The 54,242-nt window shown below is 60.5% G+C and carries 57 protein-coding genes (2 of these 57 only partly in view); 29 read left to right on the top strand and 28 right to left on the bottom strand.

What is annotated here, in order from left to right; genetic code table 11:
- Nucleotides 1–580: the 5' portion of a pyridoxal phosphate-dependent aminotransferase gene (locus ACR0JI_RS15555; RefSeq protein WP_480495135.1), read on the bottom strand. It extends 536 nt beyond the left edge of the window; 580 of the gene's 1,116 nt are visible here — the first part of the coding sequence; it begins with the start codon at nucleotides 578–580; its stop codon lies off the left edge, out of view.
- 90 nt (nucleotides 581–670) lie between these two features.
- On the opposite strand from ACR0JI_RS15555, the gene ACR0JI_RS15560 reads away from it, so the two are divergent.
- Both ACR0JI_RS15560 and ACR0JI_RS15565 read left to right on the top strand, forming a co-directional pair.
- Nucleotides 671–1,741: an SMP-30/gluconolactonase/LRE family protein gene (locus ACR0JI_RS15560; RefSeq protein WP_480495133.1), complete on the top strand. Its 1,071-nt coding sequence runs from the start codon at nucleotides 671–673 to the stop codon at nucleotides 1,739–1,741.
- A 66-nt stretch (nucleotides 1,742–1,807) separates the two neighbouring features.
- Entirely contained in the window at nucleotides 1,808–2,590 is a 783-nt protein-coding gene (locus ACR0JI_RS15565) for a crotonase/enoyl-CoA hydratase family protein (protein WP_480473662.1), read from the top strand.
- Between the two features lie 141 nt (nucleotides 2,591–2,731).
- On the opposite strand, the gene ACR0JI_RS15570 is transcribed toward ACR0JI_RS15565, so the two are convergent.
- From ACR0JI_RS15570 to ACR0JI_RS15580, 3 genes are all read right to left on the bottom strand, one after another.
- On the bottom strand, nucleotides 2,732–3,895 hold the full coding sequence (locus ACR0JI_RS15570) for a benzoate/H(+) symporter BenE family transporter (RefSeq protein ID WP_480473661.1): 1,164 nt from the start codon (nucleotides 3,893–3,895) through the stop codon (nucleotides 2,732–2,734).
- A 134-nt stretch (nucleotides 3,896–4,029) separates the two neighbouring features.
- Nucleotides 4,030–7,122 (bottom strand): valine--tRNA ligase, encoded by a 3,093-nt coding sequence (locus ACR0JI_RS15575; RefSeq protein WP_480495131.1) that lies wholly within the window; start codon nucleotides 7,120–7,122, stop codon nucleotides 4,030–4,032.
- A 94-nt stretch (nucleotides 7,123–7,216) separates the two neighbouring features.
- Nucleotides 7,217–8,116, bottom strand: coding sequence for a phytanoyl-CoA dioxygenase family protein (locus tag ACR0JI_RS15580; protein ID WP_480495129.1), 900 nt, complete (start codon nucleotides 8,114–8,116; stop codon nucleotides 7,217–7,219).
- A 164-nt stretch (nucleotides 8,117–8,280) separates the two neighbouring features.
- Between ACR0JI_RS15580 and ACR0JI_RS15585 the strand changes: the two genes are divergently transcribed.
- Together ACR0JI_RS15585 and ACR0JI_RS15590 are read left to right on the top strand one after the other, a co-directional pair.
- Nucleotides 8,281–10,572 (top strand): xanthine dehydrogenase family protein molybdopterin-binding subunit, encoded by a 2,292-nt coding sequence (locus ACR0JI_RS15585; RefSeq protein ID WP_480495127.1) that lies wholly within the window; start codon nucleotides 8,281–8,283, stop codon nucleotides 10,570–10,572.
- Nucleotides 10,550–11,626, top strand: a complete 1,077-nt coding sequence (locus tag ACR0JI_RS15590) for a DUF2235 domain-containing protein (RefSeq protein WP_480495125.1) — start codon at nucleotides 10,550–10,552, stop codon at nucleotides 11,624–11,626. The genes ACR0JI_RS15585 and ACR0JI_RS15590 overlap by 23 nt, the downstream gene beginning before the upstream one ends.
- A 79-nt stretch (nucleotides 11,627–11,705) precedes the next feature.
- Here the strand turns inward: ACR0JI_RS15590 and ACR0JI_RS15595 are convergent, their stop codons facing one another.
- A complete protein-coding gene (locus tag ACR0JI_RS15595; RefSeq protein ID WP_480473656.1) occupies nucleotides 11,706–12,221 on the bottom strand; it encodes a GNAT family N-acetyltransferase in 516 nt (171 codons plus the stop codon).
- A 383-nt stretch (nucleotides 12,222–12,604) separates the two neighbouring features.
- The gene (locus tag ACR0JI_RS15600) at nucleotides 12,605–13,174 is read right to left on the bottom strand and encodes a GcrA family cell cycle regulator (protein WP_267363457.1); all 570 of its coding nucleotides are present in this window, start codon (nucleotides 13,172–13,174) and stop codon (nucleotides 12,605–12,607) included.
- Between the two features lie 126 nt (nucleotides 13,175–13,300).
- On the opposite strand from ACR0JI_RS15600, the gene ACR0JI_RS15605 reads away from it, so the two are divergent.
- The gene (locus ACR0JI_RS15605) at nucleotides 13,301–14,104 is read left to right on the top strand and encodes an ABC transporter permease (RefSeq protein ID WP_480495123.1); all 804 of its coding nucleotides are present in this window, start codon (nucleotides 13,301–13,303) and stop codon (nucleotides 14,102–14,104) included.
- Here ACR0JI_RS15605 and ACR0JI_RS15610 read toward each other — a convergent pair.
- From ACR0JI_RS15610 to ACR0JI_RS15620, 3 genes are all read right to left on the bottom strand, one after another.
- Nucleotides 14,101–15,336 carry an MFS transporter gene (locus tag ACR0JI_RS15610; protein WP_480476807.1) on the bottom strand — a complete coding sequence of 412 codons (1,236 nt, stop codon included), beginning with the start codon at nucleotides 15,334–15,336 and terminating at the stop codon, nucleotides 14,101–14,103. The genes ACR0JI_RS15605 and ACR0JI_RS15610 overlap by 4 nt on opposite strands.
- 106 nt (nucleotides 15,337–15,442) lie before the next feature.
- Nucleotides 15,443–16,327 (bottom strand): DMT family transporter, encoded by an 885-nt coding sequence (locus ACR0JI_RS15615; RefSeq protein WP_480495121.1) that lies wholly within the window; start codon nucleotides 16,325–16,327, stop codon nucleotides 15,443–15,445.
- A 52-nt stretch (nucleotides 16,328–16,379) separates the two neighbouring features.
- Nucleotides 16,380–16,745, bottom strand: a complete 366-nt coding sequence (locus tag ACR0JI_RS15620) for a MerR family transcriptional regulator (RefSeq protein WP_480473652.1) — start codon at nucleotides 16,743–16,745, stop codon at nucleotides 16,380–16,382.
- Between the two features lie 74 nt (nucleotides 16,746–16,819).
- On the opposite strand from ACR0JI_RS15620, the gene ACR0JI_RS15625 reads away from it, so the two are divergent.
- The 4 genes from ACR0JI_RS15625 to ACR0JI_RS15640 all read left to right on the top strand — a co-directional run bounded on the left by ACR0JI_RS15625 (nucleotide 16,820) and on the right by ACR0JI_RS15640 (nucleotide 19,915).
- Nucleotides 16,820–17,077, top strand: coding sequence for a zinc ribbon domain-containing protein (locus ACR0JI_RS15625; protein WP_480495119.1), 258 nt, complete (start codon nucleotides 16,820–16,822; stop codon nucleotides 17,075–17,077).
- A 245-nt stretch (nucleotides 17,078–17,322) separates the two neighbouring features.
- Entirely contained in the window at nucleotides 17,323–18,510 is a 1,188-nt protein-coding gene (locus tag ACR0JI_RS15630) for an acetylornithine transaminase (protein ID WP_480495118.1), read from the top strand.
- A 75-nt stretch (nucleotides 18,511–18,585) separates the two neighbouring features.
- The gene (argF, locus tag ACR0JI_RS15635; RefSeq protein ID WP_480473650.1) at nucleotides 18,586–19,512 is read left to right on the top strand and encodes an ornithine carbamoyltransferase; all 927 of its coding nucleotides are present in this window, start codon (nucleotides 18,586–18,588) and stop codon (nucleotides 19,510–19,512) included.
- A 58-nt stretch (nucleotides 19,513–19,570) separates the two neighbouring features.
- Nucleotides 19,571–19,915, top strand: coding sequence for a 5-carboxymethyl-2-hydroxymuconate Delta-isomerase (locus ACR0JI_RS15640; protein WP_480495116.1), 345 nt, complete (start codon nucleotides 19,571–19,573; stop codon nucleotides 19,913–19,915).
- Between the two features lie 24 nt (nucleotides 19,916–19,939).
- On the opposite strand, the gene ACR0JI_RS15645 is transcribed toward ACR0JI_RS15640, so the two are convergent.
- The 3 genes from ACR0JI_RS15645 to ACR0JI_RS15655 are packed head-to-tail and all read right to left on the bottom strand — an operon-like array spanning nucleotide 19,940 to nucleotide 21,124.
- Nucleotides 19,940–20,254 (bottom strand): monooxygenase, encoded by a 315-nt coding sequence (locus tag ACR0JI_RS15645; protein ID WP_480495114.1) that lies wholly within the window; start codon nucleotides 20,252–20,254, stop codon nucleotides 19,940–19,942.
- Nucleotides 20,255–20,291: 37 nt separating this feature from the next.
- Nucleotides 20,292–20,669: a hypothetical protein gene (locus tag ACR0JI_RS15650; protein ID WP_480495112.1), complete on the bottom strand. Its 378-nt coding sequence runs from the start codon at nucleotides 20,667–20,669 to the stop codon at nucleotides 20,292–20,294.
- The gene (locus ACR0JI_RS15655) at nucleotides 20,666–21,124 is read right to left on the bottom strand and encodes a MarR family winged helix-turn-helix transcriptional regulator (protein WP_480473645.1); all 459 of its coding nucleotides are present in this window, start codon (nucleotides 21,122–21,124) and stop codon (nucleotides 20,666–20,668) included. The genes ACR0JI_RS15650 and ACR0JI_RS15655 overlap by 4 nt, the downstream gene beginning before the upstream one ends.
- A 176-nt stretch (nucleotides 21,125–21,300) precedes the next feature.
- Here ACR0JI_RS15655 and ACR0JI_RS15660 point away from each other — a divergent pair, with 176 nt between their 5' ends.
- Both ACR0JI_RS15660 and ACR0JI_RS15665 read left to right on the top strand, forming a co-directional pair.
- Nucleotides 21,301–22,293: a pirin family protein gene (locus tag ACR0JI_RS15660; RefSeq protein ID WP_480495110.1), complete on the top strand. Its 993-nt coding sequence runs from the start codon at nucleotides 21,301–21,303 to the stop codon at nucleotides 22,291–22,293.
- 45 nt (nucleotides 22,294–22,338) lie between these two features.
- The gene (locus ACR0JI_RS15665; RefSeq protein ID WP_480495108.1) at nucleotides 22,339–23,313 is read left to right on the top strand and encodes a 2-dehydropantoate 2-reductase; all 975 of its coding nucleotides are present in this window, start codon (nucleotides 22,339–22,341) and stop codon (nucleotides 23,311–23,313) included.
- Nucleotides 23,314–23,321: 8 nt separating this feature from the next.
- Here the strand turns inward: ACR0JI_RS15665 and ACR0JI_RS15670 are convergent, their stop codons facing one another.
- The 3 genes from ACR0JI_RS15670 to hrpB form a co-directional block, all read right to left on the bottom strand.
- The gene (locus tag ACR0JI_RS15670) at nucleotides 23,322–24,800 is read right to left on the bottom strand and encodes an inorganic phosphate transporter (protein WP_480495106.1); all 1,479 of its coding nucleotides are present in this window, start codon (nucleotides 24,798–24,800) and stop codon (nucleotides 23,322–23,324) included.
- 89 nt (nucleotides 24,801–24,889) lie between these two features.
- Entirely contained in the window at nucleotides 24,890–25,348 is a 459-nt protein-coding gene (locus ACR0JI_RS15675; protein ID WP_480495104.1) for an NUDIX hydrolase, read from the bottom strand.
- A gap of 191 nt (nucleotides 25,349–25,539) precedes the next feature.
- Nucleotides 25,540–27,993, bottom strand: coding sequence for an ATP-dependent helicase HrpB (gene hrpB, locus ACR0JI_RS15680; protein WP_480495102.1), 2,454 nt, complete (start codon nucleotides 27,991–27,993; stop codon nucleotides 25,540–25,542).
- A 173-nt stretch (nucleotides 27,994–28,166) separates the two neighbouring features.
- Here hrpB and meaB point away from each other — a divergent pair, with 173 nt between their 5' ends.
- The 5 genes from meaB to ACR0JI_RS15705 all read left to right on the top strand — a co-directional run bounded on the left by meaB (nucleotide 28,167) and on the right by ACR0JI_RS15705 (nucleotide 30,929).
- Nucleotides 28,167–29,138, top strand: a complete 972-nt coding sequence (gene meaB / locus ACR0JI_RS15685; RefSeq protein ID WP_480495100.1) for a methylmalonyl Co-A mutase-associated GTPase MeaB — start codon at nucleotides 28,167–28,169, stop codon at nucleotides 29,136–29,138.
- Between the two features lie 232 nt (nucleotides 29,139–29,370).
- Nucleotides 29,371–29,658, top strand: coding sequence for a 50S ribosomal protein L28 (rpmB, locus tag ACR0JI_RS15690; protein ID WP_008756960.1), 288 nt, complete (start codon nucleotides 29,371–29,373; stop codon nucleotides 29,656–29,658).
- A 189-nt stretch (nucleotides 29,659–29,847) separates the two neighbouring features.
- Nucleotides 29,848–29,997, top strand: coding sequence for a hypothetical protein (locus tag ACR0JI_RS15695; protein ID WP_480484525.1), 150 nt, complete (start codon nucleotides 29,848–29,850; stop codon nucleotides 29,995–29,997).
- Nucleotides 29,998–30,066: 69 nt separating this feature from the next.
- Nucleotides 30,067–30,417, top strand: a complete 351-nt coding sequence (locus tag ACR0JI_RS15700) for a hypothetical protein (protein ID WP_480495098.1) — start codon at nucleotides 30,067–30,069, stop codon at nucleotides 30,415–30,417.
- A gap of 38 nt (nucleotides 30,418–30,455) precedes the next feature.
- Nucleotides 30,456–30,929 carry a copper chaperone PCu(A)C gene (locus ACR0JI_RS15705; RefSeq protein ID WP_480495097.1) on the top strand — a complete coding sequence of 158 codons (474 nt, stop codon included), beginning with the start codon at nucleotides 30,456–30,458 and terminating at the stop codon, nucleotides 30,927–30,929.
- A gap of 92 nt (nucleotides 30,930–31,021) precedes the next feature.
- On the opposite strand, the gene ACR0JI_RS15710 is transcribed toward ACR0JI_RS15705, so the two are convergent.
- On the bottom strand, nucleotides 31,022–31,630 hold the full coding sequence (locus tag ACR0JI_RS15710) for an HdeD family acid-resistance protein (RefSeq protein WP_480495095.1): 609 nt from the start codon (nucleotides 31,628–31,630) through the stop codon (nucleotides 31,022–31,024).
- Between the two features lie 62 nt (nucleotides 31,631–31,692).
- Nucleotides 31,693–32,391: an NAD-dependent deacylase gene (locus tag ACR0JI_RS15715; protein WP_480495094.1), complete on the bottom strand. Its 699-nt coding sequence runs from the start codon at nucleotides 32,389–32,391 to the stop codon at nucleotides 31,693–31,695.
- 27 nt (nucleotides 32,392–32,418) lie between these two features.
- Here ACR0JI_RS15715 and ACR0JI_RS15720 point away from each other — a divergent pair, with 27 nt between their 5' ends.
- Nucleotides 32,419–32,862 (top strand): low molecular weight protein-tyrosine-phosphatase, encoded by a 444-nt coding sequence (locus ACR0JI_RS15720; protein ID WP_480495092.1) that lies wholly within the window; start codon nucleotides 32,419–32,421, stop codon nucleotides 32,860–32,862.
- Here the strand turns inward: ACR0JI_RS15720 and ACR0JI_RS15725 are convergent.
- Complete coding sequence (locus ACR0JI_RS15725) at nucleotides 32,859–33,812, bottom strand: LysR family transcriptional regulator (RefSeq protein ID WP_480473633.1); 954 nt, start codon at nucleotides 33,810–33,812, stop codon at nucleotides 32,859–32,861. The two genes, ACR0JI_RS15720 and ACR0JI_RS15725, sit on opposite strands and share 4 nt — an antisense overlap.
- Nucleotides 33,813–33,877: 65 nt before the next feature.
- Entirely contained in the window at nucleotides 33,878–34,186 is a 309-nt protein-coding gene (locus ACR0JI_RS15730) for a hypothetical protein (protein ID WP_480473632.1), read from the bottom strand.
- A gap of 193 nt (nucleotides 34,187–34,379) precedes the next feature.
- On the opposite strand from ACR0JI_RS15730, the gene ACR0JI_RS15735 reads away from it, so the two are divergent.
- The gene (locus tag ACR0JI_RS15735) at nucleotides 34,380–35,393 is read left to right on the top strand and encodes a hypothetical protein (protein WP_480495090.1); all 1,014 of its coding nucleotides are present in this window, start codon (nucleotides 34,380–34,382) and stop codon (nucleotides 35,391–35,393) included.
- A 163-nt stretch (nucleotides 35,394–35,556) separates the two neighbouring features.
- Nucleotides 35,557–37,356, top strand: a complete 1,800-nt coding sequence (gene lepA, locus ACR0JI_RS15740; protein ID WP_480495088.1) for a translation elongation factor 4 — start codon at nucleotides 35,557–35,559, stop codon at nucleotides 37,354–37,356.
- 81 nt (nucleotides 37,357–37,437) lie between these two features.
- On the opposite strand, the gene ACR0JI_RS15745 is transcribed toward lepA, so the two are convergent.
- From ACR0JI_RS15745 to ACR0JI_RS15765, 5 genes are all read right to left on the bottom strand, one after another.
- Nucleotides 37,438–38,355 carry a hypothetical protein gene (locus ACR0JI_RS15745; protein ID WP_480495086.1) on the bottom strand — a complete coding sequence of 306 codons (918 nt, stop codon included), beginning with the start codon at nucleotides 38,353–38,355 and terminating at the stop codon, nucleotides 37,438–37,440.
- Between the two features lie 682 nt (nucleotides 38,356–39,037).
- Entirely contained in the window at nucleotides 39,038–39,802 is a 765-nt protein-coding gene (locus ACR0JI_RS15750; protein ID WP_480495084.1) for an SAM-dependent methyltransferase, read from the bottom strand.
- 438 nt (nucleotides 39,803–40,240) lie between these two features.
- The gene (locus ACR0JI_RS15755; protein WP_209598129.1) at nucleotides 40,241–40,657 is read right to left on the bottom strand and encodes a type II toxin-antitoxin system Phd/YefM family antitoxin; all 417 of its coding nucleotides are present in this window, start codon (nucleotides 40,655–40,657) and stop codon (nucleotides 40,241–40,243) included.
- Between the two features lie 831 nt (nucleotides 40,658–41,488).
- Nucleotides 41,489–41,626 carry an entericidin A/B family lipoprotein gene (locus ACR0JI_RS15760; RefSeq protein ID WP_209505735.1) on the bottom strand — a complete coding sequence of 46 codons (138 nt, stop codon included), beginning with the start codon at nucleotides 41,624–41,626 and terminating at the stop codon, nucleotides 41,489–41,491.
- 60 nt (nucleotides 41,627–41,686) lie between these two features.
- Nucleotides 41,687–42,028 (bottom strand): ArsR/SmtB family transcription factor, encoded by a 342-nt coding sequence (locus ACR0JI_RS15765; RefSeq protein WP_480473625.1) that lies wholly within the window; start codon nucleotides 42,026–42,028, stop codon nucleotides 41,687–41,689.
- 358 nt (nucleotides 42,029–42,386) lie between these two features.
- On the opposite strand from ACR0JI_RS15765, the gene ACR0JI_RS15770 reads away from it, so the two are divergent.
- From ACR0JI_RS15770 to ACR0JI_RS15795, 6 genes are all read left to right on the top strand, one after another.
- Entirely contained in the window at nucleotides 42,387–43,019 is a 633-nt protein-coding gene (locus tag ACR0JI_RS15770) for an ATP-dependent Clp protease proteolytic subunit (protein WP_480473624.1), read from the top strand.
- A gap of 132 nt (nucleotides 43,020–43,151) precedes the next feature.
- Nucleotides 43,152–44,420: an ATP-dependent Clp protease ATP-binding subunit ClpX gene (gene clpX / locus ACR0JI_RS15775; protein ID WP_480473623.1), complete on the top strand. Its 1,269-nt coding sequence runs from the start codon at nucleotides 43,152–43,154 to the stop codon at nucleotides 44,418–44,420.
- 195 nt (nucleotides 44,421–44,615) lie between these two features.
- On the top strand, nucleotides 44,616–44,978 hold the full coding sequence (locus tag ACR0JI_RS15780; protein WP_480495082.1) for a RidA family protein: 363 nt from the start codon (nucleotides 44,616–44,618) through the stop codon (nucleotides 44,976–44,978).
- 80 nt (nucleotides 44,979–45,058) lie between these two features.
- Complete coding sequence (locus ACR0JI_RS15785; RefSeq protein WP_267364687.1) at nucleotides 45,059–45,442, top strand: NADH:ubiquinone oxidoreductase subunit NDUFA12; 384 nt, start codon at nucleotides 45,059–45,061, stop codon at nucleotides 45,440–45,442.
- An 11-nt stretch (nucleotides 45,443–45,453) separates the two neighbouring features.
- Complete coding sequence (mlaD, locus tag ACR0JI_RS15790) at nucleotides 45,454–45,906, top strand: outer membrane lipid asymmetry maintenance protein MlaD (protein WP_480488409.1); 453 nt, start codon at nucleotides 45,454–45,456, stop codon at nucleotides 45,904–45,906.
- The gene (locus ACR0JI_RS15795; RefSeq protein ID WP_480484511.1) at nucleotides 45,903–46,271 is read left to right on the top strand and encodes a DUF2155 domain-containing protein; all 369 of its coding nucleotides are present in this window, start codon (nucleotides 45,903–45,905) and stop codon (nucleotides 46,269–46,271) included. The genes mlaD and ACR0JI_RS15795 overlap by 4 nt, the downstream gene beginning before the upstream one ends.
- On the opposite strand, the gene aat is transcribed toward ACR0JI_RS15795, so the two are convergent.
- The 4 genes from aat to ACR0JI_RS15815 form a co-directional block, all read right to left on the bottom strand.
- Nucleotides 46,217–46,858, bottom strand: a complete 642-nt coding sequence (gene aat, locus ACR0JI_RS15800) for a leucyl/phenylalanyl-tRNA--protein transferase (RefSeq protein WP_480495080.1) — start codon at nucleotides 46,856–46,858, stop codon at nucleotides 46,217–46,219. The genes ACR0JI_RS15795 and aat overlap by 55 nt on opposite strands.
- Before the next feature lie 48 nt (nucleotides 46,859–46,906).
- Complete coding sequence (gene accC, locus ACR0JI_RS15805) at nucleotides 46,907–48,256, bottom strand: acetyl-CoA carboxylase biotin carboxylase subunit (protein ID WP_480495078.1); 1,350 nt, start codon at nucleotides 48,254–48,256, stop codon at nucleotides 46,907–46,909.
- 9 nt (nucleotides 48,257–48,265) lie between these two features.
- Complete coding sequence (gene accB, locus ACR0JI_RS15810; RefSeq protein ID WP_480473619.1) at nucleotides 48,266–48,760, bottom strand: acetyl-CoA carboxylase biotin carboxyl carrier protein; 495 nt, start codon at nucleotides 48,758–48,760, stop codon at nucleotides 48,266–48,268.
- Between the two features lie 151 nt (nucleotides 48,761–48,911).
- The gene (locus ACR0JI_RS15815) at nucleotides 48,912–49,448 is read right to left on the bottom strand and encodes a LuxR C-terminal-related transcriptional regulator (protein WP_209505755.1); all 537 of its coding nucleotides are present in this window, start codon (nucleotides 49,446–49,448) and stop codon (nucleotides 48,912–48,914) included.
- A gap of 209 nt (nucleotides 49,449–49,657) precedes the next feature.
- On the opposite strand from ACR0JI_RS15815, the gene ACR0JI_RS15820 reads away from it, so the two are divergent.
- The 4 genes from ACR0JI_RS15820 to ACR0JI_RS15835 form a co-directional block, all read left to right on the top strand.
- Nucleotides 49,658–50,950, top strand: coding sequence for a helix-turn-helix domain-containing protein (locus ACR0JI_RS15820; protein WP_480495076.1), 1,293 nt, complete (start codon nucleotides 49,658–49,660; stop codon nucleotides 50,948–50,950).
- Between the two features lie 77 nt (nucleotides 50,951–51,027).
- On the top strand, nucleotides 51,028–51,408 hold the full coding sequence (locus tag ACR0JI_RS15825) for a response regulator transcription factor (RefSeq protein WP_480484506.1): 381 nt from the start codon (nucleotides 51,028–51,030) through the stop codon (nucleotides 51,406–51,408).
- Entirely contained in the window at nucleotides 51,405–51,713 is a 309-nt protein-coding gene (locus tag ACR0JI_RS15830) for a hypothetical protein (RefSeq protein WP_480495074.1), read from the top strand. Before ACR0JI_RS15825 ends, ACR0JI_RS15830 begins: the two co-directional genes overlap by 4 nt.
- Nucleotides 51,713–54,242 carry the 5' portion of an ATP-binding protein gene (locus tag ACR0JI_RS15835; protein WP_480495072.1) on the top strand. The gene runs 149 nt beyond the window's last position, so the window shows 2,530 of its 2,679 coding nt (coding positions 1–2,530); it begins with the start codon at nucleotides 51,713–51,715; the stop codon falls past the right edge of the window. Before ACR0JI_RS15830 ends, ACR0JI_RS15835 begins: the two co-directional genes overlap by 1 nt.

Below are 54,242 nucleotides of genomic sequence, written 5' to 3' on the forward strand. Positions count from 1 at the left end.
CATCCAGAATCAGCAGGCACCCGTCGGGCAGGGCGTCCATCGCCGCCACGATATCCGCGCCGGAATGCCAGCTGCCCATCGGATTGTCCGGATTGGCCAGATAGACCAGCTTTGCACCCACCTCGGCCGCCTTCGCAAACAGGGCCGCCGGGTCTTCGTGATCCCCGGCATAGGGAACCTTGTGCAAAACGCCACCGAACCCGGCGACATGATAATTAAAGGTGGGATACGCCCCGTCCGAGGTCACAACCGCATCCCCGGGCCCTACAATCAGACGCACAAGATAACCCAGAAGCCCGTCAATCCCTTCGCCTACGACGATATTTTCGGGGGTTACCCCATGATACTCGGCCAAAGCATGGCGCAGATCGTGGTTCTCGGGATCACCATACATCCAGATATCAGACGCGGCCTGCTCCATGGCCCGGATCGCGTGGGGCGAGGGGCCAAACACGCTCTCGTTGGCGCCAAGACGGGCAATGAACGCCGCGCCGCGCTGACGCTCTTGCGTTTCGGGGCCCACAAAGGGCACGGTGGCGGGCAGGGATTGGGCAAGCGGGGTGTATCGTGGTCCTGTCATGCCTGCAGATAACCCCAAGCCCGAGCTTCGGGCAAGCGCGCACCTCATCCCGCGCGTCAGAACGTATTGAAACACAAGTAAGGAGCGCAAATGCGCATACTGTCTGCCATTGTTCTTCTGGGCCTTGCCTATCTTCTGTTCTGGCCCGTTCCCGTTATCCCCGTCGCCGTTGAGATGCCGGAAGCTGCCGGTTTCACAGGGGATTTCGCCGAGAACACCGTGCTGGACGCCGCGCAGCTGATCCACTTGCCCGATGGGGAAACCGGCCCCGAAGACATCGCCATCCTGCCCGACGGCGCGGTCTATACGACCAGCCGGTCTGGCACGCTCTATCGCATTGACGGGGCCGACCCTGTTGTGGCCGACCAACTCGGTGGGCGTCCTCTGGGTCTCAGGGCCGGACCGGATGGCGCGCTTTACATTGCCGACAGCTTTCGCGGCGTGATGCGCTGGACTGGGCCGGGCACGCTTGAATCCGTGGTGGCCGATATCGACGGTGCGCCCGTGGTCTATGCAAACCAACTGGACGTGGCGCAGGACGGCACGATCTATTTTTCGAACTCTTCCGACCGGTTCGATCCCGAAACCATGGGCGGGACCAAGCCGACTTCGGTCCTGACCATCTGGGAACAATCCGATACAGGCTATGTCGCCCGTCACACACCCGATGGCCGCACCGAAAAGATTGCCACTGGGTTCGTCTATACCAATGGCATTGCGCTCTCACCTGACGCAGATTTCCTGCTGATCGCCGAGACCGGTCGCGCACGGGTACACAAGCTGTGGCTCAGCGGGCCGAAAGCCGGTCAGCAAGAGGTCTTGCTGGACAACCTGCCCGGCTATCCCGACAATCTCGAAGCACAAGGTGATGGCACCTACTGGATGGCCTTCGCCAGCCCGCGTGTCCCGTCCGAGGCACTGATGCCGTACCCCTTCCTGCGCAAGGTGGTCTGGCGGCTGGGTCCGGCTGTACGCCCGGCACCGATCCATCGGGGTATGCTGGTGCAATTTGATGGTGAAGGCACGATCCTGCGCACGCTTCAAGACCCTCAAGGCCGTATTGGCATCACAACAGGGGGCCGGATCGTGGGCGATCAGTTCTATGTCATGACGCTCGATTCCCCCTGGTTCGGGCGGATGCCTGTCAGCGATCTGCCCTGACGTCGCAGTGGAATTCGGCGTCCCGTCCGGGCATGGTCGCCGCAACTGAATTTCGGGAGGTCCCCCATGTCACGTGTATCCGTCACCTATCAAGACCATGTTGCCCATGTCACCCTGACCAGAGGTGACAAGATGAATGCGCTGGATGACGCGATGGTCAAGGCATTGCTCTCTGCCGGGCAAGAGGTCGCCGCCTCGGACGCCCGCGCCGTGGTTTTGTCGGGCGAGGGGAAAAGCTTCTGCGCAGGGCTCGACATGGCAAGCTTTGCAAAGATGGCCCATATGGATCCCACCGAATGGCTGATGACCCGCAACCATGAGGATGCCAACGAGATGCAGGAGCTGGCCCTGATCTGGCGTCGCGTACCGGTACCGGTGATCTGCGCCATTCAGGGTGTCGCCTATGGCGGTGGCCTGCAAATTGCGCTGGGCGCGGATATCCGTATCGCGCACCCCGAGGCGAAACTGGCGGTGATGGAGATGAAATGGGGTATCATCCCCGATATGGGTGGCATGGTTCTGTTGCCCCGGCTTGTGCGTTCGGACGTTCTGCGTCTGCTGACCTACACGGCCCGGCCCATCGGTGCGCAGCAGGCGATGGATTGGGGGCTGGTCACGCAGCTTTCAGATGATCCGCTGACCGAAGCTTTGGCCATTGCCGAGAACATCGCCGGTCAAAGCCCTTCGGCCATCCGTGCCGCCAAGCGGCTGATCGAAGTGGCCGAAACCCAGCCCCGCGCGGATGTTCTCAAGGCGGAATCCGCCGAGCAGGTTGAGCTGATCGGCAAGCCGCATCAGATGGAGGTCGTGATGGCGCAGATGCAGGGCCGCAAGCCCGAGTTCAAATGATCAGCGGATGAAAGCCCGCCGTGCATCGCGGGCCATGTTGTAACGCATTTCAAAATCGGCGTTTTTCGCCATCACAACCTTGCGTTCTGCCGAACCAACCAAGGGGCGATTAATCCCGGCAAGGGCAGGATGCGAAAGCGGCTACCGGATTCTGTTGCTCACCAGATAGGCCAGCCCGCCGACCAGCAGGCCCCAGACCGCCGCGCCCAGCCCAAAGACCGAGATGCCCGATGCGGTGATCGCAAAGGTCAGCATCGCGGCCTCACGCTCGGCCGGAACCTCAAGTGCTGCGAAAATCGAATTGGCCAGCACGCCGATCAGGGCGACACCGGTCAATGTCCCCATCAACAGCGGATCGGCATGGGATGCAAAGCCGGTAATCGCCACGGCAAAGATGCCGAATACACCGTAGAACACCCCACCCATGATGGCCGACCAGTACCGTTGCGCGGGATCGGGGTGGCTGTCTTCGTTGGAACACATCGCAGCCGTGATCGCCGCAAGGCAGGTGGCAGGCGCACCAAACGGAGCCGATAACAGGCTTGCCCCACCCACGGATGAAAACAGCCTGCCCGGCGCCGGGGTATAGCCAAAGCTGCGCATCACCGCGATGCCGGGAATATTCTGGGTCGCCATCGTGACGATAAACAGCGGGATGGCGATTCCGATGGTCGAGGCCAGCGAGAAACCGGGCATGGTCCAGACCGGTGCCGCCAGCCATCGCGCCGGGGTCACCGAGGTGTCGCCTGCGTTCAGCACCACAACAAGCGCGGCGGCGGCAACGGCCGCCGGAACGGCGAACAGCCGGTTGATCCGGCCCGCGATGAACCATGTCAGGATCACCGCCAGGGCTTGCTCGGGCAATTCGACTGCGGCCTGAAAGGGCAGAATGCAAAGCGGCAGCAGAACGCCCCCCAGCATGGCCTGTGCCAGAGTCGTCGGAATGGCGGCCGCTAGCCGCCCCAATGGCCGCCAGAGCCCGGCCAGAACCGTCAGCGCCCCTGCACACAGGAACGCGCCCGTTGCCTCGGAAAACCCCAGCGCCGGAGTCGCGGACACCGCCAGCAGCGCCGCCCCCGGTGTCGACCAAGCGACGCTGATCGGTTGCCGGTACCACAGGCTCAGCACAATGGCGGTCAGTCCCATTGCGATGGCCGCCATCATCAGGCCCGAGGCCGCCTGCGCCGGAGACGCGTCCATCGCGGCCAGCCCCTGCAACACGATAGGAAAGGAACTGAAGAACCCGACAATGGCGACAACCAGCCCGGTCGAGACTGTCTGGAGCGGTGGGGCAAACTGGGTCATGACAGCCTCGGACGGTTGGGGTTGGTGATTGCTAACAAGCGGCGGCAGGGGCGGGCAAGGTCTGAACGCGCAAAAGAAAACCCCGCCGGATCAGCGGCGGGGTTTGGGGTATGAGTATTTTGAAAAGGTGAAGATCAGGCGATCTCGGCCAGACGGGCCAGCGCCTCGTTCAGCTTGGCTTCTTCTTCCTCGCGGGCGGCGAGGTTGGCTTTGGCTTCCTCGACCACCTCGTCCGGGGCCGAGGCCACGAATTTGGGGTTGTTCAGACGCCCGCGCAAGCCACCCAGTTCCTTGGCCAGCTTGCCCTTTGCTTTCTCCAGCCGCTCCTTTTCCGCGCCAATGTCGATGATATCCGCCAGCGGCAGGCCGAAGGAGGCTCCGGGGGCGGCAATCGAGATGGTGCCCTTGGGCAGCGCGTCCGCGCTGGTCAGGCTGTCGATGCGGGCCAGACGTTTGATCAGCGCCTCGTTGCGGTCCCACGCGGCTTGGCCGTTGGCGTCGATCTCGGTCACCAGCATCGGCACGTAAAGACCCGCAGGCACTCGCATCTGCGCACGGGCCGAGCGGGTGTTCTCGATCACCGAGATCACCCAGTTCATTTCACGATCCGCGTCGGCGTCGACCAGTTCGGTGCCGTAGGTCGGCCAGTCGGCGTGGACGACCATTTTCGCGCGGTTGCCGGTCAGGCCCCACAGCTCTTCGGTGATGAAGGGCATGATCGGGTGCAGCAGGACCATGCACTGATCCAGAACCCAGCGCATGGTGGCGCGGGTCTCGGCCTGCGCCGCGGCGTCGTCGCCTTGCAGCAGCGGTTTGGACAGTTCCACATACCAGTCGCAGACCTTGCCCCAGACAAAGGCATAGAGCCCGTTGGCCGCGTCGTTGAAACGATAGCTTTCCAGCGCCGCGTCGACCTCTTCCCGCACGCGGGCGGTTTCGCCGATGATCCAGCGGTTTACGGCGGCCTTGGGCTGCAGGTCGGCCACGTCCAGTTGCGGGACGGCGTCGGTAAAGACCTCGTTCATCTCGGCAAAGCGGACGGCGTTCCACAGCTTGGTGCCGAAGTTGCGATAGCCGGTGATGCGCTCGCGCGACAGTTTCAGCACACCGCCAATCGCCGCCATCGAGGCATTGGTGAACCGCAGCGCGTCGGCACCGAACTCGTCGACGATTTCCAGCGGGTCGATGACGTTGCCGGTGGTCTTGGACATCTTCTTGCCCTTCTCGTCACGGACGAGCGTGTGCAGATAGACGGTGTGGAACGGGATTTCATTCACCACGGCCAGTTGCATCATCATCATCCGGGCGACCCAGAAGAACAGGATATCCGCGCCGGTGATCAGGACGTCCGTGGGGAAGTAGCGCTCCAGCTCCTCGGTATCTTCGGGCCAGCCCAGCGTGCCGATGGGCCAGAGGCCGGAGGAGAACCAGGTGTCGAGGACGTCGGGGTCGCGGTAGAGGCCGATTTTGCCCTCGCGAATGAACGAGATAGCCTCTTCCTTAGTAGAGACCTCGGCGATTTCCATGCCTTCGTAGTAGCCCTCAACGTCCGCCCGAATTGCATCAAAAGACGGGCCGCAGAATACCGCAAACTCCCCTTTGTTGTGGCTTTCCATACGGGCGATGCGATCAGGGTTCGGTTCCAGCCCCGAGCACTTCTGCTGAGGCCCATACCAAACCGGAATCTGATGCCCCCACCACAGCTGGCGCGAGATGCACCAGGGCTCGATGTTTTCCAGCCAGTGGTAATAGGTTTTCTCGCCCGATTCAGGGATGATCTTGACCGTGCCATCCTTGACCGCGTCCAGCGCAGGGCCGACGACCTTTTCGGCGTCGACGAACCACTGGTCGGTGAACATCGGCTCGATGACGACTTTCGAGCGGTCGCCAAAGGGTTGCATGATCGGTTTGCTCTCGACCAGTGGGACAAGTGCCGGGCTGAAGTCCTGCTCACCGTCTTCGTCCTCTGTAGGCCGGGCCTCAGTCCGGCTCGATCCCAGACGCGGATCGTCCGCTGGACACATAACAGCCAGACCTTCGCGGGTGATCTCTTCGACCACCTTGGCGCGCGCCTCGAACCGGTCCAGTCCGCGCAGGTGATCCGGGATCAGGTTGATTGCGTCGATCTCATTCTCGGTGAACGTTTTGCCGCGCGCATATTCCTGCGCCTTGCCCGCCTCTTCGGCGTAAGGCGCGCCATCAGCCCGCATCGCGCCCTTGGTGTCCATCAGGCGGTACATCGGAATGCCGCCGCGCCTGGCGACCATATTGTCGTTGAAGTCATGCGCGCCGGTGATCTTCACCGCGCCCGAGCCGAAGTCGGGATCGGGATACTCATCGGTGATGATCGGAATCTGGCGGCGATGCTCTTTCGGTCCAACCGGGATTTCGCACAGTTTGCCGACGATCGGCGCGTAGCGCTCATCCGACGGATGCACGGCCACAGCACCGTCGCCCAGCATGGTTTCGGGCCGCGTGGTTGCAATGGAAATATAATCCCGCTCTTCGCGAAGGATTACATTCCCATCTTCATCTTTTTCCAAATACTCATATGTCTCGCCGCCCGCCAAAGGGTACTTGAAGTGCCACATGTGGCCCGGCGTTTCAATATTCTCGACCTCAAGGTCCGAAATCGCCGTTTCGAAATGCGGGTCCCAGTTGACCAGTCGCTTGCCGCGATAGATCAGGCCCTTTTCGTACATGTCGACAAAGACCTTGATAACGGCATCATGGAAGTTGGGTGAGTTTTCGTGCCCGGTGCGTGGGTCACCTGGCGCGCCCGCCATGGTAAAGGCATTGCGTGACCAGTCGCAGGAATTCCCCAACCGCGTCATCTGTTCGATAATCTTGCGGCCGTATTGCCCCTTCCAATCCCAGACCTTGGCCAGAAACTCTTCGCGCGCGTAGTCGGTGCGCTTCTTGCCCTCTTCGGCCATCAGTTTCTTTTCAACCTGCATCTGCGTGGCGATGCCGGCGTGGTCCTGACCAGGTTGCCACAGAGTGTCGAACCCGCGCATCCGGTGCCAGCGGATCAGAATATCCATCAGTGTATGGTTAAAGGCATGTCCCACATGCAACGCGCCGGTCACGTTGGGCGGTGGCAGCATGATGCAAAAGCTCTCATCACGCGAACGGTTCGCGCCTGCCTTGAAGGCTCCGGCCTGTTCCCAGGCCTCATAGATACGGGCCTCGGCCTCGGCCGCGTTGAATGTCTTTTCCATCGCCATGGGATGCGTCCTGCGTCAACAAATTCGGGTCAGCGCCTGCAATAGCGAATGGAGACGGGAAGGGGAAGGCCCTGTGCGGCGACGATTGCCGATGTCACCCCGTGCCGGTCACCTCGTTTCCATACAGGTGCGTGCTTTGCGCCGCGCCTTGTGTCATCGCCTTGGCCTGATCCTCTCGAATGCGGGCATGAAGCGCCAAGGCTGGCGGCGAAAACAATTCGGTCGGTGGTTCGATGAGGATGAAATTGCCCACCCGGTCTTCGCCCCGCGCCAAGACCGCGTAATCGCGGTCCGCCACTTTTTGCTGTGCGTTCGGGTTCAGATACCGGATTGCCAGCCCGATCCGCCGATCGTCCGACATATTGGGTCCCGAGCCATGGATTGTGAGGCCATGGTGCAGCGACATTTGACCCGGCTGCAATTCGATATGCGTTTTGTCCTCGTCTGCCACATCGACAGCCACCTCCTGCCCGCGCGACAGCAGGTTGTTGTCTGAAAACGTGTCGTTATGGGGCAGGATCGGGTTTTTGTGGCTGCCCCTGACAAAGTCCATGCAGCCGCTTGCAATCGTGGCAGGCGACAATGCGATCCATGCGGTCATCTGATCCGGTGTTTCGCCCATCCCCCAATAGGTCAGGTCCTGATGCATTCCCACCACCTGAGTCGTGCGTGGCTCTTTGATGAACAGTTCCGCAGACCACAGCAGCAAGTCCGGTCCCAGTATTCCTTCGACGACGTCCAGAACTCTGGGGTCCAGTGCGATACGGGCGACCAGCGGCATCACCACATGGGCGTTCAGGCGCTTGTACATGTTCAGCGGCAGCGGAAGGTCGGCCACACGCCATGTCTTCTCGATCTGCTCCAGCTCGGCCCGAAACTGTGCGGTCTCATCCGGCGAAAAGACTGTGATGGGAAAGGCAAACCCGTCTTGCCAATACGCGTCGACCGATGGGGCGTCCAGGCGGCCCTGTGACAGGGAAATGGGTTTGGGCATGGGGGACCTCCGGCAGGCTGCATTTTCAAACAGCCTACGAATCCCCCTGCGGCTCCCGCAATCCTGTTTACGACATCGGTGTCGCCACACGCTTTCATGCAAGGCGCTGGACATAAGCGAACGCAGGGCTAGTGTCGCCATCAAGGCAGTGACAGGAGCATCCCATGGAAAAATTCGGCAGAAGCCAGCCGGTCAAACGGACCGAGGATCGGCGGTTCCTGACCGGGCAGGGGCGCTATATGGACGATGTCGTGCCCGGCAATGCGTTGTTTGCCGCTTTCTTCCGTAGCCCTGTGGCCCATGGCGATATCACCGCGCTGGATCTTGAGGCTGCGCGGGATGCCGACGGGGTTCGGCTGGTCATGACACTGGACGATCTTGCCGCCTCGGGCATCGATACGGTGATGAATGCCGCAACCTTGACCAACCGCGACGGAACCGGCTCTGCCGCGCCGGATCGGCATATGCTGGCCAGGGACCGCGTGCGCTTTGTGGGCGAACCCGTGGCCGTTGTCATCGCTGATACGCTGGTTCAGGCGCAGGACGCGGTCGAGCTGATCTGGATAGATATCCGGGAACGCGCTGCCAAGCTGGACGTGAACGCGGGGGGTGAGGCCCTGCACCCGCAAGCGCCGGACAATCGCGCGTTTGACTGGGGCTTGGGTGACGAAGCCGCGACCAAAGCCGCCTTTCAGGCCGCCGCCCATACCGTCTCGCTGAACGTGCACGACAACCGCGTCATCATCAGCTCGCTCGAGCCGCGGGGCTGTCAGGCCGACTGGTCTGGCGGGCGTCTGCACTTTTCCTATGGCGGGCAGGGTGTCTGGGCGATGAAGGCACAACTGGCGCAAAAGCTGAAACTCGATGCGGATGCGATCCGTGTCACCACCCCGGATGTGGGGGGCGGGTTTGGCATGAAGGTGATGCCATATCCCGAATATTTCTGCGTGGCCGTGGCCGCGATGAAACTGGGCCAGCCCGTGCACTGGATGTCCGACCGGTCCGAGGCAATGCTGTCCGATCACCACGGCCGCGATCTGACCTCGCTGGCCGAGCTGGCCTTTGATGCCGACCACCGGATCACCGCCTACCGCGTTCACAGCAAAGTCAACCTTGGTGCCTATAACAGCCATTTCGCGCAGGCGATCCAGACAAGCCTGTTCAGCAAGGTGCTGATGGGGGTCTATGACGTTCAGACCACCTATCTCCGGGTCGAGGGGTTCTATACCACGACAACACAGGTTGACGCCTATCGCGGTGCGGGACGCCCCGAGGCGATCTATGTGCTGGAACGCGTGATGGACCGCGCCGCGCGCGAACTGGGCGTTGACCCGTGGGAGTTGCGGCGCAGAAACTTCATCAAACCCGGCCACTTCCCATACACCTCTGCTACGGGTGAAACCTATGATGTCGGCGATTTCGACATGGTCCTGCACCGCGCGGCCAACCAGACCAGCGGGTTCAACGCCCGCAAGGCCGCAGATGCCGAACGCGGTCTGATCCGGGGGCAGGGTCTTTGTTACTATATCGAAAGTATTTTGGGGGACCCTTCCGAGAACTCGAAGGTCGAGTTTTGCGAGGATGGCACGGTGAACCTTTATGTCGGCACACAATCGAACGGGCAGGGGCACGAGACGGTTTATGCCCAGTTCCTGTCCGATCAGACCGGCGTTCCGATGGACAGGATCACCGTCATTCAGGGGGATACCGACCGGCTTGGCCATGGCGGCGGAACTGGTGGCTCACGCTCAGTGACGGTGCAAAGTACCGCGACCCTTGCTACCATTGACAAAATGATCGCCGCATTCACGCCTTATCTGGCCGATAAGATGGGGGTCGAGGACAGTGATGTGCGATTTGACCATGAAACATTCCGCGCGCCGGGCTCGAACCTGACGCCGACCCTGACCGAAGCCGCGGCCATGGCCCGCGCCGACGGGCGCTTGGACTTGCTGACGCATGAGTCCCGCGCGCACCTGGATGCCCGCAGCTATCCCAACGGCGCGCATGTTGCCGAGGTTGTGATCGATTCCTTCACCGGCGAAACCCGTGTGGACCGCTACACCGTGGTTGATGATTTCGGAAATCTTATCAACCCGATGCTGGCCGAAGGACAGGTGCATGGCGGGGTGGTTCAGGGCATCGGGCAGGCGCTGTCGGAACATGTGGTGCATGATGATCACGGACAGCTGCTCACGGCATCGTTTATGGATTACGCCTTGCCCCGCGCGGTGGACGTACCCATGATAAAGTTTACCTCGGCGCCGGTGCCGTCAACTTCCAACCCGATGGGGATGAAAGGATGCGGCGAGGCCGGCACGGTGGGCGCTCTGGCCGCTGTGGCGAACGCGGTTCAGGACGCGCTCTGGGATCACGGGGTGCGGCAGGCGGATATGCCTTTCACACCTCACAAAGTTTGGGAATTGCTGACGCATGGAACTGTCGCGGCTCAGTAGGAAGGTTCTGGGATGGCTCGGGCGGCCCTTGCGGTCCGAGCACTCCGCCGAAACGCGGCACCGCGAGCCGATCAGCCACGTCATTATCCTTGATGGCACCATGTCCACCCTCGAACCGGGGTTCGAGACGCATGCCGGTCAGACCTATCGCCTGTGTTGCGAAATGGGCAGCAAGGTGTCGGTGTTCTACGAGGCGGGTGTGCAGTGGGAAAGCTGGAAATCCACCATGGACGTGATGATGGGCCGGGGTATCAACCGCCAGATCCGCCGCGCCTATGGCTATCTGGCGTCACGCTACAAGCCCGGTGACCGGATTTATTTCATCGGTTATTCCCGTGGGGCCTACGGCGTGCGCAGCCTGGCCGGGGTGATCGACATGATCGGCCTGCTCAAGGCCGAACACGCGACCGAGCGGAACATCCTGCAAGCCTACCGCCATTATGAATGCAATGTCAGCGGCACCGCCGCCCGCGATTTTCGCCGCAAGTTCTGCCATGACAATGTCAAGATCGAGATGGTCGGTGTCTGGGATACGGTCAAGGCGCTGGGCCTGCGCCTGCCGCTGCTGTGGCGCTGGGCCGAGGATCGCCATGCCTTTCACAACCACCAGCTGGGCCCGGCCACTCTGCATGGCTATCACGCGCTGGCCCTCGACGAAACGCGCGAGGTGTTCGAGCCGGTTCTGTGGCGATGCAAGCCCGATTTCAAAGGTCATGTGGAACAGGTCTGGTTCCGTGGCACCCACGGCGATATCGGCGGCCAGCTGAACGGCTATGAAGAGGCCCGGCCGCTTAGCAATATCTCGTTGATCTGGATGCTGGACAAGGCCGAGATGCACGGGCTGCCGATGCCCGAAGGCTGGCGCACCCGTTTCCCGACGGATGCCCATGCGCAATCGGTTGGAACCTGGCGCGGCTGGGGCAAGATCTTTCTGCTGCGCAAACACCGCAAGGTCGGGCGGGATCAGTCAGAACGCCTGCATGTCTCGGTCGTGCCGGATGAATTGCCGGGCTGGGTGGCGATGCCGAACCTGCCGACACATCCCGCGCAGTGAAAGGCTACCATGTGCCACTGACACCAAGATCACCGGCACTTCAATGTCAGGTTCGAGCCCGAAGCGGGCAGAGCAGAACTTAATAAAAGTCGAATTGCATATAATCAAAGTAGTCAGTTAGCTCGATGGGATCGGAACACTCCGGGTATCTTTCGATGAATCTAAAGCCGATGCGCTCATAGATGCGGAGCATATCTTGATTGCCTTTTACAGTATTCACCAAAAGGGTGCGCCAACCCATCTCCCGAGCGGCCTCCATCCGTGCATCGACCAAAGCTCGGCCAAGGCGGTTTCCACTTGCTTCCGGTCGAACAAAAAGACGCTTTAGCTCTCCGGCATCTGGTCGGGCCTGTTGCAGCGTACCACACCCCACAAGGCGGTTTTGTTCACCATATGCCAGAACGAGGCGGCCGGTTGGCGGCAAGAACGTCTGAATATTTGCCAGAACGGATGATGCCATATCTTTTGGTTCTTTTCTCGCAGACCCGCCTGCCAAGGCCAGTTTATGAAAGACGACGGCGTAATACTCGGTCAGAAGTTCTTCGAATGCGGGTTTGTCGTCTACTTCGGTAACCGAAGCTATCCGATATTCCATACCGACCTCTTTTCATGCCCAATAAAGATCGGCAGCTTACTCCGCTTTTCCGCGCCGACATAGTAAAATCATCGAGGGCATCAGCCAACGGCACAGCCTGGAAAGGAATGATGCGTCTAGTGTCGGCGATGCCAGCTTCGTCCGCAAAGCTGACAACCACCGAGACGATTGGCGCCGCCACGCAGCGAACGGCAGCATCGTCCGCAAAGTTGACGCTCCGAACTAAAACACCCTCGCAGCATTCAGCGAGGGTGTTTTCTTTGTAAGAGCCCGTTACGCCTTGCGTCGTTCTTGACTATACAACGCCTCCGGTAAAGGGCGTGGCGAAACGCCTGCGCCCTTTTCACGTTCTATAGACATGATTTAGGTTCTGGTGTTCGCTATTACCGCCGCCGGTCGCGGCGCGAACTCATCGGCTGGAAAGCCACGCCCACATGCGCCTCGCAATAGGGTTTGCCTGCCTCAACCGGCAGGCCGCAGAACCAGAAATCCTCGGTCGCGGGGTCGCCCACAGGCCATTTGCAGGTCTTCTCGGTCAGTTCCATCAGCGTCAGCTTCTTGGCCTTCTTCTCGATCTCGTTGACCTTGGCCAGCGCCTCGGGGCTGATTTCGTTGGCCGAAGGCTGCGGCGGCAGCGGCTGACCGGCGGGGATGATCTGGCGGCGCGCCGGAACGGCGGGTTTCGCCTCGGCAGCAGCAGCCGGGCGCGCCGGCTCTGTCTTTGGCATGGGCCTGGGCTTGGCTTCGGCCTTGGGCGCGGGTGCCGGTTTCTCTTTCGGTTCGGACTTGGCCGGGGCTGCGCCTGCTGTCCGGTTGGACAGGCCCAGGCGGTGGACCTTGCCAATCACCGCGTTACGGGTCACGCCACCCAGTTCCTTGGCGATCTGGCTGGCCGACTGGCCTTCGCCCCACATCTTCTTCAGCAGTTCTACGCGCTCGTCTGTCCAGGACATCGTCAGCCTTTCAAAAGCGGAAAGCGGCCCCGGATTCGGGCCGCCTTGGGAATTCGTCTCAGCCCCCTATTCTAAACACTGCGGCCCGAGTTACAAGCTGTCTTCGAATCAGGTTGAGGGCAAAGCATGCAGAATCCCGCAGAACAGACCGCACGCAGCTTTGGAGCGGTCAACTGGATGGGGCTTTACACGCTGGCGCAGCGCGAAATCCGGCGCTTTCTTTCGGTCTGGACCCAGACCGTTCTGGCGCCTCTGGTCACGGCTGGCCTGTTCCTGCTGATCTTCACAATCGCCATTGGGCCTAGCCGCCCTGACGTCATGGGCGTGCCGTTTGTGGTGTTTCTGGCACCGGGGATCCTGATGATGACGGTGATCCAGAACGCCTTTGCCAATACCTCCTCTTCGATGGTGATTGCAAAGGTGCAGGGCAATATCGTCGACACTCTGATGCCGCCGCTGTCCCCGCTCGAGATCCTGCTGGGGTATCTTGCCGGTGGCATCGCCCGTGGCCTGATGATCGCGCTGGTGATTTCGATTGCGTTGCTGGTTTTGCTGTCCATGGCGCCCCAGCACCCGTTGATTGCGCTGATCTTTGTTGTTCTGGGTGGCGCATTCATGGGCGCGCTGGGCCTCTTTGCCGGGATCTTTGCTAACAAGTTCGACCAGATGGCCGCGATCACCAACTTCATCGTCACGCCATTGGCCTTCCTGTCGGGCACCTTCTATTCGGTCGAGGCGCTGCCTTCTGTCCTGAACCGCCTGACCCACCTGAACCCGGTCTTCTACCTGATCGATGGGCTGCGTTACGGCATGATCGGCGTGTCCGACAGCTCTCCGTGGTTGGGCATGGCGGTTTGTGGTTTTGCCACGCTGGCCATCGGGCTGATCACCTGGCAGATGCTGCGTACCGGCTACCGGCTTAAGGCTTAACCGGGCTCTGCCAGCCTATCGGGCGACAGGGCAGGCTTGGGTTCGCCCAGCCGCGGATGCAAGCGGGCCGAGACAGCCCATGCCCCAAACAAAGCAATCCCGCCTGCCGCGAACACACCGGCCACCGGTGCCGCCAGCAAGACCAGAGCTGCAATACCGGGCGTCAGAATGCCCGAGACATCGCGGTAACTGGAATAAATCGCCGACATCTCGGTTCGCTCAGACGGTTTCACGGCCATAAGGAAGGGCAATCCGGCGCAGATATCCAGAACGATCAGCCAGACAGACCCCAGAACCAGCGCAGCGACCGAGGCGACCGGCCATCCCGCGACCAATCCGGCTGCGAAGAAGCAGCCCCCCGCGGCGGCAAACCCGATGCGAACAGCAGACCTGAGCGACCGCGTCTGGACCCAGCGCAGGATCAACGGGGCGGCCAGCAGCATGGCGTTTGTGCACGACAGAAGGATGCCGCCCAGTTGTTCTCCCAGCCCGTTTTGGATGGCGAAAATGGGCAGGTAGACCACATATATCCACCACCCGCAGGACCGGATCATTGCAAACAGATATCCGGCAACCAATCTGGGTTGAACAAAGAACCGGGGAAGAAAGGCCAACGGGTTGTTGGCCGGACCACGGGCCTTGGTGATCAGCTTGCCATTGCCCAGACGCATGCGCCAGAACTGCGCCAGCATGACCAGCGCTGCACCGGCACTGATTACAAACGGGGCAGGGTGCCACAGCTCCATCAGCAGGACACCGGCCATTGGGCCGCCCGTCCATCCCAAAGCGCTGTAGAACATGCGGCTGGTCTCGCACCGGCCAAGTTCGATCTTGCTGATGTAATCCAGCACATAGGTGTTGAAGCAGATGAAAGTGACAACCGTGGCCATGGTATTTAGGGCCAATGCGCCGACCACGGCCTCGGGGCTGCCCTCGATCGCCAGCGATGCACCACAGATGAACATGACACAACCGGTGGAATAGGCCCATCTGCGCGGTACAAAACGGATCAGGAACGGCACCATCAACCCGACCAGCAGGGACAGGATGCCAATCAGGAAATACAGGAATGACACGGACGAGGCATCGCCCAGCGCCCGGTACATCGCCAGCGGAAAGACTGAAATCAGGATGCCACGCACGATGGCTTCAATCCCGGCCAGAATCCCAAAATCGCGAACTGATGGGGCAGGCGCGTGGCGGACCCATTCAGGTATTCGGCGTTCATGCATGACAAACTCGCAAATCAACTCAGCCCAGAATGCGCCTGCTGCTTTGCCGTTCATGGGGGTTTGCGACACAAAGGTCGCCCCTGAACCGCAAGAGCAGTTTTTTCTGTCAGGTCCGGCGGTTTACTGCCTCGCGCCAGACCAGGATCAGCCCTCCGGTCAGAATCGTGACCGCGCCAATCAGACTGATCCGGTCGGGGATCACATCAAACACCGCAAAATCGTACAGCGCGGCGAAAATCAACGTGGCATAGCTGATCGGGGCCACGAATGACGCGTCCGCCCGTGCCATGCCGTTGATGAAACAAACCTGCGCGCAGGCCATCAGCAGGCCGATCCCCACCAGTGCAACCCATTGCTGCGGCGTAGGCATTTGAAACACAAAGCTGACCGCGACCGTAGCGATCACCAGCCCCATCGTGTTGTTGATCAGCAGAATCTGGATCGGAGCCTCGCGCCCCGACAGTTTCTTGATAAAGATCAGCTCCATCCCGATAAACGCCGCCGCAGCCAGCGCCAGAAGGGCGGCGGGCTGAAAACTTGCAGGTGTCGGGCGCAGCAGGATCACCGCACCCACAAGGGCCACGGCCGCCGCCAGCCTGCGCCACCGGCCGACCCGCTCCCCCAATAGCGGAATGGCCAGTACCATACCAAAGACAGGGTTCAGAAAGGAAATCGCCGTTGCATCTGCCATCGGAATGAACGCAACAGACGCGAACATCAACGTCACCCCGGCCCAGCCAAAGCTGGTTCGCCCGACATGCAGCCCCCAATGGGGCCGTCCCAGCCGGGGGCGAAGCACTGCGACCGCCGACAGGATGGCAAACAGAGCAAACAGAAACCGCCCGTGACTGATCTGCATCGCGTGCAAGGGAGGCCCGAGTGTCTCCGTCCCCAACGCCTTGGCCAACAGCGTCGTCGCCGCGATAAAGGCGGTCGCGACAAAGATCAGCCCTGCGGCCACAGCAGGATTTTGCGCCTTCGGGGTGAACATGGGCGAAAGCGGTGCGCCAAAACGGGGGCCTTGGCAAGACGCAAATCTGCGCTCAGCGCAAAACCGGAGGGGCAGCCAGCGCCGCCTTGGCTTGTTTGAGGCTGTTCAAAAACCGCTCTGCCCGTGCGATCCGTGCTTCGACCTCGTCAATCCGGTCCTGCAAAAACGCCTCGCCGTCAAAGCTGTCGGGATCGGCGGCTTCCAACTGCCCCAGCAACATGACCAGCTCTGCAATGCTGATGCCTGCCGCCTGTGCATCTGCAACTTGCTCCAGCGTGATCAGCGCTTCTTCGGGATAGTCGCGATAGCTGTTGGTGTTGTCCGGCCCCGGAGCTGACCGGATCAGCCCTTGGCGTTCATAAAACCTCAGCGTGTCACGGCTCAGCCCGCTGCGCCGCGCAAGTTCCCCGATCCGCATGTTTCAAAACCGTTGACTCAACTCCATGGTTTTGATCCTATGTCAGACAGTTATTCTCTGCAAGGACAGGCACCATGGGTCCCAAATGCCAAAGTTGCGGCATGCCGCTGTCAAAAGACCCCCAGGGCGGCGGGTCCGAAGCTGGCGGCGGGCGCAGCACGCGTTACTGCTCGCTGTGTTACGAAAACGGTGCGTTCCGCCATCCCGACGCATCGCTGGAAGAGTTTCAGTCTCACTGCGTCGATGCCCTTGTCGCCAAAGGCATGCCCCGCATCCTTGCCTGGGCTTTCACCCGCGGCATGGGCAAGCTCGACCGCTGGCGCTCGGCGTAATGATCCGGTGGCAATTTTGACCCTGCGGCAATAATGGGGTTTTCAGGCTGTCTTTTCACGTCTATAGAGCGGCCATGATCAAACGCGCACATATCCAGTTGCTCCGACGCCGACGCCGCTCTGCGTAATCGGCCTGTTTGATCCCATGTGCCTGCCAAATTGGCACAATTCTCACCAAATCTGTTGACGAAGCGGGCCTTAGTGTATCACTCACGAGGCTCAAACGACCCGAAAAGGATGATCCCATGATCCCGTCCGTTCTGCCGACCTATAACCGCGCGCCCTTGTCATTTGTAAAGGGCGAAGGCGCCTGGCTGACTGAAGCGGATGGCCGACGTTTTCTGGACCTCGGCGCAGGGATCGCGGTGAACGCGCTGGGCCATGCCCATCCGGCGCTGGTGGCCGCCCTGACGGAACAGGCCCACGCGCTGTGGCATGTCTCGAACCTCTACAACATCCCGCAACAGCAGGCACTGGCAGACAAGCTGGTCGAACACACCTTTGCGGATACGGTATTCTTCACGAATTCCGGCACCGAAGCCTGTGAACTGGCCGTGAAGATGGCCCGCAAGTATTTCTATGACAAAGGCCAGCCCGAACGGGTTGAGATCATCACCTTCGACGGCTCGTTCCATGGCCGGTCGTCGGCGGGCATCGCAGCGGCCGGGTCCGAGAAGATGACCAAAGGCTTTGGCCCGCTTTTGCCGGGCTTTGTCCACGTCACCTTTGGCGATCTCGACGGTGTCACCAACGCCATCACCGAAAATACCGCAGCCATCCTGATCGAACCGATTCAGGGCGAAGGCGGTATCCGACCTGTGCCTGACGCCGAACTCAGGGCTCTGCGCGGCATTTGTGACGAACACGGTCTGCTGCTGATCCTGGACGAGGTGCAATGCGGCGTCGGTCGGACCGGCAGGCTCTTCGCCCATGAATGGGCCGGGATCACCCCGGATATCATGATGGTCGCCAAAGGCATCGGCGGTGGTTTCCCCCTCGGCGCCGTGCTGGCAACCGAAGACGCGGCATCCGGCATGACCGCAGGCACGCATGGCTCCACCTATGGCGGCAACCCGCTGGGCTGTGCCGTGGGCTGTGCCGTGATCGATCAGGTCGCCACACCCGCCTTCCTCGAAGGTGTCAACCGCAAGGCCGGCCTGTTGCGCCAGAAACTCGAAGGTCTGGTTGCCGATCACCCCGAGGTTTTCGAAGAGGTGCGCGGATCGGGCCTGATGCTCGGCCTGAAATGCAAGGCGCCAAATATCGACGTGGTCAATGCGGGCTATGACAATCTGGTCATCACCGTCCCTGCCGCCGACAACGTCATCCGCCTGCTGCCGCCCCTGACCCTGACCGAGGATGACATCGCCCAGGCCATGATCCGCCTCGAAAAGGCCGCCAATCAGATCGAAACCCAGCTCGCAACTGCCTGAGCTTCATCTTTTCCCAAATACTCCGGGGGTGTGGGGGCTGGCCCCCACCGCCCGACCAGCCAAAAGCGAAGCGATATGAATCACTTTCTCGACATCCACAAAACCGATGCCACCGCGTTGCGGTCCATGATCGATCAGGCGGGCGCGATGAAACAGGCGCGTCTGGGTCGCCCCAAGGCCGCCCCTGACGACGAACAGCCGCTGAAAGACCGCATGGTCGCGCTGATCTTCGAAAAGCCCTCGACCCGGACGCGCGTGTCCTTTGACGTCGGTGTACGCCAAATGGGCGGCCAGACCATGGTGCTGTCGGGCAAGGACATGCAGCTGGGTCACGGCGAAACTATTGCCGATACCGCCCGTGTGCTGTCGCGTTATGTCGACATGATCATGATCCGCACCTTTGATGAGACCATCCTGACCGAGATGGCCGAATATTCCGACGTGCCTGTCATCAACGGCCTGACCGACCGCACCCATCCCTGCCAGATCATGGCCGATGTTTTGACGTTCGAGGAACACCGCGGCCCCATTGCGGGCAAGAAAGTGGTCTGGACCGGCGATGGCAACAATGTCTGCGCCTCCTTCCTGCACGCCGCCGGTCAGTTCGGCTTCGATCTGACCTTCTCCGGCCCGGCCCAGCTTGACCCCGAAGAAGAATTCATGGGGTTTGCCCGCCAGAAAGGGTCCAGAGTCGTCATCGAACGGGACCCGCACAAAGCGGTCGAGGGCGCTGATCTGGTGGTGGCCGACACCTGGGTTTCGATGCATGATAGCCAATCCGCCAAGGAACGCCGCCACAACATGCTGCGCCCCTATCAGGTCAACGCGGAACTCATGTCACATGCCAAACCCGACGCGCTGTTCATGCACTGCCTGCCCGCGCATCGTGAGGAAGAAGCAACCTCCGAGGTCATGGACGGCCCGAACTCGGTCATCTTCGATGAGGCCGAAAACCGCCTGCACGCACAAAAGGCCGTAATGCGCTGGTGTCTTGGCGTTTAGGATCATCATGCAGTTTCGAGAGGGCCATCAGGCTCTCTCATGACCCCCGGAGCACTGAATGCCTCACGTAACGCTAGAATTCTCCAAATCTCTGGACGACACCCATGATTTCCAGATGATTTGCGAGCGGCTGCATACCGTTCTCGCAAAACATGATGAAATCGACGCCGCAGCGCTCAAGATCCGCGCCGCACCGATTGCCTATTCCTACATCGGAACGCAACCACAGACCTTCGTGCATGCCACGCTGCTATTGATGCGTGGCCGCGATGAGCCCACGCGGGCCGAGCTTAACGCCATCATTCTGGACGTTCTGGCCCAGACCATGCCCGAGGTCGGCAGCATCACCGTGCAGGATGTCGAGATGACTCGCGCCACCTATGCAAAGCGGCTGGCAGGTTGATGGCGCGGGTACTCTCTGGGTCCGTCAGCCGTATATCGGCGCGTTGTTGATCGCGCTGAGATCTTCCATGATGTCAAAGACATGATCCGAAGTCACTGTAACCCCAATGGCCTCAAGGCGTTTCATATGCATCGCTTTGTAGGTTTCCAGGCTCGCACGATCGCGAAACAGATATGTTGACCCGAAGTGGTTCGTGCCTTCTTCGACAGTCCAGATTTTCCAGACGACACCGGGTTCCCGGGCGATGCTTTCAGCCAGTTCCTTTGTTCCGGCCAGAAACTCTGCGGTTACGGGTCCGTCATAGGCCAGATGCAGATCCCAGATTTTCATCGTACTCATGGTAAAATGCTCCACGTTCAGGGGGTAGGGGGTGTAATCAGCGGTTCTTGCCAAGCTGCGCAAAGCTCAGAATGGCAAGCAGCGCAAAGAAGATGGGGTCGGACCAGCCAAAGCCGGTGAACACCCCGGTAAGACAGGCATAAAGCGTGATGACAACGCCCAATATGTTGGTCCCCATCAGACCTTTCAGGATGTTCTGTGCCGTCTCGGTACCGGTTTCAGTGTTTCGAAACAGGAAGCTGATTAGGCCGATGCCACCCAGAAAGATCGCATTATGCTGCGACAGAAACACGGCATACCGATCGTTCAGTTGCAGTCCATAATTGGGCCAAAGGATGGTTGGCGCAAATAAAAGCGCCAATGCGAAAAACATGTAGATCACACCATGCGCGGTCAGGAAGGTTTTGTTGGTCATGTCTCGCCTTTCTGTGGTTGGGGCAGCTTTTTGCGAAGCTGGTTGAGCGTTCTGATTGTCTCGCGTCTGGTTTCGGTGCTCAGGCGTCCGAATATCTGCTCCAGCGCCTGATTGTGGACGGGCATGAACGCGGCCACTTTCTGTTTTCCGGCTTCTGTCAGGCGTAAAACGCGGGCGCGCTTGTCGGTTTCATCAACGGTCTTCTCCACCAGACCGGCCTGAATCAGGTTTTTGACGACAACATCCAGATTGCCGGATGTGGACAGCGTCAGGCGCAACAGGTCATTGATCGACAGCGCACCTTTGGTGTTCAGGGTCTCCAGCGCATCCCACTGAGGTGCCGTCAGACCCCCGGCGCGAAACACCGGTCCCATGGCACGCATGAACAACTGCTGGCTGCGCAACAGGGCCAATACCAGGGCCTGGTTTTCTCGGTTTTGAGTCTCGTGTGTCATGGCAGTCATTTATCCCTAGTTAGGGGTTATATCAATATGCACCACCACGCGCGAATGCCGCAAATATGCACGTCCCCCGTGCAGGGCTGCACTGACGCCGGGCCCGGGCCTGCATATATTTTGACTTAGCGAATGCAGACCTGCTTTGGATGATCAAAAAGGCCGAGGATACGAATGTGAGCTGGAACCCGTCCCACACCCCCGACGCAGCTGAAAACGGCGCGCTGGAAACACTCATCATTCCCCGCGCCCGCGATCTGGGCGGGTTCGAGGTGCGCCGCGCGCTGCCCTCGGTCAAACGCCAACTGGTTGGCCCATTCATCTTCTTCGATCAGGTCGGCCCGGCAGAATTCGTCACCGAAGGTGGCATTGACGTGCGTCCGCACCCCCATATCGGGCTGGGAACCGTCACTTACCTCTATCAGGGCGAATTCGAACATCGCGACAGCCTCGGCACTCACCAGATGATTTACCCCGGCGAGGTCAACTGGATGGTTGCAGGCCGTGGCGTGACCCATTCCGAGCGCACCAGCGAAGAAACGCGCGGTAAAGGCCACAAGCTGTTCGGCATTCAGACCTGGCTTGCCCTGCCCGAAACGCATGAGGATATGACCCCCGAGTTCGAACACCACAAGCAAGGCGCGCTGCCCCATATCCAAGACAAGGGCGTCAGCGCACGGCTGATCCTCGGCACTGCTTATGGCGAATCCAGCCCCGTGAGGATGCTGTCCGAGACCTTTTATCTGGATGTTGAACTCGCCCCCGGCGCGACTTTCCCGCTGCCCGACGACCATGAGGATCGCGGTGTCTATGTCACGCAAGGATCAATCGAGATTGCTGGCGACACATTCGACGAAGGCCGCATGATGGTGTTCCGCCCCGGTGACAGGTTGTCGGCCCGAGCGGGTCCGCAGGGTGCGCGGCTGATGCTGCTGGGCGGCGCCACTTTGAACAAGGATCGCTATATCTGGTGGAATTTCGTCTCATCCTCGAAAGAAAAGATCGAGACGGCGATTCATGAGTGGAAAAGCGCCGATTGGGTCAATGGCGCCTTCCATCTTCCGACAGGGGATGACCGCGAATTTATCGCCATTTCAGAACAGCTTGAGCGCACAAAGCCCCGGCTGGCCCGCCCGCGAGCGGCGTCAGGGGCGGGTGGGCTTGTGTAACCGTCCGTTTGCGGTGATCCTTTCTGGTATACCAGAGGGGGTATCATGAAACTTGTCATCGCAGGCGCGGGCAGCATCGGCTGCTACTGCGGCGGTTTACTGGCCCGCTCGGGGCATGCGGTGACCTTGCTGGGCCGTGCCCGTGTACTGGACCCCATCCGCGAACATGGGCTGACGGTCACGAATTACGATGGCCTCAATGCCCATGTTGCGGCGGAAGCCCTGACACTCAGCACCGATCCTGCCTGCCTGGATCAGGCCGAACTGGTGATCGTCACCGTCAAATCCGGGGCAACGGCGGATATGGCCGGTCATATCGCGGACGCCGCCTGTCGGGACGCTCCCGTCCTTTCCTGGCAAAACGGGATCGAGAATGCGGCGACCCTGCGCAAGGCGCTTCCCGGTCGCGATGTGCGCGCGGGAATGGTCCCATTCAACGTGGTCCCGAACGGCCCCGCCACCTATCATCGGGCCACGTCGGGCGAAATTGTGATCCAGAACGGCCCCGGCGACCTGGCCACCGCCCTCAGCAGCCCGGACCTGCCCGTTATCGCAAGTGACCGGATCGAGGCGGTGCAATGGGGCAAGCTGGTAATCAACCTGAACAACGCGCTGAACGCGCTGTCAGGCCTGCCGCTTGTGGATCAGCTGCTCAGCCGTGACTGGCGCAACCTCATGGCCGACCAGATGGCCGAGGCGCTGTTGGTTCTCAAGGCGGCCGGGCATCCGGTGGCCTCGACAACGCCGCTTCCGGCGTGGCTGACGCCGCATATCCTGCGCCTGCCGACACCTTTGTTCAGCCGGATCGCGGCGCGGATGCTCACCATCGACCCCACCGCCCGGACCTCGATGGCCTATGACCTGATGGCCGAGCGGCAAACGGAAATCGACAGCCTTCAGGGCCATATCATTCGGCTGGGGCATGAAACCGGGGTGCCTACTCCCCTGTGCACAAAAGTGTCTGACCTGATCAAACACGCGCCTGATCATCCGCTGTCCCCGGAACAGATCAGGCTCTGATGCGGTCGTCAGACGAGGCCGGTCAGTATCCAGAAAATCACGGCCGACATGGCGGCGGCGGCGGGCACGGTCACGACCCAGGCTGCAATGATCGTCATGAAATGCGACCGCCGCACCAGCTTGCGCCGTCGGAATTCTTCGGGGGCCAGCTTCTGCGCTGTCGCATTTCTCCCATTGTTCTGCTTCCGCCTGCGATCCGCCTGCCATTCGCGATAGAACCCGACGCCAAAGATTGCGCCAACGGCGATATGCGTGGAACTGACCGGCAGGCCCAGCCAGCTGGCCACAATGACAGTGATCGCCGCCGACAGTGCGACGCAAAAGGCCCGCATCGGGTTCAGCTTGGTGATCTGGCTGCCGACCATCCGGATCAGCTTGGGCCCGAACAGGAACAGGCCGAACGATATCCCGAACGCGCCGATGATCATCACCCATAACGGGATCGAAACCTTTTGGGCGAAATCCCCGAACTCAGCCGCGTGGACAATCGCCGCCAGAGGGCCGACCGCGTTGGCCACATCATTAGCGCCGTGGGCAAAACTCAGAAACGCGGCCGATATCACCAATGGCAGGCCGAACAGGGTTTTCAGCGACCGGGTCCGGTTCTCCATCCCCTCGGATTTGCGGCGTACCCAGGGAACCGTCAGCGCCCAGACCAGCACGCCGCTGCCCAGACCGATCAGCAGCGCCACCTCCAGTTCGATCTTCACGATCCGCTTCAGACCCTTGACCGACAGATAGGTGGCAAACGCTGCCGCCATCACCGCCACAAGGATCGGCACCCAACGCCGCGCGGCGGCGATCTTGTCGTCCTGATACTGGATCTTGGTCTTGATCAGCGCCAGGAACCCAGCCGCGATCACGCCGCCAAGAACCGGAGAGATCACCCAGCTGGCCGCAATCGCGCCCATCGTGCCCCAGCTCACCGCGCTCAGACCGGCAGCGGCAATCCCCGCGCCCATGACCCCGCCCACAACCGAATGCGTTGTCGACACCGGCGCACCGATCCAGGTCGCCAGATTGACCCACATGGCGGACGAGATCAGCGCCGCCATCATGGCCCAGATGAACACATTGGTATTCTGCACCGAGGCCGGGTCGATGATCCCCTTCGAGATGGTCGAGACGACGTCGCCTCCCGCAAGCAAAGCGCCCGCGCTTTCGGCAACGGCGGCGATCACGATGGCACCGCCCATGGTCAGCGCGTTCGCACCCACCGCGGGACCCATGTTGTTGGCCACGTCATTGGCACCGATGTTGATCGCCATATAGGCTCCGAACGCGGCGGCAGCCACGACGATATAGGTGCCGTCGGCCCGACCGAACAGCACCGCCGCCATCAATCCGGCAAGCACCATGAACGCCAGTGCAATTCCCGGCGCCAGCAGCGGGCGGGCGACATGAAGATTGGCGATTTCTACGCGCGAGATGCGTTGCAGGTCGCTGTCAAGCGACTGCCAGCGCGGTTTTGAATTTGTGTCAGACATGGGCTTGGTCAAAGATTGGCAGATCGCCCGCAGCTAACGGTTTCCCGGTTCAGGGGCAAGCGCGCAACCATCAAATTGTTGCGAAACGGCTACATCTGTCGCAGCAGCGCCTGCAACTCGGGCTCCTGAACCCGTTTGGCGGCTTCTGCCGGTGAAAACCACTGACGTTTGCGCTTGTCCACTTCGGGAAAATCATCCGCCAGCTCGTGCACGGAAACCCGGTAGACACGGGTCAGGACCGACTGTGCCGATCCCCCCTTGAAGATCTTGTCATAGGTGAATTGGCCGATGGGCTCCTTGTCGACCGCTTCTGCACGCACGCCAGCCTCTTCCCACGCCTCCAGCAGGGCCGTCTCCAACCCGTCCAGACCATTGACAGGCCAGCCCTTCGGGATGATCCAGCGCCCGGTTTCGCGGCTGGTGATCAGCAGAACCTCGTCCTGATCCTCATGCCTGCGTGTACACAGGGCCGCAAACTGCACCCTTTGGGGACGCAGGAACAAGGGGCGTCCGACCTCTTCCCAGATATTTCGCAGCCAAGCACTCATGAGATGTCTTCAAATCCTGTTTCTGTCTTCGAAACCTGTGTGACGTAACAACAATAATGCCAGACTTCAATGAAATGTCCGCTTATTTCTGATTATGACCGGTTCTTCGGTCAATTTACTGTGATTTGTGAGATTTCGTGCAACAGCCCCGAAAGCCTGAGCCGCTTGCCGGAAGCAACACGGCAATGGGTCTATTCCTGCCTGCGTTTGGCCCTCAGCGTCGGGTCGGCCTGTGTCGGGTCTTCGGGCCATGGATGTTTGGGGTATTGCGCCCGCATATCCTTGCGCACATCCGCATAAGACCCGGCCCAGAACCCCGGCAGATCGCGGGTAATCTGGATCGGGCGCTGCGCGGGGGACAGCAGGGTGATCTTCAGGGGCTGTCCGCCAACCACCGGATGCCGGGTCACGCCGAACAGCTCCTGCAACCGAACCGATATTTCGGGGACCGCCGCGCCATAGTCGATCGGCACCTTGCGCCCCAGGGGTGTTTCAAACGATCCCGGGGCGCGCCGGTCCAGTTCCTGGGACTGGGTCCAGTCCAGCCGAGCGCGCAAGGCGGGCAGCGGGTCGAACCGTTTCCAGTCCTCCGCGCTTTTGACACCGGACAGCATCGGCAACAGCCAGTCGTCCAGCTCGGCCATCAGACCCTCGACCGAAAAGTCGGGCAGGTCCACCCCGTCGGCGCGCACCAGTTCCACCCGCGCGGCCAGCCGTGCGGCGGCCCCGTCCAGCCGCAATCCCAGATCGCGCACCCCGTCCAGCATCGCACGCGCCACGGCGGCGTCCGGGACATCCTTCCAGATGCGGTCGTCCAGCGTGATCGCCCCAAACCGCTCCTGCTGTCGTGACACAACTCGCCGCTCACGTTTTGACCAGGCGCAAACCTCGGCCCAATGGATCTGGTCCGCGAACAGTTCGCGGATCTCGCGTTCCGAAATCTGGGTGGCCATCCGCACTTTTGCCTCGCGCGGGTTTCCATCGGTGTCGGTGACAACCAGAAAAGGCGCCGCCGCCAGCGAATCGCCGCTGTCCAGCACGACACCTTTGCCCCCCGACAACACATAACGCGGCGCATCGCCCTTGCGCCGCTGCCCGATACGGTCGGGATAGGCGAGGGCGGCCATGGCAGCAGCGCTCAGATCATCCGTCTTGCTTCCGGCCTGTTTCCTCAACCGCTTGGCCTCGGCATTGATCCGATCCACGGCGCCCATGTTCACCTGCCAGACCCGGTTGCGCTGAAAGGTGCGCACATCCCGTAGTGCCTCTTGCCGCAAGGCGATATCCACCGGCGCGCCGCGCAGGGGGTCGCGCTCGGCCATCAAGGCGGCCAAAGGCGCGGCACTCGGTCCGGCCCGCACCAGCATATGCCCCAGCCGGGGATGCAACGGCAGCGCCGCCAGCGCCCGCCCGTGTTCGGTGATCCGCCCCTTGCCGTCCAGCGCGCCCAGCATCGCCAGAAGGGCGCGCGCCTCGGCCATCGCGCCTTCGGGTGGCGGGGTCAGAAAGGCCAGATCGGCGGCATCCGCGCCCCACAGCGCCAGCTCCAGCGCCAGCTCGGTCAGATCGGCGGCTTCAATCTCGGCAGGCGGGTACGCGGCCAGCGCGCCATCCTCCCCCTTTGACCACAGCCGGTAACACAGCCCCTCTGCCACACGGCCCGCACGACCCGCGCGTTGCGTGGCCTCGGCCCGTGTAACCCGCTCGGTCACCAGCCGGGACATGCCCGAGCCCGGATCAAACCGCGCCCGCCGCGCTTGCCCCATATCCACCACCACCCGTATATCGGGGATCGTCAGCGAGGTTTCGGCAATCGACGTCGCCAGCACCACCTTGCGCCCGGTCTCAACCGGGGAAATCGCTGCGCGCTGGGCCGCAAAGGGCATGGCTCCGAACAGCGGGCGCACCGTGCAACTGGCGGGCAGGCGTCCGGTCAGGGCTGCTTCAGCCCGCCGGACTTCACCTTCACCGGGCAGAAACACCAAGATCCCGCCACCGATGGCGCGGGTCTCGCGCTCGGCCTCAACGACCAGATCGACCAATGCATCCAGCCGCCGTGCCTGAGGCCCCAAGGGCCGGTCCAGCCAGCGCATCTCGACAGGAAAACTCCGCCCTTCCGACGTAACCAGCGGCGCGGCCATCAGGCGCCCCACCGGGTCTGCGTCCAGCGTGGCCGACATGGCCAGCAGTATCAGGTCGTCCCGCAGCGCGCCCGTGACCTCAAGGCACAGGGCCAACCCCAGATCCGCGTTTAGCGAGCGTTCGTGGAATTCATCAAAGATCACCGCCCCGATGCCCGGCAGGTCAGGGTCCGATTGCAGCATCCGGGTCAGAATGCCCTCGGTCACCACCTCGATCCTTGTGTCTTTTGACACTTTCGCATCGCCCCGCACGCGATAGCCAACACTCTGGCCCGCGCGCTCTCCCAGCGTCTCTGCCATCCGCTCTGCCGCGGCCCGTGCCGCCAGCCGCCGCGGCTCCAGCATCACGATCCTGCCGCCGCACAGACCCGCCTCCAGCATCGCCAGCGGAACCCGCGTGGTCTTGCCCGCACCGGGCGGTGCTTGCAGCACAGCACGGCCCTGCGCCCGCAGGGTGTCCAGCAGGCCGGGTATGGCATCGTCTATAGGCAGGCGTAGGGTCATCCGGCCTTTATCCGCGATCCCGCAGGTGGCGTCCAGTTTCCGCGCTCACATCAGTAAATCGCCCCGCACGAAATGACGCAGGCTGCGCGATCTTCGCATTTCCTGCCGCCTCCGGTCTGGACAAACACCCTCCAAGCACGGCAACTGTTCCTGCCTCTAGGATCGGGACAAGAATGCAGACAGACAGCCTGAGCGACAGAATTCTGAAGGGCGAGCGTCGGGCGCTGGCGCGTGCGATCACCCTTGTTGAAAGCAACCGCGCCGATCACCGGGCACAGGCCAGCGACCTTCTGGCACAGCTTGCCGGTTCGGGGCGTCAGGCGATGCGTATCGGTCTGTCCGGCACGCCCGGTGTGGGCAAGTCCACCTTCATCGAAAGCTTTGGCATGATGCTGACCGGGCAGGGGCTGCGCGTTGCGGTTCTGGCGGTCGACCCCAGCTCGGCCCGCTCGGGCGGCTCGATCCTGGGCGACAAGACCCGGATGGAACGCCTGAGCCGCGAACAGAACGCCTTCATCCGCCCCTCTCCCAGCCAGAGCCACCTTGGCGGCGTCGCCCGCCGCACCCGCGAGGCTATCGCCCTGTGCGAGGCCGCAGGCTATGACGTGGTGCTGATCGAAACCGTGGGCGTGGGTCAGTCGGAAACGGTGGTTTCCGAACTGTCTGACCTGTTTCTGCTGCTGCTGGCCCCGGCGGGCGGGGACGAGTTGCAGGGCGTCAAACGCGGCATCATGGAAATGGCCGATATCATTCTGGTCAACAAGGCCGATGGCGACCTGAAAGCCACCGCCACCCGCACCTGCGCGGATTATGCCGGCGCCCTGCGGCTGCTGCGCAAACGCCCACAGGACCCCGAAGGCTTCCCCAAGGCGATGACCGTTTCCGCTGTCGAAGAACACGGGCTGGAACAGGCCTGGGACGAAATGCAAACCCTGACCAAATGGCGCCGCGACACCGGTGTCTGGGAGGCAAACCGCGCCGCCCAGGCCCGCTACTGGTTCGATCAGGAGGTCCGCCACGCCCTTCTCGCCCGCCTCGACACACCGCAGGCCCGCGCCGAGATGGAGCGCCTGAACGACGAAGTCTCGCAAGGGCGACTCAGCCCGGCGGTCGCTGCCGGTCAGCTTCTGGACACGCTCGGCTAAAGGGCCGTCATAGACGTTTCACCTTTTGCCAAATACTCTTGCCAACGGCATGGCCCGTCCGGGCCATTCCTGCATGGCAGGCAAAATGAAAGATTTCGCGTAGCCCGTCTTGACCCCCCGCGCGATTCCCACTACACGCATCCAACCAGTTTTCGGGCGCGACTTCGGGTTGCGCCCCTTGTGATTTGGCCGCGGGTATCCAGCCCGGCCTCCAGAAACAAAGGAAGAAACCATGTCGCGCCGTTGCGAACTGACCGGAAAAGGCCCGATGACTGGCAACAATGTCAGCCACGCCAAAAACAGAACTCGTCGTCGTTTTCTGCCGAACCTGAATGACGTTACCCTGCAGTCCGAAACTCTGGGCCGTGGCGTCAAGCTGCGCATCTCGGCGGCTGCGCTGCGTTCGGTTGACCACCGCGGTGGTCTGGACGCGTTCCTGGCCAAAGCCAAGGACGATGAGCTGTCGGCAAATGCTCTGAAAGTGAAGAAAGAAATCGCCAAGGCGCAAGCTTCGGCCTAAGGTCTTTCACTTAACAGTATTTCAGGCCCTGCACCTTATCGGTGCGGGGCCTTTTCTGTTGGGTCAGCCCCTTTCGGCCTCCATTGTTTTCAATCTGGAACTAATTTTTCGCCATTGGTGAACTTCTTCACATACAGGTTTCCGAATCTGACCTAACGTCACTGTCATCCATCAGGCGGGGGCCACATTATGACGTTAAAAAGTTTTTATCTTTTCCTGTTTCTGGCCGCGGTATTCCGCAAGGCAATTGCAACCTGCACGCGGATGCAGCGCTGGGTGAACCGGTCCCATACCAGCTTCACCACAGACAGGGTGAAAAGACCCGGACTGGATTATTGAAAAACAGCTTCAAGCGCGACCCTTTGGCGCTTGAAGCTTTTCCCGTTGCTGACCTATAGCTGGGTCAGAATGAGACCTTCTGTTACCAGATTTCTGCCTTATGTGCTAACCCTTCTGCTGGTTCTGACCGGGCAGGGGCTGGCCATGTCGCGCGGTATGGACAAGGCGGTGGGTCAGATGGTGCTGTGTACGGGCACCGGCCCGGTTGTCGTCTATATGGACGAAAACGGGCAACCGACCGCCCCGCCGCATTACTGCCCGGACTACGCAATATCCTTGCTGGGGGCCGTTGCGGTTGCCGAACAGGCACTGCCAGCCGCGCCGGAACAGGCGCAACCAGCACCGCTGCGGCATCTGGGCAACCAGATCGCCCTTCCGGTTCCCGCAACCCCGGCCCGCGCGCCTCCTGTCAGCGTTTGAAACCCACCCTTTTCAAACCTTTATACAGGAGAGGCACGATGTCCCTCAAAACCACTCTGCTCGCAACCCTGGCCTCCGTGTCGCTGGCCATCCCCGCCTTTGCCGAAGGCACCATCACGGTTGACGACGCCTATGCCCGGTCCTCGGGCAAGACCGCCATCGCCGGTGCTGCGTTCATGATGATCCATAATCAGGGTGACGCCGATGACCGGCTGATCGGTGTAACCTCGGACGCGGCAGCGCGTGTTGAATTGCACACGCACCAGGTCGATGAAAACGGCGTGGCCAAGATGGTGCATGTCGAAGAAGGATTTGCCATTCCAGCCGGTGAAACCCACATGCTGAAACGCGGCGGCGACCATGTGATGTTCATGGGGCTGACGGCCCCGTTCGAACAGGACGCCATGGTTCCGGTCACGCTGATCTTTGAAAAGGCAGGCGAGGTTGAGATCGAGATTCCCGTGGATCTGGAGCGTCAGGACAAAGGCGGCCACGGATCACATTCGAACTAAGGCAACGCCTGTCTTCGGGCCGCGCGGCAGCCCTCATCCATGCGTCAGGCCGGGCTTTGCCCGGCCTGTTTTCCATGCGGCCGCGGATGGCGTTATTTGTTGATGGTTTTCAGGCCGACACGGTCGCCCGCCTGATGGAATCGCGAGGCCAGCCAGAACATGACAGCGGCCATGGCCAGCGCCGAGAATGCGATACCCCAGCCCAGCGCAACCAGCGCCACCGCAGGCCAGATCATCAGGACAAGCCCGACGACAAGCGCGACAAATCCCGAAACGCGCATGGAACCGCGTTGCGGGTCACTTGGATGCATCTGCCCGGCAGCCGCCAAGGATCCGATCCCGATGATCAGCGCCCATGCGCCCAACAGGAAAAACGCCAGTTTCACCGTGCCTTCCGGCCAGATCAGCAGGACAAGCCCGATCAGAAGCGCGCCGATCGCAGCACCTCCCAGCACCCCGCGACGGCCAACACCCAAAAGCGTCAGCCCACCGTCGAGGATCAGCAATACACCGACCAGCCGCAGCAGCAGCGCGATGCTGCCCGATGGCCAGAACAGGGCCGCGATGCCCACAAGCCCGGCCAGCACCCCGCGCAGCAGAAACGTCCACCACAGGCTGGACAGCTGTTCCCCCAGCATGTCACGCCCGGCCATGCTGCTGTCATCCAGGATTTCACCGGTGCGGGGGTCTTGATCAGTCATGGCACATCCTCCAGTCGCTATTGCAGATAGTGTACACAAATTAAGCCAGCGTTGTCTGTAGCTTAAGAATTTCCCGCAAGAAGCTGCCCGACCCATTGCGGAACCGTTTCGGATGCCCTGCCGACAATGCGCTCGTCAAAGCCCGACGGCCCGGGCGTCGGCTCCAGATTGATCTCGACCGTCCGCGCACCCGCCGCCTGCGCCTCGTGAACAAAGGCCGCCGCCGGATAGACCTGACCCGAGGTGCCGATGGCGGCAAAGATCGACGCGCTGGCAAGGTGGTCGTAGATGTCGTCCATGTAATAAGGCATCTCGCCGAACCAGACCACATCGGGCCGGGCGGTGGGTTGGCCGCAGGCGGGGCAGGGCTCGGCAACGGCCATCTCAGGCGGTGCGGGCCAGCGATGATCACATCCGGAACACAGGGCACCCGCCAATGTGCCATGCATGTGGATGACACCCGTCGCACCGCCTGCTTCATGCAGGCTGTCCACGTTCTGGGTCACGATCACGACCTCTGCGGGCCAGCCCTGCTGCAACCGGGCCAGCGCCATGTGGGCCGCGTTGGGCTGCACGGCGGCGGCCTGAACGCGGCGCGCATTGTAAAACCCCTGCACCAAGGCGGGATCGCGGGCAAAGCCCTCGGGCGTGGCCACATCCTCGATCCGGTGCTGCGCCCACAGCCCGCCTTCGTCGCGGAAGGTGCTTAGCCCGCTTTCAGCCGAAATCCCGGCCCCGGTCAGAATGACGATCTTTCCCATATCCCCTCCGCGCGTTACACCTTGGCCATGACACACCGTATCCTCTTTGTCTGCCTGGGCAATATCTGCCGCTCTCCCGCAGCCGAGGGCGTCTTTCGCGCCCGCGCACCGCATCATGCAACCGACAGTGCCGGAACCATGGGCTGGCACGCGGGCAATCCACCCTATGGCCCGATGCAGAAGGCCGCAAACCGCAGAGGCGTCGACCTCGGCGACCTGCGCGCGCGCCAGTTCACCGTCGCGGATTTCGACCGGTTCGACCTGATCATCGGCATGGATGCCCAAAACATCGCCGATATCGAAGACCTGCGCCCGCCGGGCAACGGCACGCCGGTTCGCCTGCTGACGGATTTCGCCCCTCAGACCGGTGCCGATCACGTACCCGATCCGTATTACACGCGGGATTTCGACGGCGCGCTGGACCTGATCGAAGCGGCGGTCGAGGGGCTTGCCGCCCATCTGGACACCTAGCCGCCGGTCACCCGCAACTGGCCGCTCAGCCAGGGCAGCTTGGCAACCGCCGGGTCCACGATCTGGTTCTGCATCAGACGCCGGGTCATGCCCGCAACCTCCTGCGGGACCTGATCGGACCACTCGGTGCGCGCCAGCAACGATATGTTGCGCGAGAATTCCCCGAACGGGGCAGGGTGCGCCTCCAGCCCCTCATGGAACCGCGCCGCGCGCATAAAGCCCAGCGGCGTGGTGATTGCCCAGCCCAGACCCCGCGCCACCATGGCCATCAGCGCCATGTGCGAGCCGATCTCGAACCGTTCCTCGAACACCTGCGACCGGCGCGCCAGATGCGCCTCGATCTGGCGGCTGATCAGCTGCTCGCGGGCATAGCGCAGAAACGGCAGCCGCTCCTGCACGGCCTCGACCCCGCCCGATCCCTGCGGCGCCACCAGAATGAACGGATCATGGACCAGCGGGTATTCGACCACCCCCTCCAGTACTTCGCCGCTATGGGCGGTGACCGCCATATGCAGGCGCTGCTCGGCCAGGGCCTCGAACAGATCAAGGCTCGACAGGGTGATCAGCTTGAATTTCGACCGGGTCAGGCTGTCGGCCAGCAAGGTGGCCAGCCGCGGCGTCAGATCATTGTCGAAATCGTCGATCAGCCCGATCGACAGCGTGGTCAGATGGCCCAGATCCATGACCGACAGCTCGCTCTGGGCCATGTGCAGCTCGGCCAGAACCGCCTCGGCCCGCGCAAGGAAACTGCGCCCCGCCTGCGTCAGCCGCATCGGTCGCCGCCCGTGATCGACCAGTTCGGTCCCCAGCGCGTTTTCCAGATTGCGCAATTGCTGCGAAACGGATGGCTGGCTGAGCCCCGTGATCTCGGCAGCCTGCGCCACCGATCCCGTCCGCGCCAATGCCTCGAACACTTCAAGGCCCCGCAGAGTCAGCCCTTTCATTACCATGCAATACACCTTTCGCTGCGCCTTTCTGGGGCGCAGCGTGGATCAGGTCAAGCATTCTGACCGGGTTAGCTGCAGATCGCCTGCGCCATCTGGCCAAAGTTCTGGTACCGATCCCACAGCGCATCATCGCGCGCGGATTTCGACATCTTCAGCACCTGCGCCTGATGGGGGTCCTTGAACCATTTCGCCACGGTTTTCTGATCACTGCGCGTCAACGCCTGATCCGCCACGCGCTGAATGCAGCTGCACCGGTCCCGCGTCGCGGCCGAGCGGTCCGACGCCATGCACGCCTGCCTGATCTGCGCCGCATCCGCGACCTGAGCCACCGCCGTCAGCGATGCCGCACAAAATGCGATAATGAGGAACTGTTTCATACTCGAGCCTCGTTTTTGCCTGCCCGGACGGGTCTTGCGCCCCTCTCGGTCCGCGGCGGAGTATGAATCAAACGGGCGCGCGGATCAATTGTTTTGACAGGCAAATCAAACGGTGTTGATTTGACGAGGACAAAAGCCGCGTATCGGGAAATGCCGGAAGCGAATTTGAGCGGCGAATACAAGGGGTAGGGCAGTGATTTCGATAAAAAAGCTGATTCTGTCAGCCGCAGTTTGGTTTTATCCAATGGTGGCTTTGTCGGAAGTGCCCTCTTTGCAAGGTCAAGACGCGCCGGAATTCAAAGAAGCGGTTCTAGCTTGGTTGGGTGGCGAAGATCTGGCTGCATTGCAAAGCCTTTCTGCTCAGGCCCAAAATGGAAATGCTGCAGCTCAAATATTGCTGGCGAACATCGCAAGTCGAAGTAGTTTTCATGCGCATGTGACGTCCGAAATGGATCGCAAGGATCGCATAGCTCTACTGCGAAAACCTGGTGGTCTGTCGGGCAAATCATGGCTAACGGAAGTGCAAAACTCCGAGCCTCTGGCCCTTGCCCTGCTACAAGTTGCCAAATTCGAGAATAAAGCTCCTGCGATTGCAGTGTTGGTCGAACTTGGTGAACCAATTACCGCGATGCTTGCAGCGCAATCTATGCTCTACGATGGTGAAGGAGCTGATTTGGTTGAGGTTTTGCAAGGCCTCGACCACAAACTGCCCCAAGACGCCAGTGTCTTTTTGTTCTGGGCATTGTACCTGCAGAAACATAATTCGGAGGGTTCCAATCTGGGAGGTTCGGCATCGCTCGCTTGGCTGAATACTGGAGATGATCGCTTCTTATCTTCCGAACTAGCTTGGGGCCTATTTACTCCAAGAGAATTGATTAGTGACGCCGGCATCAGGGAAAAAGCAACGAAACTTAGCTCAGAGATAGTGGCCTGGACCCCCATTCGTAACTTTTGTAGCATTTACTGTGCGGATGAGGTCGCCGATTGTACGGTAACTGCTGCTGCGTTGCTCGCCTCACCTTATTCTCCAAGAAGCCCGCTACAGAGCTTGATCGCCAATGAAGACTATTGGTCGAGTGATCGCATTGAAGGCGACGTTGCGCGTTCAATTCTTGACATCCGGGATGTGGAGTTTGCTTCAGAGTATACGTACAATCAGTGCTTTACATCCAACATGCAGGCCCTTCAGCGAGCGCATTGGCCTTGAAACGGTATTTCGCCGCAATGCAAGTTTATCTCCTGCATCAAGTTTGGTGCTAAGTACAATCCTTGAAGCGATTTGTATGCGATTGGCAATGAAGTTGTATTGGTCGCGGCAGATCATCTTGAACCATTGACCACAGCCCATTTCCGACGCATATCCCCACTCCATGACAGACCTCGCTCATATCCGCAATTTCTCCATCGTCGCGCATATCGACCATGGCAAATCCACCCTTGCTGACCGGCTCATCCAAGAGACCGGGACAGTGCAGGATCGTGACATGAAGGAACAGCTGCTCGACAGCATGGATATCGAGCGCGAGCGTGGCATTACCATCAAGGCCAACACCGTTCGCATCGACTATACCGCCGAGAATGGCGAGACATATGTGCTGAACCTGATCGACACCCCCGGCCACGTGGATTTCGCCTATGAGGTCAGCCGGTCGATGCGCGCGGTCGAAGGCTCGCTGCTGGTCGTGGACAGCACCCAGGGGGTCGAGGCGCAGACGCTGGCGAACGTCTATCAGGCCATCGACGCCGATCATGAGATCGTGCCGGTCCTGAACAAGATCGACCTGCCCGCGTCCGATTGTGACCGCGTGGCCGAACAGATCGAGGATGTGATCGGCATCGACGCAAGCGACGCCATCCGGGTCAGTGCCAAGACCGGGCAGGGCATCCACGAGACGCTGGAAGCGATCGTGCACAAACTGCCCGCGCCGCAGGGCACTCTGGACGCGCCGCTCAAGGCGATGCTGGTGGATTCGTGGTACGACGCCTATCTGGGCGTCATCGTTCTGGTCCGCATCATGGACGGCACGCTGAAAAAGGGGATGCGGGTCAAGTTCATGTCGAACGGCACTCTGCACCATGTCGACCGCGTCGGTGTCTTCCGCCCGGAAATGCAGATGATCGACAGCCTCGGCCCGGGTGAGATCGGGTTTCTCACCGCCTCGATCAAGCAGGTCCGCGACACCCGTGTGGGCGACACCATCACCAATGACCGGGGTGGCGCCGAAGTCGCCCTGCCGGGCTTCAAACCCGCACAGCCGGTGGTGTTCTGTGGCCTCTTCCCGGTGGATTCCGCCGAATTCGAAGACCTGCGCGACGCGATCGAAAAGCTGGCGCTGAACGACGCCTCATTCTCGTATGAAATGGAAACCTCGGCCGCGCTTGGCTTTGGCTTCCGCTGCGGCTTCCTTGGCCTGCTGCACCTCGAGGTCATCCGCGACCGGATCGAGCGTGAATACGATATCGACCTCATCACCACCGCGCCCAGCGTGATCTATCACGTCTACATGAAAGACGGCGCGATGATCGAGCTGCACAACCCCGCCGACATGCCTGACCTGTCCAAGGTCGACCATCTTGAGGAACCGCGCATCAAGGCGACCATTCTGGTGCCCGACGAATATCTCGGCGACGTGCTGAAACTCTGCCAGGACCGCCGCGGCATCCAGATGGACCTGACCTATGCGGGCCAGCGCGCCATGGTCGTCTATGACCTGCCCCTGAACGAGGTTGTCTTTGACTTCTACGACCGCCTGAAATCGGTGACCAAGGGCTATGCCAGCTTCGACTACCAGATGACCGGCTACCGTCAGGACGCGCTGGTCAAGATGTCGATCCTTGTGAATGACGAACCGGTCGACGCGCTGTCGACCATGGTTCACCGCGACCGGGCCGAGATGCGGGGCCGCGCGATGTGCGAAAAGCTCAAGGACCTGATCCCGCGCCACATGTTCAAAATCCCGATCCAGGCCGCCATCGGAGGCAAGGTCATCGCCCGCGAGACCCTGTCCGCCCTGCGCAAGGACGTGACCGCGAAGTGTTATGGCGGGGATGCAACACGTAAGCGGAAATTGTTGGACAAGCAGAAGGCGGGTAAGAAGAAGATGCGTCAGTTCGGGAAGGTCGATATCCCGCAGGAGGCGTTTATTTCCGCACTTAAGATGGATTCCTAATCCATCTTAAGTGCGCGTGCGCGAAAGCGTTTGGCAAAGCCAAACGCGTGCGGCACCCGGTGGGGGAAAGGAATTGATATTTCAGGGGGTTAACTTTATTTTTCCACTTTGGTCTCTAACAACAATCTGCCCAGCGTCGACACCTATTTGTGCTAACGATCCGTCTTCAATCGTCCAGTGCATGCGCCGCCCGGCCCATTTTAGTGTTTCATCAGCAAAGTCAGGCTTGGCATAGTCGATTCGATTTATCTCGAAGCTTTCTTCTGATTTGCGCTCAAAGTTTATTTCTTCGACACAATCTAAGATTAAGTGCCGGTCTGCGTAACTTGGGACGATTGCCACGTTTGGACCCCGTCCTGTTGCCTGTACGCTTGGATAAATTAAACATCCCAAACCTTCTCCCTCTTCAGGGGTGATGGGGAAATTTGCCATGACTTCCTTAGCGAGGTTTCCGGACAGAGTTTTTTCTGCAATTGCTGCGGTGACTTTGTAGTCATTTGAAAAGGCATAATGCACTCGACTATTGAATTTTGTTTCGATGAAAGTGTCGATGATCTCTTTTGTTCCGCTTGAAGCCAAATTGGTTTGGTCTTCTTGAGGAAGCAAATCAAGTGCGAAGAAGCCTTTAGGTGCCACCCACCTAGAAACAAAAATTTTCCCAGTTGGTTTATCAGGACTAATAATCTCAGTAAATATCGCACCCAGAACAAAGCCACCGTAGAACATAGGATTACCGGGTGAATTACAGCGTTGAAACCCGGTAACTAGCTCAGCAGGAGGAGCTTTCAGATCGTGAATACGGGTAGGTTTTTTGTCCAATACGCGCCCTCGATAGATCATTTCATCTTTTGCTAAGGATTTTACTTTGAGCGCGTAGCCTCTAAAAAGTTCATCTATTTGTGTCTGTAGGGTTTGGTAGTTTGATCGGTCCAAATGCACCGAATTTATGGCTTTTATAATTTGACGTGCGCGGTGTCTTGAAGTCTGGTGTTGTTGCATTTTCCGCTCTTCAAAAAGTTGACGTCACAAGGCATTAGGTCGACCTGTGTTACAAGTCGCATAAGTCGTTTGTCTGTAAACACTGTAAGATGCTCGAACAAAAAACCAACCCGCCCGGCGGCACCGCCGGGCCGCGCCGACCCGTCCCCATGGGGCGGCGCGTTTGCGCCACCCCTCGGGTCGGTCGCGTCCCTCTGTTCTGCTGATCAGCCGTCTGGCCAAGACTGGGTTGCCGAGTTAGGTTCTCAAGATGAATTTTTCTTATCGAAATGTGCTGGAACGCAGACCCATCGTAACCATAGCACTGACATTTCTTTCGTTCTTCGTCGTTGGAAGTTTTTTGAACTCATTCCATGTCGCGCGGTCTGATGGGGGTTTTAACCCCGTATGGTTGGCTGAAGCAGGTTTGGGTGTATGGATGATTTACACTGTCCTTCAGATCGGTGCCTATTTAGTCAGGACGTTTCGATAGGGTCGTAGGGCGGGCTTCAGCCCGCCAATCCTCCACTCCCCCATTTCCCCGACCTCAAAACCAACGCGCATGGATTGGCTGCGTCCGGTGGCGGGCTGAAGCCCGCCCTACGGGGTGGGGTTGGTTGGGCGGTTGTACCTGCGCTTGAGCCACTGGGGCTCTGGCCGTTCGCTGCCCTCGGGTCTGCGGGTCAACCGCCGAAACCACACCTCACCCGCGCGGCACCAGATGCAACCATTGCATCGGAAAACCGCGCCCTTCGGACAGGATCGGCCATTTGAAATCATCCCCCAACCGGATGATCTCATCCATCTCGGACGTGTCGCGCACGCTTCCGTCCACATAGGTGATATCAAAATACCCGGCGCAGAACGCTTCGATCGCTTTCAGTTTCGCATCGCCATCCTCCACCATCTGGGGGTGCAGTTCGATCAGGAATTCCGATCTGCGGAAATGCGTCAGAAAATTTTCGGTCAACAGGCTGAATTCGACGCCCTCGATATCGATCAGAAAGAAGATGTCCGCCGGGTCGGGGGCCACGCTTGCGATGTTTTCAACCGTGTCCGTCAGCGCATCCCCAAACACCGTCACGCGGTCGCCCACGCCGTTATGTTCCGCCGTTTCGCGGATGACATCCCGGCCTTTTGCCGAAACCTCAAAGCACACGCTTTTTTCGAACTGCCCGGCGGCCACCAGCCCGACGCCCCAAAAGCCGTCCGCCGCGCCGATATCCACCAGCACCGGCTTGTCCGAGCTGCTCAGCACCTTCAGGTTCTGCTGCTCATACAGGCCAAAGATTTTCGTGGCCGTATCCGAGTGCCCACCCCAGAATGCGTTTTCGACAAAGCGAAACCCCTTCATCGGCCCGCACAGCACCTGTCCGCGGCTTTGTTCCAGCACGAACAGCGAAAACTCGTTGCGGAACCTGCGCACAATGCTCTTGAACTCTCGATGTTGTCGTTTTGGAAATCGCATGTTCTGTCTGGGGCTTTTCATGTTGGGTAGGACGCCCCCGGATGAGGGCAGTTGCCTGAAATCCCTGTTTAAGTTGAGGCGCGCGGTGTTGGAAGGAAAAACACAGTGCGCAATACCGGGCAGGGTGGGGTTTTCTTCTTGTCCACCTTTCCCGCGCATGAACCCTTGATGAAGTTTCCTTCAGACAGGTTGCAACCGCCGCGCACGTATCCAATCTCAGTCACAGGCCAGCACGGCCCGCATCCCAAAGGAGGGTGCCGATCATCAGATCAGAGATTTCCGTAGCCTGCGCACCGGGACTGTTTTCGACCCCGTTCCGGCCCGTCAGGTGAACCGAAGCGTTTCCGGCCCGGTCGGGTTGTTAAGGGGTATAAGCCGCCGTTGCTCACGGATTTCGGCGGAGGGGGTGTTGGTATCACCGCCGGGCCGGAACGCTTCTCAGAAACGGAACCAGCGTCTCCAGAGTGAGGAGACAGGCCGGGCGGCCAGTTCACCGCCTGCGACAGGATCCAGACCGCCCCGCGCAAGAATGCGGCGTTCCTCGGCGCGGGTCATCTGGATCTCGCGGACCTTCAGCGCGGCCTCGCGCGCGGTGACATAGCGGCCGTCCGGTCCCGGTTCCATACCGGGGATGTTGCGCCCCTTCGACCACATCCCGCGCAGCCCCGACAGCGGGTGTTTCCATCCGATCTCCTCGTCATCCTGCAACTGCCAGATCCGGTTGGCCTCGGTCATCGAGACCAGCGCGGCCAGCGGCTTGCCGTGCCGGGTCAGGATGATCACCTCGCGCGGGTCCTGGGCGCGGGTGATCAGCGGCCCCAGATGGGCGCGGGCATAGGAAATGGTGCAGCGCATCGGCGAATCTCCGTCTGTACGATTCGTAAGATTGGGGGTCCGAGCGTTGTACAAATCGCACAATTTCGGCCTAACGGTCCGCACGGAGCGTTTTGCACCCGCAGCATCGCAGGAATTTCGGGCGCCGGGGTCATGTCCGGTTTTTTCCGCCCTCAACCCTTCACGGGATCGGGGATTCTCGGGTTATCCACAAAATTCTCCCGCCGGATATCAACATCTTATCCCCGTCTAATTTTCATGCTGCAGTGCTATTTTCTTGTCGGATGCAGGGCGCGGTGCAACAGTCTGATCACCGCACAGGGTCTTCGGAACCGGGGCGGGACGCAAAGGCCAAGGGGGTCTGAGCAGAGGAAGGCGGATCTTAGGATTTGCATTTAACTGCAAAGGCTTACCGGTTGGTGATCAGCCAGATATGGGTCTCGGACCCAGGTCGGGTGGCCATCTTCTCAAACGGCCAATGCATGTCGCGATGGACCTTAGGGGACAAAGCGGCGGCTGCAGTCTCTCAGGGGGCTGGGGCGACTGGATCGGAGTGCTCCTCGGGGTGCGTCGACCCGGTAAGGCGTCAGGGCGTATCCGAAAGGGTACATGCAAAGACCGCGTCTGCGCACCTGACGCCTTTTCTTATGCCGAAATTCGGTTTCATACAGGCTACCACTCACCCCTGCCGAATGGGAACGGGGCTCTTCTGCGTGCGCGAAAGAGCCCCGATTTAGTGTCAGATATGCAATGCCGCGTCTATGCACCTGTAGGGTTAGACTACTGCGTGTGAACGCAATCTTCAACCATATATTGCGTTAATGTCCGGTTTGCCCGCAAGATAAGCGCGTTTTACAGGCTTTCCTGCACGTCCGAAGCTGCGTTCTGGATTGCATCCCCGGCCTTTTCGATATCTTTACCCGCGCCTTTGGCGGTTTCGCAGGCGGTCAGTGCAAACAGGCTCAGGCCAATCAGAATTACGCGGATCATGTGTGTCTCCTCAGTGCTCGATACGGATTCGGTAGCACCTTTCTCGACACCAAGCCAGAGCTAGCCTTTGTCCTCACCGCAGAACAGCTCGTACACCACTTCAAGCATCCGGCGCGGGCGGTCATCGGCCAACCTGTAGAAGATGGTTTTGCCCTCTCTGCGCGGTATCACAAGCCCCTCCAGACGCAGGCGGGAAAGCTGTTGCGAAACAGCGGCTTGTCTGGCGGACAACAGCTCTTCCAACTCGGTGACAGATTTCTCACCGGAGACCAGGTGACACAGGATCATCAGTCGGCCTTCGTGACTGATTGCCTTGAGGAAGTTGGACGCGCGTGTCGCATTATCGACCATACGATCCAGGTCGTGTTGCGACATGTCTTGGGACAGCTGTGGAAGTGCCATCGAATGTGTTCCTTGTGAACCCGTTGACCGGGCGTAGTTTCCGTTACGTAAAGCTCGTCGCCTGCGAGCCCCTTCAGTACATGTTTCGATCAATTATTGCTATATGTATGAATCAAAAAACCGTGATCAGAAAAGGGGAACCCGCAGCCGTTTTTCCCGCAGCCCCTTGTGCAGGGCGCAATCACGGATGTGGTGGTACTGCGAGGCAGCGGCAGGTGTGGCATTCTTATTGGCGTTGGTCCACATTCGTTCTGTGTTCTCACCGACACCCCTTGCAGCCCCCCGGAGCCAACACTAAGACTCAGGTAACACTTGTTGGGATAATGTCCCGAGCCACAGCAAAACAGGCAGGTTGCGAATGTTCGATCCCGTAGATACCTACATGAATACGCTTGTCCCCATGGTCGTTGAGCAGACCAGCCGGGGCGAGCGCGCTTACGATATTTTCTCCCGCCTGCTGAAAGAGCGGATCATTTTCATCAACGGCCCGATACACGATGGCATGAGCCATCTGATCGTGGCCCAGCTGCTGCACCTTGAAGCGGAAAACCCCAAAAAGGAAATCTCGATCTACATCAACTCGCCCGGTGGCGTTGTGACCAGCGGTTTGTCGATTTACGATACAATGCAGTATATCAAGCCGAAATGTTCCACTTTGGTGATCGGTCAGGCCGCCTCGATGGGATCGGTTCTGCTGGCCGGTGGCGAGAAAGGGATGCGCTTTTCGCTGCCCAACAGCCGGATCATGGTGCACCAGCCCAGCGGCGGATATCAGGGCCAGGCCAGTGATATCATGATCCACGCGGCCGAGACGCAAAAACTCAAGGATCGCCTTTATGATATCTATGTACGTCATACCGGGCAGACGAAAAAAGCAGTTGAAAAAGCGCTGGACCGTGACAATTTCATGAGCCCGGAAGAGGCCAAGGAATGGGGCCACATCGACGAGATCGTGGAAAACCGCGCAAAAACGGACGCGGATGAGGTCTGAGTTCCGGAGCCTGCGTCACCGGCGCAGGAACCATTTTGAGATTGTAGCGGCCAAAACGCTGGCCTAAGCTGCACGAACAGGCGAAAACGCATCCCCGCCGGGGGTGCTGGGATGAGGCCCGAAAGGTAGATCATGGCGACGAATTCAGGCGGTGACGGGAAAAACACGCTCTACTGCAGCTTCTGCGGCAAAAGCCAGCATGAGGTGCGTAAGCTGATCGCAGGCCCGACCGTTTTCATCTGTGATGAATGTGTCGAACTTTGCATGGACATCATCCGCGAAGAGACCAAAGCCAGCGGGCTGAAGTCTTCGGACGGCGTTCCGACGCCCAAGGATATCTGTGAGGTGCTGGACGATTACGTGATCGGCCAGTCCACCGCAAAACGCGTCCTGTCGGTTGCGGTCCACAACCACTACAAACGTCTGAACCACGCCCAGAAGGCGGGCAATGATATCGAACTGGCGAAATCCAATATTCTGCTGATCGGCCCCACCGGCTGTGGCAAGACATTGCTTGCGCAAACGTTGGCCCGGATACTGGATGTTCCCTTTACCATGGCCGATGCCACAACGCTGACGGAAGCCGGCTACGTGGGCGAGGATGTTGAAAACATCATTCTCAAGCTGTTGCAGGCCAGCGAATACAATGTCGAACGCGCGCAGCGCGGCATCGTCTATATCGACGAGGTCGACAAGATCACCCGCAAATCCGAAAACCCGTCGATCACACGCGACGTGTCCGGTGAAGGCGTACAGCAGGCGCTGCTGAAACTGATGGAAGGCACCGTGGCCAGCGTTCCGCCGCAGGGCGGCCGCAAACACCCGCAGCAGGAATTCCTGCAAGTGGATACCACGAACATCCTGTTCATCTGTGGCGGCGCTTTTGCGGGTCTGGACCGGATCATTGCGCAACGCGGCAAGGGCTCGGCCATGGGTTTTGGCGCCGATGTGCGTGACAATGACGAGCGCGGCGTGGGTGAGATCTTCAAGGATCTGGAACCCGAAGATCTGCTGAAATTCGGCCTGATCCCCGAATTCGTGGGCCGTCTGCCGGTTCTGGCAACGCTTGAGGATCTGGACGAAGAAGCGCTGGTCACCATCCTGACCAAGCCAAAGAACGCCTTGGTCAAGCAATACCAGCGCCTGTTTGAGCTGGAAGATGTTGAGTTGGGCTTCACCGATGACGCGCTGAAGGCAATTGCCAAGAAGGCCATCGAGCGCAAGACCGGTGCACGCGGCCTGCGATCTATTCTCGAGGATATCCTGCTGGACACCATGTTCGAACTGCCGGGCATGAAAAATGTCAGCGAGGTTGTGGTGAACGAAGAGGCGGTGATGTCCGACGCGCAGCCGCTGTTCATCTATGCCGATGCGGCCAAGGAATCGGCCTCGGCGGGTTGAGGCCGGGCTTTTTGCCGCGACGGTGGGACTTCAGTTGAACCGGTTCAGGGGGCTCTGCCCCCGCCGCCCTTCGGGCATCTCCCCCGGGATATTTATAGCCAGATGAAGCTGGGGATCCGTCGCTCGCACGCGAAGGCATGCGCGGTCAGGCGGCGGGAGCTTAAGCAAGTTTTCGAACGACAAAGGTGACAGGTTATGACTGTGAAACGCATTTCTTCGGGCGGTGAGTTTGAGGCGAAAGTCGGCTATTGCCGCGCGGTGGTTGCGGGTGGCTGGGTTCATGTCGCCGGGACCGTCGGGCAGGGCGACGACGTGGTGGCGCAATGCCGGTCTGCGCTGGATGTCATAGGTAAGGCGCTGGCTGAGGCAGGCGCGGGTTTCGAAGATGTGGTTCGGGTCACCTACATGTTGCCGGATCGCAATGAGTTCGCGCCGTGCTGGCCGGTTCTGGCCGAGACGTTTGGCGCCAATCCACCGGCTGCGACGATGATCGAATGCGGTTTGATTGATCCGAAGTACCGGATCGAGATCGAAGTGACCGCCTTCCTGCCGCAGTGACGCTGGAAGCCCAAGGGGCACTGGACCTTGGCGAGCCTTTGGTCCATACCTTCTCTCGACCGAAATGCCGGAGGCAGCCGATGGGAATCCTGAACAGTCTTTTACGAGCCGTGACCTGGTGGAACGGGTCAACACTGAACACGCAGCTCTATACGGCGCGCAAGGGTGTGAAAGTGGGCGAAGACAATGAAGGCAATGTGTTTTATCGCACCGCCGACGACAGCAGGCGCTGGGTGATTTTCAATGGCGAGGCCGAAGCCAGCCGGGTTGACCCGGAATGGCACGGCTGGTTGCACCGCACCTGGGACGAACCCCCGACCGACAAACCGCTGCCGCACAAAGCCTGGGAAAAACCGCATCAGGAGAACCTGACAGGTACGGCACTGGCCTATGCGCCTGCCGGGTCGCTGCGTCGGGCCAAGCCGGTTGAGCGCAGGGATTACGAGGCCTGGAGCCCGGAATAAACGAGGCGAAGATGTCGACCCATAACTGGACCGAAGTTCTTGTCGGAGGCGTCGTATTGGCCGGTGCCATCGCGTTTGGCGTCTATGCCAGCCAATCGACCGGCCTGTCGCAAGGTGCTGCGGGCTATGAGTTGGGCGCCTCGTTCCGGTCGCTGGAAGGGGTGGGCGTCGGCACCGATGTCCGTCTTGCCGGTGTGAAAATCGGCACTGTTACCGGGGTCAAGCTGAACCCGGATACTTATCGTGCTGACACGACTTTCTCTGTTGCGGAAGGCGTTCTTGTGCCCGATGACAGCGCCATCGTGATCTCGTCCGAAGGGTTGCTGGGTGGAAACTTTGTCGAAGTTATGCCCGGCGGTTCGCCCTTCTTTTTTGAACCCGGAGACGAGATTCAGGATACCCAGGGTGCGGTCAGCCTGATCTCGCTGCTGGTCAAGTTCGTGGCCGGAGATGGCGGCGAATGATGCGCGCCGCCCTGATTGCCCTGTTGCTGACTGGAACCGGCGCCGCCGCGCAGCAGAAAGTCAACTCTGGCCCCGGCGCCATGCTGCGGGGGCTCGACAAAGTTAGTGGCCAGACGGTTGATATCGAATTGCAGACAGGTCAGACCGAACCTGTGTTCGGGCTGGATGTGGCGCTGGGGGATTGCCGGTATCCGGTGGACAACCCGACAGGCGATGCCTTCGCCTATCTGACCATTTGGGAAACGGGCAAGGCGGATCAGCTGTTTGACGGCTGGATGATCGCGACCTCTCCGGCGCTGAATGCGCTGGATCACGCGCGATATGACGTTTGGGTCATCCGCTGTATCACACCTTCTGCGGACTGAGTGATCGGCGCAGCAAAGTCGGCGCTCTGGCTCAGGGCTTCTTCCAGTTCTTTCTTGTAAGCACCACGCGGGATTTCGATCGCCCCAAGGGATGCCAGATGCGCGGTCAGGAATTGCGTGTCAAACAGGTGAAAGCCGGTTTGCCGCAAGCGGTCCACAAGATAGGCGAGCGCGATTTTCGAGGCATCCGTGCGACGCGAAAACATGCTTTCGCCAAAGAACGCGGCCCCCAGCGTCACGCCATATACGCCGCCCACCAGCGCCGCTCCGTCCCAGACTTCCAGTGAATGCGCATGGCCGGTTTGATGCAGCTGGCGATAAAGGGCATGCAGTTCCGCGTTGATCCAGGTGTCGGACCGGTCAGCGCACCCGTCGACGACGCCGGAAAAATCACGGTTGATTGAAATCCCGAACCCGCAGTTCCGGATGCGGCGGGCCAGACTGCGCGAGATGTGGAACCCGTCCAGCGGAAAAATCCCGCGAAACTTGGGATCAACCCAGAACAATTCAGGATCGTCGCGGTGTTCGGCCATCGGGAAGATACCGATGGAATACCCGTGCAGCAACAGTTCGGGGGTCAGGCTCATGCCGGTGATAGGGCGACCAGAGGGCGCGGGCCCTCTGGTACCTGGACCTTATTTTTCCATGTTCTCCGCAAGCCAGCGCTCCAGCCAGTGGATGTTGTACGCGCCGCTGTGCAGATCGGGCTCCTGCAACAGGGCGTGGAACAGGGGCACGGTGGTGTCGATGCCGTCTACGATCAGCTCTCCCAAAGCCCGCTTCAGGCGCGCCAGCGCTTCGTTGCGGTCGCGGCCGTGCACGATCAGCTTGGCAATCAGCGAGTCGTAATAAGGCGGGATCGAATAGCCGTCATAAAGCGCCGAATCCATCCGCACGCCCAGACCGCCCGGCGCGTGATAGGCCGTGATCTTGCCCGGGCAGGGCGAAAACTTCGGCAGCTTCTCTGCGTTGATCCGAACCTCGATGGCGTGACCGTTGATCTTCAGATCGTCCTGACCGAATGACATCGGCTCACCTGCTGCGACAAGAATTTGTTCGCGCACCAGATCGACGTCAAAGATGCCCTCGGTCACCGGGTGTTCCACCTGCAGGCGTGTGTTCATCTCGATGAAATAGAACTCGCCCTTTTCATACAGGAACTCGATGGTGCCTGCGCCGATATAGTTGATCTTGGCCACCGCGTCGGCGCAGATCTTGCCGATCCGGGCACGCTCTTCGGCGGTTATGCAGGGGCCGGGGGCCTCTTCAAAGACCTTCTGGTGACGGCGCTGCAACGAACAATCGCGCTCGCCCAGATGCACCGCATTGCCCTTGCCGTCGCCAAAGACCTGAATCTCGATATGGCGCGGCGTGGTCAGGTATTTCTCGATATAGACCTCGTCATTGCCAAAGGCGGCCTTGCCTTCGGCGCGTGCGGTCATAAAGGCGCTTTCCATTTCGTCCGCGTTCATCGCGACTTTCATGCCGCGCCCACCGCCGCCAGCAGTGGCTTTGATGATGACGGGATAGCCGAATTCCTCACCGATGCGTTTGGCGTCGGCCAGCGTGGGAACGCCACCGTCCGAGCCGGGAACACAAGGCACACCCAGCGCCTTCATTGTGTCCTTGGCGGTGATCTTGTCGCCCATGACGCGGATATGTTCCGCGGTGGGACCGATGAACGTGATGCCATGATCTTCGACGATCTGCACGAACTCGGCGTTTTCGGACAAAAAGCCATAGCCGGGATGGATCGCCTGCGCGCCGGTAATCTCACAGGCCGAGATGATGGCGGGCACCGACAGATAGCTTTGCGGGCTGGGCGGGGGGCCGATGCACACCGATTCGTCCGCCATGCGCACATGCATCGCGTCGCTGTCGGCGGTGGAGTGGACGGCAACCGTCTTTATCCCCATCTCGCGTGCGGCGCGGATGACGCGCAGGGCGATCTCGCCTCGGTTGGCAATCAGGATCTTGTCGAACATGGGCCCGCCTTACTCGATGATGACCAGAGGGGTGCCGAACTCAACAGCGTCGCCATCGCCCACCAGCACGCGCTTGATGGTGCCTGATTTGGGGGCGTGGATGTGGTTCATGGTCTTCATCGCTTCGACGATCAGCAGCGTGTCGCCTTCGGACACTGTCGCGCCGACGGAAATGAAAGCGGGCGCTCCGGGTTCCGGCTGCATATAGACCGTGCCCACCATAGGCGAGGTGACAGCGCCCGGATGGCTGGCCGGATCTTCAGCGGCAGCAGGGGCCGCCGCGGGGGCCGCAGCCGGTGCCGCAACGGGGGCGGGCGCTGCTGCAGGAACAGCCATCTGAACCGGAGCGGCCACGGTCTGTGTCATACGGCTGACGCGCACGTTCAGGCTGTCTTCTTCGCCATATTCGCGTTTGACCTGCAACTCGGTCAGATCGTTTTCGCGCAGCAACTCGGCCAGAGCCTTGATGAATGCCACATCCGCTTCGTGTTTGGTGTCTGTCATGAGTATCCTCGACGGTTCCCCTTTGGCCCGTCTGTTTCTTGCGGGCTCTGATCAAATTACGCAGGGTTATAGGCTAAGCGGCGGTGCATGAAAAGCGCCGACTCGCACCATCTGGCATGCGTTTCACGCGTAATTTAAAGGGTCGGACAGCTCACAGGGGCATCCCCGATAATTTGGCGACCAGTTCAGACAGCTTTCGCGCGCCGAATTTTTCAAGCAAACGGGCGCGGTAAGCTTCGATTGTGCGATAACTCAGTCCCAGCTCTGCTCCGATCTCCTTGGCCGACAGGCCACGACAGGACAGGATGGCCACTTCGCGTTCACGGATGGTCAGTTCAACCAGCGGTCGTTCCTCGGATATGTCGGAAAAGCTCCAGATGCCGTGGCGGAACGGATCGTCCGGCGTCAGCGACCGGCCCCGGGCGCGGCACCAGAACAGGTCCCCGCTGCGGCGGCGCATGACGCGCTCATCCGTGTAATACCCGGTGCCGCGCATCACCTGCAGGCTGCGCTCACCGATCCTCTCCCAATCAGCGACCGAAGGGTAAAGGTGCAGCAGTGGCATGTTGCGATAGTCGTTTTCTTCTCCGCCAAAGGTGCGGGCAAATTGCAGGTTGCAGCGCCGGATGATCCGGTTTTCCAGCTCAACAAGCCCGATCGGCGCATATTCAAAGGCGGGGTCGCTCATGCGTGTATGGTGCCGGGAAAGCGCGCGGAAATGAAGGGGGGATGCGATGTCTTGCGCCAGATTGACGCCCGAAACAGATGCTGTGGTCTGCGCCAGTTTGTGAAAGTTGTAAATGCCGGTTGAAAAGAAATGATTAACCTACAGAAACAGATGTTATAATCTGAAAACGAATGTGAATTCCGCCGGATCTGAATTCAGGGAAAGTAGACATGCGCGACACGTTGACAGGCAGCCGCATTCGCGAAAGACGCCAGATTGCCGGACTGCGGCAGGCGGAACTGGCGCGGCAGGCCGGCGTATCGGCGTCTTATCTGAACCTGATCGAACATAATCGCCGCAGGATCGGGGGCAAGTTGCTGGTCGATATCGCGGCGGCGCTGGGCGTTGAACCTTCGGTCCTGACACAAGGGATCGAGGCAACTCTGGTTTCCGCCCTGCGTGAAGCGGCCGAGGAAGCGGTCGGGCAACAGGCCGAGGTTGACGGGCTTGAGGAGTTTGCCGGTCGTTTTCCCGGCTGGGCCGGTGTTCTGGCGCAGATGCATCGCCGTGTCGTGTCTTTGGAGCGGAACGTCGAAACCCTGTCCGACCGCCTTACGCACGACCCGCAACTGGCCGCGTCGATGCACGAGGTTCTGTCAACCGCCGCCGCGATACGCTCGACCGCCGCGATCCTTGCGGATACCCAAGATATCGAGGCCGAATGGCGCGAGCGTTTCCACAAGAACCTGCATCAGGATGCCGAACGGCTGGCAGGCAGTTCCAAGGCGCTGGTGACCTTCCTCGACGAAAGCGACTCGGCGGTTGATCCACGTGCCGTTCCCCTGGAAGAGGTCGAAGCCTTCTTTGAAACCCGCGGCTACACGATTTCCGAACTGGAAGACGGTGGCGATGTGGACGCGGTTGACCTGAGCGGGCTCAATACCTCGGCGGCGCGCACAGTTGCGCGCGAAGTTCTCAGAATCTATCGCGCAGACGCGCAGGCCCTGCCGCTGGAGGCCGTCAAAGCGGTTGTTCAACAGGGTGATCCGAACCCCATCGAACTGGCGCAGCGGTTCTCGGTTGATTTTGCCACCGTCCTCAGGCGGCTGGCCTTTCTGCCGGATGGCATCCTGTCACAACCGGTTGGCATGGTGCTGTGCGACGCGTCCGGAAGTATCCTGTTTCTCAAACCGATTCAGGGGTTTACCTTGCCCCGGCATGGCGATGTCTGCCCGCTTTGGCCGCTGTTCACAGCCCTCAGCCGTCCGCTGGTGCCGGTGCGCAAACAGGTCGTCCTGACCGGAAGGTCCTCGGCCGTGTTCGACTGCGTTGCCTATGCCTGGCCGCATGCAGTGTCGGGATACGATCAGGATCCGGCCTATCGCTCGGTCATGGTGGTGCGCCCGGTCAGGGACCCGTCAGACGGGGTGCCGGTCACTCAGGTCGGGCCGAATTGCCGTGTCTGCCCAAACCGCGATTGCAAAGCCCGGCGCGAGCCGTCGATTTTGAGCGAAGGTTTTTGACACGTTCATGACAGACCGCTTAATCTGGCGGGAACCGGTCCCGGGATGGAAGGCCGGTTATGGGAGGAATTGAACATATGAGCCGAAAGGTTCTGCTGATTGAGGACGAACCGAACATCGCCGAGGCTATCCGGTTCCTGCTGTCGCGCGAGGGATGGCAGGTCGAAACGCATGGCGATGGAACGGATGCGGTTCAGGTGATCCAGGGGGCGCAGCCCGATCTGGTCATTCTGGATGTCATGCTGCCGGGCAAGAACGGTATGGATATCCTGCGGGAACTCAGAAAAATGGAGGAACTGGCAGGCTTGCCGGTTCTGATGCTGACCGCACGGGGTCAGTCGCGCGACCGGGAAATGGCTGAAAACGCAGGCGTCAGCCGCTTCATGACCAAACCGTTTTCCAATGCCGAAGTTCTGACAGCCGTGCGTGACCTTCACGCGCAGGCGACGCGCTTATGATGTCCGGCGAGGGCAACAAGACCAAACCACCGGGCGCACGCCCCTCGCTTTTTCTGGAACGACAAAGCTATCGTCGTCACAGGCTGACGGATGCCGCCCGGATTTTGCCCTTTCTGGGTGCGGCGCTGCTGGCCCTTCCGTTGCTGTGGCCGGACCCGTCCGGCGGGGATGCGGCGGTGCCCTTGTCCTCGGCGATGTATTACATATTCCTCTGCTGGGGCGCGCTGATCCTGGCCGGGTTTGTCTTTGGGCTGGCCGCCCGCCGCATGGCCGCGCGCGAGGGATCGGACACGGGCGCTGAGTGATGGCCACCATAAACGTTCTGATTCTGGTTTGCCTTGCCTATGTCGTGTTCCTGTTCGCAGTGGCCTTCGCCGCGGATCGCATGGCTGCGGCCGGGCGCGGCAAATGGTTGCGTTCACCCGTGATCTACACTTTGTCCCTGTCGATCTATTGCACTGCCTGGACGTTTTATGGCGCGGTGGGCAACGCCGCGCGGTCGGGGCTGGAGTTTGTCACCATCTACCTCGGTCCGACGCTGGTGATGGTCGGCTGGTGGTGGGGGCTGCGCAAGCTGGTGCGCGTCGGGCGCAGCCAGCGGGTCACCTCGATCGCCGACCTGCTGTCGTCCCGGTATGGCAAGTCGAACACGCTGGCGGTCTGCGTGACCATTCTGGCGGTGCTGGGCGGCACGCCCTATATCGCACTGCAACTGCAGTCGATTACCCTGTCCTTCTCGATCTTTGCCGAGGCTGACCCGTCAGGCCTCTACCGCGAAGGGTCCAGCGTGTTTTGGGTCGCGGCTGGTCTGGCCGTGTTTGCCATCCTGTTCGGCACCCGCAATCTGGACGTGAACGAACGTCACCATGGCGTGGTCACGGCCATCGCGGTCGAAGCCGTTGTCAAACTGTTTGCGCTGATCGCCGTGGGCGTTTTCGTGGTGTGGGGGATCGCGGGCGGCATTGGCCCGATGATGGACCGGATCGACGCCTCGGAAATCGGCCAGTGGAACGTCGATGCCGGGCGTTGGACGACGTTCATCTTTCTGTCCGCCGCCGCCTTTATCTGCCTGCCCCGGATGTTTCAGGTGATGGTGGTGGAAAACGATGACGAAGGCCATCTCAGAACCGCTGCCTGGGCCTTCCCGCTCTACCTGCTGTTCATGAGCCTGTTTGTCGTGCCCATCGCCGTGGTTGGTCTCGACCTGCTGCCCCAGGGTGCCAACCCAGACCTGTTCGTGCTGACCGTGCCGCTGTCCCAAGGCAATGACTGGCTGGCAATGCTGTCCTTCATCGGCGGGTTTTCCTCGGCAACCTCGATGGTCATCGTCAGTGCGATGGCCCTGTCGACAATGGTGTCGAACCATGTGGTCATGCCCATCTGGCTGAACACGCAGGAAGGCACCGGCTCGGTATCGGGCGATGTGCGCAACATTGTTCTTATGGCACGCCGAGTTTCCATTGCCGCCATCATTGCGCTGGGCTTTTTCTACTACCGGCTGTCCGGTAGCGGTGCGGCGCTAGCCTCGATCGGGTTGATCGCCTTTGCCGGTATCTCGCAGATTCTGCCAGCGTTGGTTGGGGGGCTGTTCTGGCGCAGGGCGACCCGGACCGGGGCGCTGATCGGGCTGACCGTCGGCTTTGTGCTGTGGATTTACACCCTGCTGCTGCCGGGAATGGGCGGGGCGTGGATGCCCGAAACCGTGCTGCAAAACGGCTTGTTCGGTCTCGGCTGGCTGCGCCCTCATGCCCTGTTCGGGATCGAGGGGATCGATCCGATGGTGCATACGGTGATGTGGTCCTTGTCCCTGAACACGCTTGCCTTCTGCGTCGCGTCCCTGCTCAGCTTTCCCAGCCCGTTGGAGCGGTTGCAAGGGGCGCAGTTCGTCAACGTCTTCGATCACTCGGTCGCGCCGCGCGGGTGGTCCGGGTCGGTGGCGCAAAGCGAAGACCTGATGATCATGACGCAGCGCATTCTGGGCACCGGCCCCACACAGGAGTTCTTTCAGGCCGAGGCGCGAAAACAGGGTGGCCGTTCGCACCTGCCGGAACCGACGCCGGGCTTTCTTAACCGTCTGGAACGCGAGCTCAGCGGCTCGGTCGGCGCGGCCATGGCCCATGCGATGATCGGCCAGATCGTGGGCGGATCGTCGGTCTCGGTCGAGGATCTGCTGGCCGTGGCAGACGAATCCGCGCAACTGCTGGAATACTCCGGCCAACTCGAGGAAAAGTCCTCCGAACTCAGCCGAACCGCTCGGCAATTGCGCGAGGCCAACGCCAAGCTCACCCAGATTTCCGAACAGAAGGACAGCTTTCTGAGTCAGGTCAGTCACGAATTGCGCACGCCGATGACCTCGATCCGGGCGTTTTCGGAAATCATGCGCGACACCGATGGCCTCAGCCGCCAGGAGCAGACCCGCTATGCCGCGATCATTCATGACGAAGCCCTGCGCCTGACCCGGCTGCTCGATGATCTGCTGGATCTGAGCGTGCTTGAAAACGGGCAGGTCAGCCTTAATCTCAGCGATGACAGCCTGCGCTCGGTTCTGGACCGCGCCGTGCCCAGCGCTCTGGCCGGGGCGGACCGAAAGATCACCGTCCGCCGGACCCGCGCGGCCGAGCGTATTTTCCTGCATACGGATCTGGATCGGTTGGGGCAGGTGTTCATCAACCTGATCTCGAACGCGCAGAAATATTGCGACGCGGACGATCCGGTGCTGGTCATTTCCGCCCATGATGTCGGCGGGCGGGTCATCGTCGACTTCATCGACAATGGCAGCGGCATCCCACCGGGCGCGCGTTCGATGGTGTTTGAGAAATTTGCCCGCGTGGGCG

The sequence above is a fragment of the Ruegeria sp. N10 genome, assembly GCF_056531545.1.

What these genes read in the sequence shown, in the direction of transcription:
- ACR0JI_RS15825 (WP_480484506.1), top strand. Translation starts at nt 51,028, where the DNA reads ATGAGCCGAAAGGTTCTGCTGATTGAGGACGAACCGAACATCGCCGAG.
- ACR0JI_RS15675 (WP_480495104.1), bottom strand. Translation starts at nt 25,348, where the DNA reads ATGAGTGCTTGGCTGCGAAATATCTGGGAAGAGGTCGGACGCCCCTTG.
- ACR0JI_RS15780 (WP_480495082.1), top strand. Translation starts at nt 44,616, where the DNA reads ATGACTGTGAAACGCATTTCTTCGGGCGGTGAGTTTGAGGCGAAAGTC.
- ACR0JI_RS15605 (WP_480495123.1), top strand. Translation starts at nt 13,301, where the DNA reads ATGCAGAATCCCGCAGAACAGACCGCACGCAGCTTTGGAGCGGTCAAC.
- ACR0JI_RS15575 (WP_480495131.1), bottom strand. Translation starts at nt 7,122, where the DNA reads ATGGCGATGGAAAAGACATTCAACGCGGCCGAGGCCGAGGCCCGTATC.
- ACR0JI_RS15715 (WP_480495094.1), bottom strand. Translation starts at nt 32,391, where the DNA reads ATGGGAAAGATCGTCATTCTGACCGGGGCCGGGATTTCGGCTGAAAGC.
- ACR0JI_RS15720 (WP_480495092.1), top strand. Translation starts at nt 32,419, where the DNA reads ATGACACACCGTATCCTCTTTGTCTGCCTGGGCAATATCTGCCGCTCT.
- ACR0JI_RS15795 (WP_480484511.1), top strand. Translation starts at nt 45,903, where the DNA reads ATGATGCGCGCCGCCCTGATTGCCCTGTTGCTGACTGGAACCGGCGCC.
- ACR0JI_RS15730 (WP_480473632.1), bottom strand. Translation starts at nt 34,186, where the DNA reads ATGAAACAGTTCCTCATTATCGCATTTTGTGCGGCATCGCTGACGGCG.
- ACR0JI_RS15570 (WP_480473661.1), bottom strand. Translation starts at nt 3,895, where the DNA reads ATGACCCAGTTTGCCCCACCGCTCCAGACAGTCTCGACCGGGCTGGTT.
- ACR0JI_RS15820 (WP_480495076.1), top strand. Translation starts at nt 49,658, where the DNA reads ATGCGCGACACGTTGACAGGCAGCCGCATTCGCGAAAGACGCCAGATT.
- lepA (WP_480495088.1), top strand. Translation starts at nt 35,557, where the DNA reads ATGACAGACCTCGCTCATATCCGCAATTTCTCCATCGTCGCGCATATC.
- ACR0JI_RS15755 (WP_209598129.1), bottom strand. Translation starts at nt 40,657, where the DNA reads ATGCGCTGCACCATTTCCTATGCCCGCGCCCATCTGGGGCCGCTGATC.
- rpmB (WP_008756960.1), top strand. Translation starts at nt 29,371, where the DNA reads ATGTCGCGCCGTTGCGAACTGACCGGAAAAGGCCCGATGACTGGCAAC.
- ACR0JI_RS15560 (WP_480495133.1), top strand. Translation starts at nt 671, where the DNA reads ATGCGCATACTGTCTGCCATTGTTCTTCTGGGCCTTGCCTATCTTCTG.
- ACR0JI_RS15765 (WP_480473625.1), bottom strand. Translation starts at nt 42,028, where the DNA reads ATGGCACTTCCACAGCTGTCCCAAGACATGTCGCAACACGACCTGGAT.
- ACR0JI_RS15650 (WP_480495112.1), bottom strand. Translation starts at nt 20,669, where the DNA reads ATGACCAACAAAACCTTCCTGACCGCGCATGGTGTGATCTACATGTTT.
- ACR0JI_RS15590 (WP_480495125.1), top strand. Translation starts at nt 10,550, where the DNA reads ATGGAACTGTCGCGGCTCAGTAGGAAGGTTCTGGGATGGCTCGGGCGG.
- ACR0JI_RS15665 (WP_480495108.1), top strand. Translation starts at nt 22,339, where the DNA reads ATGAAACTTGTCATCGCAGGCGCGGGCAGCATCGGCTGCTACTGCGGC.
- ACR0JI_RS15610 (WP_480476807.1), bottom strand. Translation starts at nt 15,336, where the DNA reads ATGCATGAACGCCGAATACCTGAATGGGTCCGCCACGCGCCTGCCCCA.
- ACR0JI_RS15785 (WP_267364687.1), top strand. Translation starts at nt 45,059, where the DNA reads ATGGGAATCCTGAACAGTCTTTTACGAGCCGTGACCTGGTGGAACGGG.
- clpX (WP_480473623.1), top strand. Translation starts at nt 43,152, where the DNA reads ATGGCGACGAATTCAGGCGGTGACGGGAAAAACACGCTCTACTGCAGC.
- ACR0JI_RS15580 (WP_480495129.1), bottom strand. Translation starts at nt 8,116, where the DNA reads ATGCCCAAACCCATTTCCCTGTCACAGGGCCGCCTGGACGCCCCATCG.
- ACR0JI_RS15670 (WP_480495106.1), bottom strand. Translation starts at nt 24,800, where the DNA reads ATGTCTGACACAAATTCAAAACCGCGCTGGCAGTCGCTTGACAGCGAC.
- ACR0JI_RS15745 (WP_480495086.1), bottom strand. Translation starts at nt 38,355, where the DNA reads ATGCAACAACACCAGACTTCAAGACACCGCGCACGTCAAATTATAAAA.
- ACR0JI_RS15625 (WP_480495119.1), top strand. Translation starts at nt 16,820, where the DNA reads ATGGGTCCCAAATGCCAAAGTTGCGGCATGCCGCTGTCAAAAGACCCC.
- aat (WP_480495080.1), bottom strand. Translation starts at nt 46,858, where the DNA reads ATGAGCCTGACCCCCGAACTGTTGCTGCACGGGTATTCCATCGGTATC.
- mlaD (WP_480488409.1), top strand. Translation starts at nt 45,454, where the DNA reads ATGTCGACCCATAACTGGACCGAAGTTCTTGTCGGAGGCGTCGTATTG.
- ACR0JI_RS15630 (WP_480495118.1), top strand. Translation starts at nt 17,323, where the DNA reads ATGATCCCGTCCGTTCTGCCGACCTATAACCGCGCGCCCTTGTCATTT.
- ACR0JI_RS15655 (WP_480473645.1), bottom strand. Translation starts at nt 21,124, where the DNA reads ATGACACACGAGACTCAAAACCGAGAAAACCAGGCCCTGGTATTGGCC.
- ACR0JI_RS15700 (WP_480495098.1), top strand. Translation starts at nt 30,067, where the DNA reads ATGAGACCTTCTGTTACCAGATTTCTGCCTTATGTGCTAACCCTTCTG.
- ACR0JI_RS15615 (WP_480495121.1), bottom strand. Translation starts at nt 16,327, where the DNA reads ATGTTCACCCCGAAGGCGCAAAATCCTGCTGTGGCCGCAGGGCTGATC.
- argF (WP_480473650.1), top strand. Translation starts at nt 18,586, where the DNA reads ATGAATCACTTTCTCGACATCCACAAAACCGATGCCACCGCGTTGCGG.
- accB (WP_480473619.1), bottom strand. Translation starts at nt 48,760, where the DNA reads ATGACAGACACCAAACACGAAGCGGATGTGGCATTCATCAAGGCTCTG.
- accC (WP_480495078.1), bottom strand. Translation starts at nt 48,256, where the DNA reads ATGTTCGACAAGATCCTGATTGCCAACCGAGGCGAGATCGCCCTGCGC.
- hrpB (WP_480495102.1), bottom strand. Translation starts at nt 27,993, where the DNA reads ATGACCCTACGCCTGCCTATAGACGATGCCATACCCGGCCTGCTGGAC.
- ACR0JI_RS15760 (WP_209505735.1), bottom strand. Translation starts at nt 41,626, where the DNA reads ATGATCCGCGTAATTCTGATTGGCCTGAGCCTGTTTGCACTGACCGCC.
- ACR0JI_RS15815 (WP_209505755.1), bottom strand. Translation starts at nt 49,448, where the DNA reads ATGAGCGACCCCGCCTTTGAATATGCGCCGATCGGGCTTGTTGAGCTG.
- ACR0JI_RS15710 (WP_480495095.1), bottom strand. Translation starts at nt 31,630, where the DNA reads ATGACTGATCAAGACCCCCGCACCGGTGAAATCCTGGATGACAGCAGC.
- ACR0JI_RS15595 (WP_480473656.1), bottom strand. Translation starts at nt 12,221, where the DNA reads ATGGAATATCGGATAGCTTCGGTTACCGAAGTAGACGACAAACCCGCA.
- ACR0JI_RS15640 (WP_480495116.1), top strand. Translation starts at nt 19,571, where the DNA reads ATGCCTCACGTAACGCTAGAATTCTCCAAATCTCTGGACGACACCCAT.
- ACR0JI_RS15565 (WP_480473662.1), top strand. Translation starts at nt 1,808, where the DNA reads ATGTCACGTGTATCCGTCACCTATCAAGACCATGTTGCCCATGTCACC.
- ACR0JI_RS15620 (WP_480473652.1), bottom strand. Translation starts at nt 16,745, where the DNA reads ATGCGGATCGGGGAACTTGCGCGGCGCAGCGGGCTGAGCCGTGACACG.
- ACR0JI_RS15600 (WP_267363457.1), bottom strand. Translation starts at nt 13,174, where the DNA reads ATGTCCTGGACAGACGAGCGCGTAGAACTGCTGAAGAAGATGTGGGGC.
- meaB (WP_480495100.1), top strand. Translation starts at nt 28,167, where the DNA reads ATGCAGACAGACAGCCTGAGCGACAGAATTCTGAAGGGCGAGCGTCGG.
- ACR0JI_RS15645 (WP_480495114.1), bottom strand. Translation starts at nt 20,254, where the DNA reads ATGAGTACGATGAAAATCTGGGATCTGCATCTGGCCTATGACGGACCC.
- ACR0JI_RS15585 (WP_480495127.1), top strand. Translation starts at nt 8,281, where the DNA reads ATGGAAAAATTCGGCAGAAGCCAGCCGGTCAAACGGACCGAGGATCGG.
- ACR0JI_RS15750 (WP_480495084.1), bottom strand. Translation starts at nt 39,802, where the DNA reads ATGCGATTTCCAAAACGACAACATCGAGAGTTCAAGAGCATTGTGCGC.
- ACR0JI_RS15725 (WP_480473633.1), bottom strand. Translation starts at nt 33,812, where the DNA reads ATGGTAATGAAAGGGCTGACTCTGCGGGGCCTTGAAGTGTTCGAGGCA.
- ACR0JI_RS15770 (WP_480473624.1), top strand. Translation starts at nt 42,387, where the DNA reads ATGTTCGATCCCGTAGATACCTACATGAATACGCTTGTCCCCATGGTC.
- ACR0JI_RS15830 (WP_480495074.1), top strand. Translation starts at nt 51,405, where the DNA reads ATGATGTCCGGCGAGGGCAACAAGACCAAACCACCGGGCGCACGCCCC.
- ACR0JI_RS15695 (WP_480484525.1), top strand. Translation starts at nt 29,848, where the DNA reads ATGACGTTAAAAAGTTTTTATCTTTTCCTGTTTCTGGCCGCGGTATTC.
- ACR0JI_RS15705 (WP_480495097.1), top strand. Translation starts at nt 30,456, where the DNA reads ATGTCCCTCAAAACCACTCTGCTCGCAACCCTGGCCTCCGTGTCGCTG.